Source organism: Bacillus sp. FSL R5-0820 (genome assembly GCF_038593385.1).
GTDB lineage: Bacteria > Bacillota > Bacilli > Bacillales > Bacillaceae > Bacillus > Bacillus altitudinis.
In genome coordinates this window covers 821,121-878,002 of record NZ_CP151991.1, presented here as the reverse complement: position 1 = coordinate 878,002, position 56,882 = coordinate 821,121, and the positions used below count along the sequence as shown (strand labels likewise).

General features: G+C 42.0%; 55 protein-coding genes, 16 tRNA genes, 3 rRNA genes, 1 pseudogene and 3 CRISPR repeat arrays (1 of these 78 only partly in view). Of the genes and pseudogenes, 18 read left to right on the top strand and 57 right to left on the bottom strand.

What is annotated here, in order from left to right; genetic code table 11:
- Positions 1-93 precede the first annotated feature (93 nt).
- On the top strand, positions 94-285 hold the full coding sequence (locus NST15_RS04455) for a hypothetical protein (RefSeq protein WP_017360392.1): 192 nt from the start codon (positions 94-96) through the stop codon (positions 283-285).
- A gap of 71 nt (positions 286-356) precedes the next feature.
- Positions 357-902 carry a histidine phosphatase family protein gene (locus NST15_RS04450; RefSeq protein ID WP_342498901.1) on the top strand — a complete coding sequence of 182 codons (546 nt, stop codon included), beginning with the start codon at positions 357-359 and terminating at the stop codon, positions 900-902.
- A gap of 42 nt (positions 903-944) precedes the next feature.
- Here NST15_RS04450 and NST15_RS04445 read toward each other — a convergent pair whose 3' ends face one another.
- From NST15_RS04445 to NST15_RS04335, 23 genes are all read right to left on the bottom strand, one after another.
- A complete protein-coding gene (locus NST15_RS04445) occupies positions 945-1,649 on the bottom strand; it encodes a hypothetical protein (protein WP_035392623.1) in 705 nt (234 codons plus the stop codon).
- 119 nt (positions 1,650-1,768) lie between these two features.
- Positions 1,769-2,563 (bottom strand): phosphotransferase, encoded by a 795-nt coding sequence (locus tag NST15_RS04440; protein WP_342498900.1) that lies wholly within the window; start codon positions 2,561-2,563, stop codon positions 1,769-1,771.
- A gap of 415 nt (positions 2,564-2,978) precedes the next feature.
- Entirely contained in the window at positions 2,979-3,404 is a 426-nt protein-coding gene (locus tag NST15_RS04435; protein WP_342498899.1) for a hypothetical protein, read from the bottom strand.
- Between the two features lie 254 nt (positions 3,405-3,658).
- Positions 3,659-3,740 (bottom strand) — tRNA-Leu (locus tag NST15_RS04430).
- A gap of 38 nt (positions 3,741-3,778) precedes the next feature.
- Positions 3,779-3,867, bottom strand: a tRNA-Leu gene (locus tag NST15_RS04425).
- A gap of 14 nt (positions 3,868-3,881) precedes the next feature.
- Positions 3,882-3,952 (bottom strand) — tRNA-Cys (locus NST15_RS04420).
- Positions 3,953-3,957: 5 nt separating this feature from the next.
- Positions 3,958-4,032 (bottom strand) — tRNA-Gly (locus NST15_RS04415).
- Positions 4,033-4,039: 7 nt separating this feature from the next.
- A tRNA-Gln gene (locus NST15_RS04410) sits at positions 4,040-4,111 on the bottom strand.
- A gap of 9 nt (positions 4,112-4,120) precedes the next feature.
- A tRNA-His gene (locus NST15_RS04405) sits at positions 4,121-4,196 on the bottom strand.
- 24 nt (positions 4,197-4,220) lie between these two features.
- A tRNA-Trp gene (locus NST15_RS04400) sits at positions 4,221-4,294 on the bottom strand.
- Between the two features lie 13 nt (positions 4,295-4,307).
- Positions 4,308-4,392: transfer RNA gene (locus tag NST15_RS04395), tRNA-Tyr, on the bottom strand.
- A 15-nt stretch (positions 4,393-4,407) separates the two neighbouring features.
- Positions 4,408-4,480 (bottom strand) — tRNA-Thr (locus NST15_RS04390).
- A 6-nt stretch (positions 4,481-4,486) separates the two neighbouring features.
- A tRNA-Phe gene (locus NST15_RS04385) sits at positions 4,487-4,562 on the bottom strand.
- Between the two features lie 19 nt (positions 4,563-4,581).
- Positions 4,582-4,658, bottom strand: a tRNA-Asp gene (locus tag NST15_RS04380).
- A gap of 14 nt (positions 4,659-4,672) precedes the next feature.
- A tRNA-Met gene (locus NST15_RS04375) sits at positions 4,673-4,749 on the bottom strand.
- Positions 4,750-4,764: 15 nt separating this feature from the next.
- Positions 4,765-4,840, bottom strand: a tRNA-Val gene (locus NST15_RS04370).
- 32 nt (positions 4,841-4,872) lie between these two features.
- A tRNA-Glu gene (locus tag NST15_RS04365) sits at positions 4,873-4,947 on the bottom strand.
- 17 nt (positions 4,948-4,964) lie between these two features.
- Positions 4,965-5,055, bottom strand: a tRNA-Ser gene (locus NST15_RS04360).
- 4 nt (positions 5,056-5,059) lie between these two features.
- Positions 5,060-5,134: transfer RNA gene (locus NST15_RS04355), tRNA-Asn, on the bottom strand.
- 9 nt (positions 5,135-5,143) lie between these two features.
- Positions 5,144-5,259, bottom strand: a 5S ribosomal RNA gene (gene rrf, locus NST15_RS04350).
- A gap of 109 nt (positions 5,260-5,368) precedes the next feature.
- Positions 5,369-8,299 (bottom strand): 23S ribosomal RNA (locus tag NST15_RS04345).
- Positions 8,300-8,482: 183 nt separating this feature from the next.
- A 16S ribosomal RNA gene (locus tag NST15_RS04340) occupies positions 8,483-10,031 on the bottom strand.
- Together the 16S, 23S and 5S rRNA genes with 16 tRNA genes alongside form the textbook arrangement of a ribosomal RNA operon.
- A 318-nt stretch (positions 10,032-10,349) precedes the next feature.
- Positions 10,350-11,228 carry a nucleotidyltransferase-like protein gene (locus NST15_RS04335; RefSeq protein WP_342498898.1) on the bottom strand — a complete coding sequence of 293 codons (879 nt, stop codon included), beginning with the start codon at positions 11,226-11,228 and terminating at the stop codon, positions 10,350-10,352.
- A 189-nt stretch (positions 11,229-11,417) separates the two neighbouring features.
- Between NST15_RS04335 and NST15_RS04330 the strand changes: the two genes are divergently transcribed.
- On the top strand, positions 11,418-11,765 hold the full coding sequence (locus NST15_RS04330; protein WP_017366887.1) for a YgzB family protein: 348 nt from the start codon (positions 11,418-11,420) through the stop codon (positions 11,763-11,765).
- A 35-nt stretch (positions 11,766-11,800) separates the two neighbouring features.
- Here NST15_RS04330 and perR read toward each other — a convergent pair whose 3' ends face one another.
- Positions 11,801-12,238 carry a peroxide-responsive transcriptional repressor PerR gene (gene perR, locus NST15_RS04325; RefSeq protein ID WP_003217782.1) on the bottom strand — a complete coding sequence of 146 codons (438 nt, stop codon included), beginning with the start codon at positions 12,236-12,238 and terminating at the stop codon, positions 11,801-11,803.
- Between the two features lie 159 nt (positions 12,239-12,397).
- Entirely contained in the window at positions 12,398-12,865 is a 468-nt protein-coding gene (bcp, locus tag NST15_RS04320) for a thioredoxin-dependent thiol peroxidase (RefSeq protein WP_007496746.1), read from the bottom strand.
- A 129-nt stretch (positions 12,866-12,994) separates the two neighbouring features.
- Between bcp and NST15_RS04315 the strand changes: the two genes are divergently transcribed.
- Both NST15_RS04315 and NST15_RS04310 read left to right on the top strand, forming a co-directional pair.
- A complete protein-coding gene (locus NST15_RS04315; RefSeq protein WP_008341922.1) occupies positions 12,995-14,290 on the top strand; it encodes a glutamate-1-semialdehyde 2,1-aminomutase in 1,296 nt (431 codons plus the stop codon).
- Positions 14,291-14,537: 247 nt separating this feature from the next.
- Complete coding sequence (locus tag NST15_RS04310) at positions 14,538-15,611, top strand: aromatic acid exporter family protein (RefSeq protein ID WP_025206980.1); 1,074 nt, start codon at positions 14,538-14,540, stop codon at positions 15,609-15,611.
- A 221-nt stretch (positions 15,612-15,832) separates the two neighbouring features.
- Here the strand turns inward: NST15_RS04310 and NST15_RS04305 are convergent, their stop codons facing one another.
- The 10 genes and pseudogenes from NST15_RS04305 to fabL all read right to left on the bottom strand — a co-directional run bounded on the left by NST15_RS04305 (position 15,833) and on the right by fabL (position 25,381).
- Positions 15,833-16,729 (bottom strand): ABC transporter permease, encoded by an 897-nt coding sequence (locus NST15_RS04305; RefSeq protein ID WP_008341942.1) that lies wholly within the window; start codon positions 16,727-16,729, stop codon positions 15,833-15,835.
- Between the two features lie 18 nt (positions 16,730-16,747).
- The gene (locus NST15_RS04300; RefSeq protein WP_007496737.1) at positions 16,748-17,749 is read right to left on the bottom strand and encodes an ABC transporter permease; all 1,002 of its coding nucleotides are present in this window, start codon (positions 17,747-17,749) and stop codon (positions 16,748-16,750) included.
- A 61-nt stretch (positions 17,750-17,810) separates the two neighbouring features.
- Entirely contained in the window at positions 17,811-19,397 is a 1,587-nt protein-coding gene (locus tag NST15_RS04295) for an ABC transporter substrate-binding protein (RefSeq protein ID WP_017358851.1), read from the bottom strand.
- Complete coding sequence (locus NST15_RS04290; RefSeq protein WP_019743187.1) at positions 19,372-20,349, bottom strand: oligopeptide/dipeptide ABC transporter ATP-binding protein; 978 nt, start codon at positions 20,347-20,349, stop codon at positions 19,372-19,374. Before NST15_RS04290 ends, NST15_RS04295 begins: the two co-directional genes overlap by 26 nt.
- Positions 20,318-21,340, bottom strand: a complete 1,023-nt coding sequence (locus NST15_RS04285) for an ABC transporter ATP-binding protein (protein ID WP_138825425.1) — start codon at positions 21,338-21,340, stop codon at positions 20,318-20,320. The genes NST15_RS04290 and NST15_RS04285 overlap by 32 nt, the downstream gene beginning before the upstream one ends.
- 112 nt (positions 21,341-21,452) lie before the next feature.
- Positions 21,453-23,195 (bottom strand): ABC transporter ATP-binding protein, encoded by a 1,743-nt coding sequence (locus NST15_RS04280; protein ID WP_007496730.1) that lies wholly within the window; start codon positions 23,193-23,195, stop codon positions 21,453-21,455.
- A 95-nt stretch (positions 23,196-23,290) separates the two neighbouring features.
- Positions 23,291-23,821, bottom strand: a complete 531-nt coding sequence (locus NST15_RS04275) for a DUF402 domain-containing protein (protein WP_008341956.1) — start codon at positions 23,819-23,821, stop codon at positions 23,291-23,293.
- A 147-nt stretch (positions 23,822-23,968) separates the two neighbouring features.
- On the bottom strand, positions 23,969-24,229 hold the full coding sequence (locus NST15_RS04270) for a YgaB family protein (RefSeq protein WP_017366881.1): 261 nt from the start codon (positions 24,227-24,229) through the stop codon (positions 23,969-23,971).
- A 174-nt stretch (positions 24,230-24,403) separates the two neighbouring features.
- Positions 24,404-24,553 (bottom strand): annotated as a pseudogene (locus tag NST15_RS04265) (gamma-type small acid-soluble spore protein); the annotation flags it as partial.
- A gap of 75 nt (positions 24,554-24,628) precedes the next feature.
- Positions 24,629-25,381: an enoyl-[acyl-carrier-protein] reductase FabL gene (fabL, locus tag NST15_RS04260; protein WP_007496726.1), complete on the bottom strand. Its 753-nt coding sequence runs from the start codon at positions 25,379-25,381 to the stop codon at positions 24,629-24,631.
- A gap of 81 nt (positions 25,382-25,462) precedes the next feature.
- Here fabL and NST15_RS04255 point away from each other — a divergent pair, with 81 nt between their 5' ends.
- The gene (locus NST15_RS04255) at positions 25,463-25,687 is read left to right on the top strand and encodes a hypothetical protein (RefSeq protein ID WP_008341962.1); all 225 of its coding nucleotides are present in this window, start codon (positions 25,463-25,465) and stop codon (positions 25,685-25,687) included.
- Here the strand turns inward: NST15_RS04255 and mutY are convergent.
- Entirely contained in the window at positions 25,674-26,774 is a 1,101-nt protein-coding gene (gene mutY, locus NST15_RS04250; protein WP_206116092.1) for an A/G-specific adenine glycosylase, read from the bottom strand. The two genes, NST15_RS04255 and mutY, sit on opposite strands and share 14 nt — an antisense overlap.
- Before the next feature lie 191 nt (positions 26,775-26,965).
- On the opposite strand from mutY, the gene NST15_RS04245 reads away from it, so the two are divergent.
- Positions 26,966-27,946 carry a metal-dependent hydrolase gene (locus tag NST15_RS04245; RefSeq protein WP_236810324.1) on the top strand — a complete coding sequence of 327 codons (981 nt, stop codon included), beginning with the start codon at positions 26,966-26,968 and terminating at the stop codon, positions 27,944-27,946.
- A gap of 75 nt (positions 27,947-28,021) precedes the next feature.
- A CRISPR array of direct repeats spans positions 28,022-28,319; the repeat unit is 32 nt; unit sequence ATTTCAATCCACGCACTCATGTAGAGTGCGAC.
- Positions 28,320-28,611: 292 nt separating this feature from the next.
- A CRISPR array of direct repeats spans positions 28,612-28,902; the repeat unit is 27 nt; unit sequence AATCCACGCACTCATATAGAGTGCGAC.
- Positions 28,903-29,075: 173 nt separating this feature from the next.
- Here the strand turns inward: NST15_RS04245 and cmr6 are convergent.
- The 9 genes from cmr6 to NST15_RS04200 all read right to left on the bottom strand — a co-directional run bounded on the left by cmr6 (position 29,076) and on the right by NST15_RS04200 (position 38,258).
- Positions 29,076-29,852 (bottom strand): type III-B CRISPR module RAMP protein Cmr6, encoded by a 777-nt coding sequence (cmr6, locus tag NST15_RS04240; RefSeq protein WP_342498897.1) that lies wholly within the window; start codon positions 29,850-29,852, stop codon positions 29,076-29,078.
- Complete coding sequence (gene cmr5, locus NST15_RS04235) at positions 29,849-30,217, bottom strand: type III-B CRISPR module-associated protein Cmr5 (RefSeq protein ID WP_041506564.1); 369 nt, start codon at positions 30,215-30,217, stop codon at positions 29,849-29,851. The genes cmr6 and cmr5 overlap by 4 nt, the downstream gene beginning before the upstream one ends.
- Complete coding sequence (gene cmr4, locus NST15_RS04230) at positions 30,214-31,083, bottom strand: type III-B CRISPR module RAMP protein Cmr4 (protein ID WP_342498896.1); 870 nt, start codon at positions 31,081-31,083, stop codon at positions 30,214-30,216. Before cmr4 ends, cmr5 begins: the two co-directional genes overlap by 4 nt.
- Before the next feature lie 13 nt (positions 31,084-31,096).
- Complete coding sequence (gene cmr3, locus NST15_RS04225; RefSeq protein WP_342498895.1) at positions 31,097-32,329, bottom strand: type III-B CRISPR module-associated protein Cmr3; 1,233 nt, start codon at positions 32,327-32,329, stop codon at positions 31,097-31,099.
- A complete protein-coding gene (gene cas10, locus NST15_RS04220; protein WP_342498894.1) occupies positions 32,322-34,133 on the bottom strand; it encodes a type III-B CRISPR-associated protein Cas10/Cmr2 in 1,812 nt (603 codons plus the stop codon). The genes cmr3 and cas10 overlap by 8 nt, the downstream gene beginning before the upstream one ends.
- A complete protein-coding gene (gene cmr1 / locus NST15_RS04215) occupies positions 34,103-35,410 on the bottom strand; it encodes a type III-B CRISPR module RAMP protein Cmr1 (RefSeq protein WP_342498893.1) in 1,308 nt (435 codons plus the stop codon). Before cmr1 ends, cas10 begins: the two co-directional genes overlap by 31 nt.
- Before the next feature lie 15 nt (positions 35,411-35,425).
- Positions 35,426-36,307 carry a DUF6602 domain-containing protein gene (locus tag NST15_RS04210; protein ID WP_342498892.1) on the bottom strand — a complete coding sequence of 294 codons (882 nt, stop codon included), beginning with the start codon at positions 36,305-36,307 and terminating at the stop codon, positions 35,426-35,428.
- A gap of 308 nt (positions 36,308-36,615) precedes the next feature.
- A CRISPR array of direct repeats spans positions 36,616-37,305; the repeat unit is 32 nt; unit sequence ATTTCAATCCACACACTCATGTAGAGTGCGAC.
- A 181-nt stretch (positions 37,306-37,486) separates the two neighbouring features.
- Positions 37,487-37,708: a sigma-O factor regulator RsoA gene (gene rsoA / locus NST15_RS04205; RefSeq protein ID WP_342498891.1), complete on the bottom strand. Its 222-nt coding sequence runs from the start codon at positions 37,706-37,708 to the stop codon at positions 37,487-37,489.
- A complete protein-coding gene (locus NST15_RS04200) occupies positions 37,656-38,258 on the bottom strand; it encodes a sigma-70 family RNA polymerase sigma factor (RefSeq protein WP_342498890.1) in 603 nt (200 codons plus the stop codon). Before NST15_RS04200 ends, rsoA begins: the two co-directional genes overlap by 53 nt.
- 166 nt (positions 38,259-38,424) lie before the next feature.
- Between NST15_RS04200 and NST15_RS04195 the strand changes: the two genes are divergently transcribed.
- The 3 genes from NST15_RS04195 to NST15_RS04185 all read left to right on the top strand — a co-directional run bounded on the left by NST15_RS04195 (position 38,425) and on the right by NST15_RS04185 (position 40,338).
- A complete protein-coding gene (locus NST15_RS04195) occupies positions 38,425-38,589 on the top strand; it encodes a YvrJ family protein (protein WP_003217819.1) in 165 nt (54 codons plus the stop codon).
- Positions 38,590-38,683: 94 nt separating this feature from the next.
- On the top strand, positions 38,684-39,847 hold the full coding sequence (locus NST15_RS04190; protein WP_017358845.1) for an oxalate decarboxylase family bicupin: 1,164 nt from the start codon (positions 38,684-38,686) through the stop codon (positions 39,845-39,847).
- Positions 39,848-39,915: 68 nt separating this feature from the next.
- Positions 39,916-40,338 (top strand): regulatory YrvL family protein, encoded by a 423-nt coding sequence (locus tag NST15_RS04185; protein ID WP_050827076.1) that lies wholly within the window; start codon positions 39,916-39,918, stop codon positions 40,336-40,338.
- A 4-nt stretch (positions 40,339-40,342) separates the two neighbouring features.
- On the opposite strand, the gene NST15_RS04180 is transcribed toward NST15_RS04185, so the two are convergent.
- Positions 40,343-40,810 (bottom strand): DinB family protein, encoded by a 468-nt coding sequence (locus NST15_RS04180; protein WP_050827075.1) that lies wholly within the window; start codon positions 40,808-40,810, stop codon positions 40,343-40,345.
- Between the two features lie 206 nt (positions 40,811-41,016).
- Between NST15_RS04180 and NST15_RS04175 the strand changes: the two genes are divergently transcribed.
- Positions 41,017-42,150, top strand: coding sequence for an NAD(P)/FAD-dependent oxidoreductase (locus tag NST15_RS04175; protein ID WP_342498889.1), 1,134 nt, complete (start codon positions 41,017-41,019; stop codon positions 42,148-42,150).
- Between the two features lie 22 nt (positions 42,151-42,172).
- On the opposite strand, the gene NST15_RS04170 is transcribed toward NST15_RS04175, so the two are convergent.
- From NST15_RS04170 to NST15_RS04160, 3 genes are all read right to left on the bottom strand, one after another.
- On the bottom strand, positions 42,173-44,767 hold the full coding sequence (locus NST15_RS04170) for a YfhO family protein (RefSeq protein ID WP_050827073.1): 2,595 nt from the start codon (positions 44,765-44,767) through the stop codon (positions 42,173-42,175).
- Between the two features lie 87 nt (positions 44,768-44,854).
- Complete coding sequence (locus tag NST15_RS04165) at positions 44,855-45,838, bottom strand: glycosyltransferase family 2 protein (RefSeq protein ID WP_008341983.1); 984 nt, start codon at positions 45,836-45,838, stop codon at positions 44,855-44,857.
- 301 nt (positions 45,839-46,139) lie between these two features.
- Complete coding sequence (locus NST15_RS04160) at positions 46,140-46,412, bottom strand: YfhJ family protein (protein WP_017358840.1); 273 nt, start codon at positions 46,410-46,412, stop codon at positions 46,140-46,142.
- Between the two features lie 116 nt (positions 46,413-46,528).
- Here NST15_RS04160 and NST15_RS04155 point away from each other — a divergent pair, with 116 nt between their 5' ends.
- Positions 46,529-46,678: a small, acid-soluble spore protein K gene (locus tag NST15_RS04155; protein ID WP_003217849.1), complete on the top strand. Its 150-nt coding sequence runs from the start codon at positions 46,529-46,531 to the stop codon at positions 46,676-46,678.
- A 25-nt stretch (positions 46,679-46,703) separates the two neighbouring features.
- On the top strand, positions 46,704-46,877 hold the full coding sequence (locus NST15_RS04150) for a YpzG family protein (RefSeq protein ID WP_003217811.1): 174 nt from the start codon (positions 46,704-46,706) through the stop codon (positions 46,875-46,877).
- Between the two features lie 62 nt (positions 46,878-46,939).
- Here NST15_RS04150 and NST15_RS04145 read toward each other — a convergent pair whose 3' ends face one another.
- Both NST15_RS04145 and recX read right to left on the bottom strand, forming a co-directional pair.
- Positions 46,940-47,254 carry a YfhH family protein gene (locus NST15_RS04145; RefSeq protein WP_007496702.1) on the bottom strand — a complete coding sequence of 105 codons (315 nt, stop codon included), beginning with the start codon at positions 47,252-47,254 and terminating at the stop codon, positions 46,940-46,942.
- A gap of 3 nt (positions 47,255-47,257) precedes the next feature.
- Complete coding sequence (gene recX / locus NST15_RS04140) at positions 47,258-48,049, bottom strand: recombination regulator RecX (RefSeq protein WP_017358838.1); 792 nt, start codon at positions 48,047-48,049, stop codon at positions 47,258-47,260.
- 95 nt (positions 48,050-48,144) lie between these two features.
- On the opposite strand from recX, the gene NST15_RS04135 reads away from it, so the two are divergent.
- The 3 genes from NST15_RS04135 (at position 48,145) to NST15_RS04125 (ending at position 49,421) form a co-directional block, all read left to right on the top strand.
- Positions 48,145-49,041 (top strand): TIGR01777 family oxidoreductase, encoded by an 897-nt coding sequence (locus NST15_RS04135; protein ID WP_099496396.1) that lies wholly within the window; start codon positions 48,145-48,147, stop codon positions 49,039-49,041.
- Between the two features lie 52 nt (positions 49,042-49,093).
- Entirely contained in the window at positions 49,094-49,204 is a 111-nt protein-coding gene (locus NST15_RS04130; RefSeq protein WP_017358836.1) for a YfhE family protein, read from the top strand.
- Positions 49,205-49,265: 61 nt separating this feature from the next.
- Positions 49,266-49,421: a YfhD family protein gene (locus tag NST15_RS04125; protein WP_008341997.1), complete on the top strand. Its 156-nt coding sequence runs from the start codon at positions 49,266-49,268 to the stop codon at positions 49,419-49,421.
- Between the two features lie 33 nt (positions 49,422-49,454).
- Here NST15_RS04125 and NST15_RS04120 read toward each other — a convergent pair whose 3' ends face one another.
- A complete protein-coding gene (locus NST15_RS04120; protein ID WP_342498888.1) occupies positions 49,455-50,042 on the bottom strand; it encodes a nitroreductase in 588 nt (195 codons plus the stop codon).
- A gap of 270 nt (positions 50,043-50,312) precedes the next feature.
- On the opposite strand from NST15_RS04120, the gene NST15_RS04115 reads away from it, so the two are divergent.
- Positions 50,313-51,569, top strand: coding sequence for a transcriptional regulator (locus NST15_RS04115; protein WP_035391280.1), 1,257 nt, complete (start codon positions 50,313-50,315; stop codon positions 51,567-51,569).
- Positions 51,570-51,604: 35 nt separating this feature from the next.
- On the opposite strand, the gene NST15_RS04110 is transcribed toward NST15_RS04115, so the two are convergent.
- The 3 genes from NST15_RS04110 to mprF form a co-directional block, all read right to left on the bottom strand.
- Complete coding sequence (locus tag NST15_RS04110) at positions 51,605-52,072, bottom strand: DUF393 domain-containing protein (protein ID WP_007496690.1); 468 nt, start codon at positions 52,070-52,072, stop codon at positions 51,605-51,607.
- A 337-nt stretch (positions 52,073-52,409) separates the two neighbouring features.
- Positions 52,410-52,958 carry a thioredoxin family protein gene (locus tag NST15_RS04105; protein ID WP_008341670.1) on the bottom strand — a complete coding sequence of 183 codons (549 nt, stop codon included), beginning with the start codon at positions 52,956-52,958 and terminating at the stop codon, positions 52,410-52,412.
- 93 nt (positions 52,959-53,051) lie between these two features.
- Complete coding sequence (mprF, locus tag NST15_RS04100; protein ID WP_342498887.1) at positions 53,052-55,622, bottom strand: bifunctional lysylphosphatidylglycerol flippase/synthetase MprF; 2,571 nt, start codon at positions 55,620-55,622, stop codon at positions 53,052-53,054.
- 168 nt (positions 55,623-55,790) lie between these two features.
- On the opposite strand from mprF, the gene NST15_RS04095 reads away from it, so the two are divergent.
- Entirely contained in the window at positions 55,791-56,270 is a 480-nt protein-coding gene (locus NST15_RS04095) for a MarR family transcriptional regulator (protein ID WP_008341672.1), read from the top strand.
- Positions 56,271-56,287: 17 nt separating this feature from the next.
- Here NST15_RS04095 and NST15_RS04090 read toward each other — a convergent pair whose 3' ends face one another.
- Together NST15_RS04090 and NST15_RS04085 are read right to left on the bottom strand one after the other, a co-directional pair.
- On the bottom strand, positions 56,288-56,572 hold the full coding sequence (locus tag NST15_RS04090) for a hypothetical protein (RefSeq protein ID WP_008341673.1): 285 nt from the start codon (positions 56,570-56,572) through the stop codon (positions 56,288-56,290).
- 12 nt (positions 56,573-56,584) lie between these two features.
- Positions 56,585-56,882, bottom strand: partial view of a YfiT family bacillithiol transferase gene (locus NST15_RS04085; protein ID WP_342498886.1) — the 3' portion only. Its footprint extends 230 nt past the window's final position; the window shows 298 of its 528 coding nt (coding positions 231-528); its start codon lies beyond the right edge, outside the window; its stop codon occupies positions 56,585-56,587.

Sequence of the window (56,882 nt, the reverse complement as noted above, 5' to 3'; positions counted from 1 at the left end):
AATAAATCCTTTTGAAGAAAACAATTGACGCTCGGACAACTCTCCCCGTATATTATGTATAAATCCATCTTTTTTTAGAAAAGGGGGCCTCACATGCGCTTGTTTAAGAACTGGAGAAAAAAGCAGCACAAACAGCCGATTACTTCAGAAACGCAAGAAGACAGCATCCCAATTAACTTTTCCACCCTTCCCTTTGGCACAGACACCATAGATGATTTTTTGTTCAACTTAGACCTAACCTCAAAACTGATAGATCCATACAAAGAAGCAGACACGAACAAATAGAACCTCAACTTTCGTGAACCCTCATCCAATATTGGATGATTTTTTTATACTTAGAGGAAGGTGTACCCCCTATGAAGACATATTATTTCGTCAGACACTGTCAAGCAGATGGACAATCCGAGGATGCGTCTTTAACGCCTCAAGGCATCACACAATCGCATGAACTCGCACAGTTTTTTTCCGGCATTCAGCTCAACCACATCATCTCAAGTCCTTATAAACGAGCGATTCAAACCGCTGAGCCCCTTGCTTATGCCAAACAAATAAAGGTACAAATTGACAAACGGCTCTCTGAACGTAGGTTAAGCAGTCAACCAATGAAGAATTGGTATGAAAAACTAAAGCTCAGTTTTTCGGACTTGCATATGACCTGTGAAGGCGGAGAGTCGAGCCAAGAAGCGATGAATCGTATTGTAGAGGCACTCTATGAACAAATAAAATTAGGAAGAGATCATACTTTATTCGCCACTCATGGCAATATTATGAGCCTGCTTCTAAAACACGCCGATCCCGCAATTGGATTCAAGGAGTGGGAACAACTAAGCAATCCAGATGTCTACATCCTGAAATATTTTAAAGCAGACCATGTAGAAATAGAAAGAATATGGCATAAATAAAAAAGGCAGGGTTGACCCCAGCCTTTTTCTTATGAAAAACAACTATTGATTATAGTAAAATGTCTGTACCCACTCATAGGGCTTCTTACGATCCGCACACCATTTCACAAAGCCTCTTGTCTCCGTCTGCTGAAATTCCTTCCAGTCCGATAAAAGCTGGTTATAGTAGACTGCTAGTTTTTCAACATTGCTTTGAACATTTTTATCTTCGATCAGTTTCATGACATCTTGAATCCCTTGAATTCGCTCATGATCTTTCTCATAGGTGCTTAAATAAAGTTCTTCATGTATATGATGAAACGAATACCACAAAGCCGAGAAATAGGTTTCGCAAATTTGAACAATCACTCGCTGCTCTTTGCTGCCTCCCATCTCTAATGCCTTCAATAAATAGGGCAGACCTTCCCCCTGATGCACAAACAAGCCTTGCCAGCGATACGGTCTCACATCCATTGGATCAATATTTTCCCACTCTCGAAGAACAGGGTGGATCACCCCATGTACCAATGGATACACAAGCAAATGATGACCATCCTCAAAACGTTCAATGTAATCAAACAGCCAAACAACAAATGAACGCCGTGCTGTAAATTCGTTCTTATTCATCTCTTTAACAAAAGACTGAAGAACCTTTAACGCATCTTTACGCAGACCCTGTTCTTTCCTTACACAGTACTGTCTAAAAAGCGGATAATCATGTGATCGCTCATCTTCAATAATAGTCTGTAATATCGTCTTCATTTGCAAGATAACAACTCCGCCTCTTTACATTCATTTTATTGAACTATTATAACCAATTGTAACATCCACATGAAACTAGTAAAAAGATGAGTTGTCCTTTTTCTTTTATAAAACCCTTGGCATCCTCAAATCCATTCTTTTCTGTGTTCATGAATGAATTGTATGTCTTTTTGATAATGTTCAAGGTGCCCGTCATGAATCATTTTTTGAAAGGCTCTATCCCCTTCACTCGCTTTTCGCTTCATGTATTGACATAAACCTTCTAAACGCAGCAACACCATGTCCACATAATCTTCTGGTATTTCCTCACCATAAGCTTCAAAAAACAGTTTGACTCTATACTTTATATGGGCTGCATGCTCTAATGTATGATAATTTACGACCTCCCCTGTTTCAGTACGAAAAAACCTACTGAGAGGGACACATGTATAGAGAGTATATGCAATATCCCAAAGCCTTGGACCAGGGGCAGCTACATCAAAATCAATGATTCCCACTGGCTTTTTATTTTTGAAAATAATATTGTACATCGCAAAATCATTATGGCACACAACCTCTATGTTGTTAGGCGTATTGTCCATTCGTTCCCAATCGTCTGAAATGGGAAAATCACAAACAGCATCATGGTACAGTCTAAGCATTTTCGCTAATTCTTTTAAAGCATTGTGAGAGTACATGTATTCTTTTAAGGGATCATGACCGGCCTCACCTTCAATGAAGGACAAGATCTCTCTACCTTTTTCATCAACCCCCAAAAACGTTGGAGCATAGGAGAAATTCTTTTTTTCTAAATGCTTTAGCAGCTTTTGTATATTCATATTGTCTGACTTTACCTCTCTGCGAACCGTATCTCCTGAACGATATACGTTGGAGACATTTCCACCTGTCAATAACTCTTCATGATCATTTTGTTTTTTCATAAATTCTCCCCCAAACTGGGTCACAATGATGATGCAAGCTAAAGATGTGTATGTACCCACAAATATTCATTTAGTTACACAAAGGTAATTCACTGTTTTATGTGAATGCGCCAATCCATTCTGTTTCCTTATATGGTTAAATGTATCGTACCAAATGTTGCAAATCATCTAAAGTTTATTCTGTTAAAAGTAGTACATGCTCATTCTATTCTAATAGGATTCTATTTTCATCTAAATAACTCATTTAAACCACAAAAAAACGTTTCACCACGAGGGTGAAACGTTAGGTTCACGGTAAAAACCAAACTTTTAATAGATACCGGTGGCCGGAGTCGAACCGACACTACGTGATAAATGATTCCAAAAAGGCAAGGTATACCCTCTTAAAGTAAAGCAGCCGTTAATGAAATAAGAATTAAAGTTCTTCTTGATATATTGCTGATTTTATCGGCTTTAAAGTCAAAGGAATTTTAAACTCATGAATACTTTCAATATGATGAAAAAAATGATCTATATCGTCATAATCCATTGACCATTCTTCTACCACCTTTAACTTTTTTAACTCGCTTGTTGGTTTAAATAAAAATTCACAGTGCAGTTGTTCCATGTGAGAATAATCATCTTTTTCATAAATTGTAAACTGACGTACAAAATCAAGATGAAATAGTTCCTCTCCTGTAAAATCATAGACACCACACTGAAATAAAATTTCTTTATCTTCTTCGCCCTCAACGGTCTCCTTTGAAAAAGCCTTAAATGTTTCCCAAACCTTATTTATCTCATCGGTCTCTTCACCGATGCTATCTTTAAGATAACTTTCAGCATTTTTAACCGTAATCATTACAACACCTCCTATGTACAATTGATCCAATCCATCTTCAATTGTCCTGCCCCTTTAGTTTAATCATAAGGTAACCATCAATAAAGTAAAAGTTAATCTCCTTTGAACACGATTTGAAGTAATTTTTCCGTGTGAAAAATCAGCTAAACAACAAATAAAAAACGCCCTCCTACAATTTGTAGAAAGACGTTTTAAACGTTAATATTCCTTAATTCTTCTGTAATTGACGATAATAAAGAATATCTTAAACTAGATACCGGTGGCCGGGGTCGAACCGGCACTCCGTGAGGAACACGATTTTGAGTCGTGCGCGTCTGCCAATTCCGCCACACCGGCATGATCATTAAAGAGCGCAACTTATAATAAATAAAAAATGGTGCCGAGGGCCGGACTTGAACCGGCACGGTAGTCACCTACCGCAGGATTTTAAGTCCTGTGTGTCTGCCAATTCCACCACCCCGGCAGTCTTTTCAAAAAAGGCGACACCCGGATTTGAACCGGGGATAAAGGTTTTGCAGACCTCTGCCTTACCACTTGGCTATGCCGCCATAATTGGAGCGGAAGACGGGATTCGAACCCGCGACCCCCACCTTGGCAAGGTGGTGTTCTACCACTGAACTACTTCCGCATATCAACTGGGCTAGCTGGATTCGAACCAACGCATGACGGAGTCAAAGTCCGTTGCCTTACCGCTTGGCTATAGCCCAATAATAAAATGGGGCGATTGATGGGAATCGAACCCACGAGTGCCAGAGCCACAATCTGGTGCGTTAACCACTTCGCCACAACCGCCATAGATGTTATGAATCATATAATTGGCAGGGGCAGTAGGAATCGAACCCACACCGGAGGTTTTGGAGACCTCTGTTCTACCGTTAAACTATGCCCCTATGAAAATAAAAATGGTGGAGGGGGGCGGATTCGAACCGCCGAACCCGGAGGGAGCGGATTTACAGTCCGCCGCGTTTAGCCACTTCGCTACCCCTCCACATTTGAAAAACAGTGCCGGCAAGAGGACTTGAACCCCCAACCTACTGATTACAAGTCAGTTGCTCTACCAATTGAGCTACACCGGCAAATAGTGGTGGCTCGGGACGGAATCGAACCGCCGACACACGGATTTTCAGTCCGTTGCTCTACCAACTGAGCTACCGAGCCAAGTATTCTTTTTAAAAAATGGCGGTCCGGACGGGACTCGAACCCGCGACCTCCTGCGTGACAGGCAGGCATTCTAACCAACTGAACTACCGGACCAATAAAGATAAATTTGGTTGCGGGGGCAGGATTTGAACCTGCGACCTTCGGGTTATGAGCCCGACGAGCTACCGAACTGCTCCACCCCGCGACGATATAAAAGATATGGTGGAGGATGACGGGCTCGAACCGCCGACCCTCTGCTTGTAAGGCAGATGCTCTCCCAGCTGAGCTAATCCTCCGAATAAAATGCTGGTATGTATTTCTATAAAAATGGTGACCCGTACGGGATTCGAACCCGTGTTACCGCCGTGAAAGGGCGGTGTCTTAACCGCTTGACCAACGGGCCCTTTATTATGTAAATTGTGGCGGAGAGCAAGGGATTCGAACCCTTGAGACGGGGTTACCGCCTACACGATTTCCAATCGTGCTCCTTCGGCCACTCGGACAGCTCTCCAAATTGGCTCCGCAGGTAGGATTCGAACCTACGACCGATCGGTTAACAGCCGATAGCTCTACCACTGAGCTACTGCGGAATGAAGAAAGCCTGGCGATGTCCTACTCTCACAGGGGGAAACCCCCAACTACCATCGGCGCTGAAGAGCTTAACTTCCGTGTTCGGTATGGGAACGGGTGTGACCTCTTCGCCATCATCACCAGACAATTTAGTGACAAAAGATATTATACTATGTATTACAAATAAATCAAGAGATTTTTGAAAAATGTTCTCTCAAAACTAGATAACAATGTTCATTTTTCACATTAGAATATAGGTTAAGTCCTCGATCTATTAGTATCTGTCAGCTCCACGTGTCACCACGCTTCCACCTCAGACCTATCAACCTGATCATCTTTCAGGGATCTTACTTCCTTGCGGAATGGGAAATCTCATCTTGAGGGGGGCTTCATGCTTAGATGCTTTCAGCACTTATCCCGTCCGCACATAGCTACCCAGCGATGCCCTTGGCAGAACAACTGGTACACCAGCGGTGCGTCCATCCCGGTCCTCTCGTACTAAGGACAGCTCCTCTCAAATTTCCTGCGCCCGCGACGGATAGGGACCGAACTGTCTCACGACGTTCTGAACCCAGCTCGCGTACCGCTTTAATGGGCGAACAGCCCAACCCTTGGGACCGACTACAGCCCCAGGATGCGATGAGCCGACATCGAGGTGCCAAACCTCCCCGTCGATGTGGACTCTTGGGGGAGATAAGCCTGTTATCCCCGGGGTAGCTTTTATCCGTTGAGCGATGGCCCTTCCATGCGGAACCACCGGATCACTAAGCCCGACTTTCGTCCCTGCTCGACTTGTAGGTCTCGCAGTCAAGCTCCCTTGTGCCTTTACACTCTGCGAATGATTTCCAACCATTCTGAGGGAACCTTTGGGCGCCTCCGTTACATTTTAGGAGGCGACCGCCCCAGTCAAACTGCCCACCTGACACTGTCTCCCTGCCCGATAAGGGCAGCGGGTTAGAAGGTCAATACAGCCAGGGTAGTATCCCACCGATGCCTCCACCGAAGCTAGCGCTCCGGTTTCCAAGGCTCCTACCTATCCTGTACAAGCTGTACCAACATTCAATATCAGGCTGCAGTAAAGCTCCACGGGGTCTTTCCGTCCTGTCGCGGGTAACCTGCATCTTCACAGGTACTATAATTTCACCGAGTCTCTCGTTGAGACAGTGCCCAGATCGTTGCGCCTTTCGTGCGGGTCGGAACTTACCCGACAAGGAATTTCGCTACCTTAGGACCGTTATAGTTACGGCCGCCGTTTACTGGGGCTTCAATTCGCACCTTCGCTTACGCTAAGCGCTCCTCTTAACCTTCCAGCACCGGGCAGGCGTCAGCCCCTATACTTCGCCTTACGGCTTCGCAGAGACCTGTGTTTTTGCTAAACAGTCGCCTGGGCCTATTCACTGCGGCTTCTCGGGGCTTTAACACCCTAAGAAGCACCCCTTCTCCCGAAGTTACGGGGTCATTTTGCCGAGTTCCTTAACGAGAGTTCTCTCGATCACCTTAGGATTCTCTCCTCGCCTACCTGTGTCGGTTTGCGGTACGGGCACCTCTCACCTCGCTAGAGGCTTTTCTTGGCAGTGTGGAATCAGGAACTTCGCTACTAAATTTCGCTCGCCATCACAGCTCAGCCTTCACGGGAAACGGATTTGCCTATTTCCCAGCCTAACTGCTTGGACGCGGATATCCAATACCGCGCTTACCCTATCCTCCTGCGTCCCCCCATTGCTCAAATGGTGAGGAGGTGGTACAGGAATATCAACCTGTTGTCCATCGCCTACGCCTTTCGGCCTCGGCTTAGGTCCCGACTAACCCTGAGCGGACGAGCCTTCCTCAGGAAACCTTAGGCATTCGGTGGACGGGATTCTCACCCGTCTTTCGCTACTCATACCGGCATTCTCACTTCTAAGCGCTCCACCAGTCCTTCCGGTCTGACTTCACTGCACTTAGAACGCTCTCCTACCACTGTTCGTAAGAACAGTCCGCAGCTTCGGTGATACGTTTAGCCCCGGTACATTTTCGGCGCAGAGTCACTCGACCAGTGAGCTATTACGCACTCTTTAAATGGTGGCTGCTTCTAAGCCAACATCCTGGTTGTCTAAGCAACTCCACATCCTTTTCCACTTAACGTATACTTTGGGACCTTAGCTGGCGGTCTGGGCTGTTTCCCTTTCGACTACGGATCTTATCACTCGCAGTCTGACTCCCAAGGATAAGTCATCGGCATTCGGAGTTTGACTGAATTCGGTAACCCGGTAGGGGCCCCTAGTCCAATCAGTGCTCTACCTCCGAGACTCTTACCTTGAGGCTAGCCCTAAAGCTATTTCGGAGAGAACCAGCTATCTCCAGGTTCGATTGGCATTTCACCCCTACCCACACCTCATCCCCGCACTTTTCAACGTGCGTGGGTTCGGGCCTCCATTCAGTGTTACCTGAACTTCACCCTGGACATGGGTAGATCACCTGGTTTCGGGTCTACGACCACGTACTCATGCGCCCTATTCAGACTCGCTTTCGCTGCGGCTCCGCATCTTCTGCTTAACCTTGCACGGGATCGTAACTCGCCGGTTCATTCTACAAAAGGCACGCCATCACCCGTTAACGGGCTCTGACTACTTGTAGGCACACGGTTTCAGGATCTATTTCACTCCCCTTCCGGGGTGCTTTTCACCTTTCCCTCACGGTACTGGTTCACTATCGGTCACTAGGGAGTATTTAGCCTTGGGAGATGGTCCTCCCGGATTCCGACGGAATTTCACGTGTTCCGCCGTACTCAGGATCCACTCTGGAGAGAACAACATTTCAGTTACAGGGCTGTTACCTTCTTTGGCGGGCCTTTCCAGACCTCTTCGCTTATATCGTTCCTTTGTAACTCCGTATAGAGTGTCCTACAACCCCAAGAGGCAAGCCTCTTGGTTTGGGCTGTTCCCGTTTCGCTCGCCGCTACTCAGGGAATCGCATTTGCTTTCTCTTCCTCCGGGTACTTAGATGTTTCAGTTCCCCGGGTATGCCTTCTCATACTCTATGTATTCAAGTATGGATACTACTCCATTACGAGCAGTGGGTTTCCCCATTCGGAAATCTCCGGATCAAAGCTTGCTTACAGCTCCCCGAAGCATATCGGTGTTCGTCCCGTCCTTCATCGGCTCCTAGTGCCAAGGCATCCACCGTGCGCCCTTTCTAACTTAACCATTTCTTACTTTAGAAAGAATCACTATGTGTGATGAACTTTGCATTGCATTCAATGTGAATGTATTACTTATTGTTATCTAGTTTTCAAAGAACAATCCTGTCTCGCTAGAGACATGTTTTGAAGGAATGATCCTTCAAAACTAAACAAGACGAAAAACGTACGCTGCTCCATATATCCTTAGAAAGGAGGTGATCCAGCCGCACCTTCCGATACGGCTACCTTGTTACGACTTCACCCCAATCATCTGCCCCACCTTCGGCGGCTGGCTCCATAAAGGTTACCTCACCGACTTCGGGTGTTGCAAACTCTCGTGGTGTGACGGGCGGTGTGTACAAGGCCCGGGAACGTATTCACCGCGGCATGCTGATCCGCGATTACTAGCGATTCCAGCTTCACGCAGTCGAGTTGCAGACTGCGATCCGAACTGAGAACAGATTTGTGGGATTGGCTAAACCTTGCGGTCTCGCAGCCCTTTGTTCTGTCCATTGTAGCACGTGTGTAGCCCAGGTCATAAGGGGCATGATGATTTGACGTCATCCCCACCTTCCTCCGGTTTGTCACCGGCAGTCACCTTAGAGTGCCCAACTGAATGCTGGCAACTAAGATCAAGGGTTGCGCTCGTTGCGGGACTTAACCCAACATCTCACGACACGAGCTGACGACAACCATGCACCACCTGTCACTCTGTCCCCGAAGGGAAAGCCCTATCTCTAGGGTTGTCAGAGGATGTCAAGACCTGGTAAGGTTCTTCGCGTTGCTTCGAATTAAACCACATGCTCCACCGCTTGTGCGGGCCCCCGTCAATTCCTTTGAGTTTCAGTCTTGCGACCGTACTCCCCAGGCGGAGTGCTTAATGCGTTAGCTGCAGCACTAAGGGGCGGAAACCCCCTAACACTTAGCACTCATCGTTTACGGCGTGGACTACCAGGGTATCTAATCCTGTTCGCTCCCCACGCTTTCGCTCCTCAGCGTCAGTTACAGACCAGAGAGTCGCCTTCGCCACTGGTGTTCCTCCACATCTCTACGCATTTCACCGCTACACGTGGAATTCCACTCTCCTCTTCTGCACTCAAGTTTCCCAGTTTCCAATGACCCTCCCCGGTTGAGCCGGGGGCTTTCACATCAGACTTAAGAAACCGCCTGCGAGCCCTTTACGCCCAATAATTCCGGACAACGCTTGCCACCTACGTATTACCGCGGCTGCTGGCACGTAGTTAGCCGTGGCTTTCTGGTTAGGTACCGTCAAGGTGCAAGCAGTTACTCTTGCACTTGTTCTTCCCTAACAACAGAGCTTTACGATCCGAAAACCTTCATCACTCACGCGGCGTTGCTCCGTCAGACTTTCGTCCATTGCGGAAGATTCCCTACTGCTGCCTCCCGTAGGAGTCTGGGCCGTGTCTCAGTCCCAGTGTGGCCGATCACCCTCTCAGGTCGGCTACGCATCGTCGCCTTGGTGAGCCGTTACCTCACCAACTAGCTAATGCGCCGCGGGTCCATCTGTAAGTGACAGCCGAAACCGTCTTTCATCCTTGAACCATGCGGTTCAAGGAACTATCCGGTATTAGCTCCGGTTTCCCGGAGTTATCCCAGTCTTACAGGCAGGTTACCCACGTGTTACTCACCCGTCCGCCGCTAACATCCGGGAGCAAGCTCCCTTCTGTCCGCTCGACTTGCATGTATTAGGCACGCCGCCAGCGTTCGTCCTGAGCCAGGATCAAACTCTCCGAGGTATGCAGGATGCATATCACACATGCGTTGCTACACGATGTAGCGAACTTAGCATGTGATCATTTCCTGCCTCGTCAGCGTTTGACTGACTACCTATGATGTATCATAGGATTTTTTTATAAAAACTCGAATTAACAGGTACGTTTTGTCTTGTTTAGTTTTCAAAGATCATCTTCGTTATCGCTCAGAGGCGACTTTCTTAATATAACATTTGAGCACCGTGTGCGTCAAGTGTTTTTCTGAATTTCTTTTTGTCCGCTTTTCTTTCAAAGCAACTCAGTTGCTCATTAGCGACGTTTAATAATATACCATCATAATATTCATACGTCAATATCTTTTTTAACAAAATATCCTCGATGATAGATTTTTTGCCCCTTCGTCTCAATTGGCTCTACTAGCACAATTCCTTTTTCCACAAAGAAATCAATCATCACACTAAGATCAGGTGTGAAATGTTTGAGATCAGGATGTGCAAGAAGCTCGCCAAACAGCCAAATATCCTGCTGTTCCATGACATGACGCAAATGAGCCGCACCAATTTCTGCTTTTGAATGAATCAAGAAATCATTCGCTAGGAATAAAAGTTCTAACCGCTTATGAAGACTTTCGTGGCTTTCAATCAACTCTGAATAAAGTTTATATACTTCCGGCTCCATATGACGTACTTGGTTCCAAACGGTCACTTCTGGGTGGAAGCCTTTATCAATCACTTCAATACGCGCCAGATGATGCAGGGCATGCACAATGGAATTATATGCATCGAGGAATTGATTTGATTCAAAAAATGCTTTTCCTTCTATATATCTGCGAATGAGCTTGCCATATTCTAAACCAATTTTGAGCTTGCGGTTAGAAAACGGGAATGTACTCAGTTCATCAATCAAGTTGAAAATATATTCATTTCGATCAAACAGGACTTTTCCGTTTAAAATCCAATCAATAATCCGTCTGTTGGTACCTAAGGTAATCCATTCCTTCAACTGATCATCTGTGACAACATTTAAAGAAGCTGTTTGGTGACAGGATTCATAGTGCTTAATAAATAACGGTTCTTCCGCATCCTTTACGATGACTAGAAGCGCTGCATCAAAGTTATCCGTCTCAGAAGATACTTTATGTCTTCTTTCTACTATAATCACAGCTAATGTATCTGGATGACTTGCTCTCTCTTGATAAATAGGACGGAGAAGATTTTCCATAGTGATTCCTCCAATACTCGGGTGTAAGGTTCTTCTCTAATGCTATGTATTTCTCCTCATAGAATCAAAATTCCTTCAATACATGAAAAAAGATCATTGAATCATTATAAGCAATTTATTCACAAAACTCTATAACTAATTCAAACAGAAAGGTAAAATGTGCTATATTGGAGATAAGGGGGACTAGGGATGGCGAAATACTCCAGTAAGATTAATAAAATCAGAACATTTGCACTTAGTTTGGTTTTTGTTGGTTTTTTGATCATGTATATCGGTGTGTTCTTCAAGGAATCGGTCTGGCTGTCGACCTTCTTTATGCTACTCGGCGTGTTATCGATTGGATTGAGTACAGCCGTTTACTTTTGGATCGGTATGCTTTCTACAAAGGCTGTACGAGTAATTTGTCCAGGCTGTGAGAAGGAAACAAAGGTGCTCGGACGAGTGGATATGTGCATGCATTGCCGAGAACCGCTTACACTCGATCCAGCATTAGAAGGCAAAGAGTTTGATGAATCCTACAATCGAAAAAAGTCATAAAAATAAGCTGACCATTCAACTGGTCAGCTTTTTCATTAATGATTTTCTTTTTTTGCACATTCTTGACAAGTGCCATAGATCTCCAAGCGATGATGACTTACTGTAAAACCTGTCACATGGGATGCAAGCTGTTCTACTTCATCAAGGCCAGGATAGTGAAAGTCAACGATCTTTCCGCAATTTTCACAAATCGCATGGTAATGGTCAGATGTCGCAAAATCAAATCGGCTTGAGGAATCCCCATACGTTAATTCTTTTACTAATCCAGATTCCCGGAAGACTCGTAAATTGTTGTAAACCGTTGCTACACTCATATTAGGAAATTTCCCTTCAAGTGCCTTATATATATCGTCCGCGGTTGGGTGTGTCATAGAATTTACGAGAAACTCCAAGATGGCATGGCGCTGCGGAGTAATTCGAACACCGGTTTCTTTTAGAGCGTCTAAAGCATCTTTTAGTTCGTGAGCAGCCATTTCATCATGCACCTCTCTTTTCAAAAATATTCTTATATTATAATCTTTATAAATAGTGTACCCCCAGAGCCGAAACTTTGTCAATTACAATCCTCTTTTTTACCTATTCTTCTATACAAAAAAGACCGGCACGACTGCCGATCTCATTACGTCAACATATTAAGCGTGAGCTTTCAGTTCCTCAAGCGCTTCTTCCACATGATCTTTCACCTTTACTTTACGCCACTCTTTCACAAGCTTTCCTTCTTTATTAATAAGAAACGTTGAGCGTTCAATTCCCATGTATTCCTTACCAAAGTTCTTTTTCAGCTTCCATACACCGAAAGCTTCAGACAATTTTTGTTCGTCATCTACAAGAAGCAGGAAAGGTAAGTCATGTTTTTCTTTAAACTTTTGGTGCTTATCTTGACCGTCTGGGCTTACGCCGATGATCACAGCATCTAATTCCGCAAAGCTTTGATGGCGGTCACGGAAATCACAAGCTTCCGTTGTGCACCCCGGCGTCATATCTTTTGGATAAAAATAAAGGACAATGTGTTTCCCTTTAAAATCAGAGAGCTTTACTTTCTCTCCATTATCACCAAGTAATTCAATATCAGGTACTTGCTGCCCCACTTCGATTGTCATGATACAATCCCTCCAACCTATTTTTTCATTAGCCTATCCAATTTCGAGAAGATATTCAACTAAGGACGCTTGCATCGGCATGTTAAAATAATGATAGACGACGTGATACGTTGAGATAGGAGGCTATTTATGAAATTCACCGAATCAGAAAAATTACATCAAGAGGCGCTGGAGCATATTGTTGGAGGGGTTAACAGCCCATCTCGTTCATATAAAGCAGTGGGCGGCGGGTCACCTGTTGCAATGGAAAAAGGCGAAGGCGCTTATTTTTGGGATGTTGACGGAAACCGTTATATCGACTATTTAGCAGCATACGGTCCAATTATTACGGGACATGCTCATCCTCATATTACAAAAGCCATCACGAAAGCAGCCGAGACGGGTGTCCTTTACGGAACACCAACGAAGCATGAAGTCACTTTTGCTAAGATGCTGAAGGAAGCGATGCCTGCTTTGGACAAAGTTCGTTTTGTCAATTCAGGTACAGAAGCTGTGATGACGACAATCCGTGTCGCTCGCGCTTATACAGGCAGAACAAAGATCATTAAGTTTGCCGGATGTTACCACGGCCATTCTGATCTTGTGCTAGTTGCGGCCGGCTCTGGACCTTCCACTTTAGGAACACCAGATTCAGCGGGCGTGCCTAAAAGTATTGCCAATGAAGTCATTACGGTTCCATTCAACGATATAGACAGCTACAAAGAAGCATTAGACCGCTGGGGTGATGAAGTAGCAGCTGTTCTTGTTGAGCCAATTGTCGGGAACTTTGGCATCGTAGAGCCTAAAGACGGTTTCCTGCAGCAGGTGAATGACCTGACTCATGAAAAAGGGGCTCTAGTCATCTATGATGAAGTCATTACAGCTTTCCGCTTTATGTATGGTGGTGCACAGGACTTGCTTCAAGTAAAACCTGACCTCACTGCATTAGGTAAAATTATCGGCGGCGGTCTTCCAATCGGCGCTTACGGCGGTAAAAAAGAAATTATGGAGCAAGTCGCCCCGCTTGGACCAGCCTACCAAGCTGGTACGATGGCAGGTAATCCCGCCTCCATCCTTTCTGGTATTGCATGCTTGGAAGTGTTAAAAGAAGACGGGGTGTACGAACGTCTTGATCAACTCGGGGCCATGTTAGAAGAGGGAATTTTAGCCCACGCAAAAAAACATCAAGTAGATATTACAGTGAATCGCTTAAAAGGTGCTCTCACCATTTATTTTACAAAGGAAACGATCGTGAACTACGAGCAGGCTGAAAATACGGATGGTGAAATGTTCGCCCGTTTCTTTAAATTCATGCTCGCACAAGGTATTAACCTCGCTCCTTCTAAATATGAAGCTTGGTTCTTAACCATTGCACATACTGAAAATGATATTTCTGAAACGCTCAAAGCAGTAGATCACGCGTTTGAACAGCTGAAACAATCATAATGAAGAGAAAAACAGACGTAAATTCATGCGTCTGTTTTTTTATTTACCAGCTCTTGATTGTCAAAAGCGAGTGAATCTGTTACATTTTTTCTCAATACCTTCTTTTGATGTTTTCATGAACTTTCAAAAATCACTTGAATATTTCGGAAGACCGCTGTATATTACTTAGTTGTTTCATCAAAATATTTATGATATATGACAAGTGGTCATCTATTATCGAAAAGAAAGGAATGCAGGGACAAAACCAATGAAACTTGGAGCCCGTATTTTAAAAACTGGTATTGCCATTGTACTCGCGCTTTACCTGGCAACATGGCTTGGGTTGCCGACACCCGTCTTCGCGGGAATTGCAGCTGTATTTGCTATCCAGCCATCTATTTATCGATCATTTTTAACGATTGTTGATCAAGTGCAAGCCAATATTATTGGAGCAGCACTTGCCATTACGTTCGGTCTGCTTTTTGGCACAGGACCAGTCATCATCGGCTTAACTGCCGTCATGGTCATTGCGATTAATTTAAAGCTGAAGATTGAACACACGATTCCGATTGCACTCGTAACCGTCATCGCGATTTTAGAAAGTGCAGGGGATCATTTCCTTTCCTTTGCCTTAATTCGAACAGCAACTGTGGTGTTAGGCGTACTTTCTTCATTTTTAGTGAATTTGATTTTCCTGCCGCCAAAGTATGAAACAAAGCTTGTTCATCACATTATGGAAAATACGGAGGAGATTTTAAAATGGATCCGTCTGAGCTCCAGACAGTCTACTGATCATTCCACTTTAAAGGATGACATCGATCAAATAAAAGAACGCATGATCAAATTAGATCACATTTACTTGTTATACAAAGAAGAACGAAGCTATTTAAAGAAAACAACTTATGTCAAATCTAGAAAGCTTGTTTTATTCAGACAGGCAATCATGACGTCTAATCGAGCGCTGTACTTGCTGAAAAAGCTTCATAAGTTAGAAAATGAAATTCATTTGATGCCAGAGCATTTCAGAGAGAGCTTAACAGATGAGATTGATTATTTGCTTTATTGGCATGAACGTACCTTGATGAAGTTTGTTGGAAAAATGAAACCGCAGGACGATGATTTTCAGAATGAATGCTCTCTTCGTCTTGAAGCATTAACGAAATCATTTATTCAACACCAGCAAAATCAAGAAAACGACTTACTCGATTACAATATGCTGAATGTGATGTCGAGTATTATTGAATACCGTGATGAATTGGAGCATCTAGATACTTTGATTACAAGCTTCCAAACGTATCACCCAAAAGATAGTGAGATTGAGACAGAAGAAAAAGAAGCTTAAATACAAAAGCCCGATTCTAACAATCGGGCTTACATTTTTGACAAAGGGCTAAAATTATTTTAGCCCTTTGTCTTCTTTTCAGCGTAGTTGAAAACCCTTGAAATCAAGGAAGGACGAGTACTGGAGCGGAGCGAATGCCATATTCGTGAGCACCGGCACGCAGGACTAACAACGAATGCGAGGGTTTGCCTAAACGCTGTGACCGATTCTTAGAATCGGTCTTATTTTATTTTCTTCATTTTAGGATCAAGGGTGTCTCTTAATCCATCTCCCATCAAGTTAAAGCCAAGAACCGTCAGCATGATCGCAATCCCCGGGAAAAATAAAGTCCATGGCGCTTGTACGAGATAAGGTCTCGCATCGGCAAGCATTTTCCCCCACTCTGGACTTGGCGCTTGTGCACCTAATCCTAAAAATCCTAAAGCCGCCGCTTCGATAATGGCTGTACCAATCGCAAGCGTCGCCTGAACGATCACCGGCACCATACTATTTGGCAGAATGTGACGAAGAACGATGCGGCGGTGTGACATCCCGACTGCCTTTGCTGCTAAAACATATTCTTCTTGCTTAATGCTCAGCACCTTTGAACGAACCAGCCGCCCAAAAGTCGGGACGTTAATAATCGCTATGGCAATAAGGGCATTTTGTAAGGAAGGGCCTAAGATGGAAACGATCGCAATCGCTAATAGAATGCTAGGAAAAGCGAGTAAAATATCAAATAGTCTTGAGATGACAGCATCCAGCAATCTGCCGCCGTAACCTGCCATCAATCCAAGCAATGTCCCTAAAATAACCGACCCGAGAACGGAGAAGAAACCCACCCATAATGAAATCCGAGCTCCATGCACGACTCTAGAAAATATGTCTCTCCCGAAATCATCCGTACCAAACCAATGTGCAGCCGAAGGGGCACTAAATCGTTCGCCTAGTGACTGCTCGTTGATTCCATAAGGAGCAATGAGCGGTGCAAAGATTGCTAGGATCAGAAATAAAAAGACAATCACAGTGCCAATGACCGCCAGCTTGTGCTGAAAGAACAGTTTCATCGATTCAAGAATCAGTGATTGAGAGCGTTCTTCCTTTTGTTCAGGTGCTTGAAGCTCTTTTTGCGCTTCCATGTCGTCACTCTCCCTTCTCTAGTATTTAATCCTCGGATCAATGACTGCATACAAGATATCCACAATGAAATTGATCAGCACAAATATGAGCGCTACAACAAGAATGCCAGTTTGAATGACAGGATAATCACGATAGCTAATGGCATCGTAAATATACCGCCCAATTCCCGGCCAAGCAAAGATCGTTTCTGTTAAAATGGCTCCGCCTAGCAAGAGACCTGTTTGAAGACCAATAATCGTTAAAATCGGAATGAGCGCATTTTTCAGCCCATGCTGATAAATGATGAAAAATGAACGTACCCCTTTTGCTTTTGCTGTTCGAATAAAATCTGAATGAAGAACTTCCAGCATACTTGCCCTCGTAATCCTTGCAATAATCGCAGCAGGAATCGTTGCGAGAGCGGTACTTGGTAAAATTAAATGCTTGATGCTGTCAAAGAATTGATCAAATCGTCCTTGCAAAAGCGTGTCCAGCGTATGAATATAGGTGATCGACTCTACCGGATTTCTGACGTTTTCTCGTCCTGTAGTCGGCAAAATACCTAATTCAATCGAGAATAGCCACTGTCCCATTAAGCCTAACCAGAAAATCGGCATGGACACCCCAATGAGCGCAATAAACATGGCCACATAATCAAAGAAAGAATGTTTAAACCACGCACTAATGATTCCGGCATTCACACCGACAATAATCGCCAGCAACATAGCGAAGAAAGTCAATTCTAATGTAGCGAATAAGTAAGGCTTCATTTCCTGGGCAATAGCCGCTCCTGTTCGTATGGAAGTCCCTAGATCGCCTTTTAAAAGCCCCAGCATGTAGTGACCATATTGTACGTACCACGGCTGGTCTAAACCAAGCTGAATCGTCAATTGCTCTACTGCTTCTTTCGTTGCCCGCTGTCCTAAGATGACCTGCGCCGGATTTCCAGGGATAAACCGAATAATAGAAAATACAACTAAGGTCATTCCGATCAGTACTGGAATGAGCATTCCTGCTCGCTTCATACAATAAGCAAACAAACAGCTTTCACCGCCTTTTCATTGTTTGGATAAGGGAGATCGAACGATCTCCCTTATTTGCTTATTCGAAATATACGTCAGTCAATGCTTCGGAACCAGTCGGATGCGGCTGGTAGCCTTTTAAATCTTTAGATGCAGCAAGCATTGGAATTGAATGGACTAATGGAATCCAAGGCGCTTCATCATGAATGATTTCTTGAGCTTCTTGATATAATTCATTTCGCTTCTTTTGATCCGTATCGGTCTGCGCTTCAATGAGGATGTCATGCATTTTATCGTTTTGGAAGAATGTATAGTTGTTGCCGCCAATACTGTCTTTATCTAATAATGTATAGATGAAATTATCAGGATCGCCATTGTCCCCTGTCCATCCTAATAAGAACACATCTGCTTCGCCTTTACTTGCTTTATCTAAATAAGTCGCCCAATCATATGTGACGATTTCGGCTTTGACACCAACTTTTTCAAAGTTTGACTGAATGACTTCAGCTACCTTCATCCCGTCTGGCATATATGGACGCGGCACAGGCATTGCCCAAAGCTTGATGCGAAAACCGTCAGGGAAGCCTGCCTCTTTCAATAGTTCTTTTGCTTTTTCCGGATCATATGGATATGGCTCAATCTCGTCATTGTAGCCTTCTAATGACGGAGGAAGTGGATTTTTTGCTGGTTCAGCAAGCCCTCCATAAAACGACTCGATGATTGATTCTTTATCAACTGCATAATTGAGTGCCTGACGAACCAACTTGTTATCAAGCGGCTTTCTAGTCACTGTCAACCCGATATAACCTACGTTCATGGATGGTCTTTCAATCAGCTGGAGCGCTTTGTCTGTTTTAATGCCATCTAAATCGGACGGATTGACGCCGTCCATTAAGTCAATTTCGCCTGTTTTAAGCGCATTTAAACGAGCAGAGTTTTCAGGAATAGAGCGGAAAATGATTTGTTTCAGTTTTGGTTTATCTTTTTGCCAGTAATCTTCGTTCTTTTCTAAGACAATACGGTCGTTCTGCTTCCATTCTTTAAACTTAAATGGTCCTGTGCCAACTGGGTTTTCTCTAAATGAATCACCGCTTTTTTCAACTGCTGCAGGACTGGCGATACCAAATGGTGACATGGCGATGTTTTTCAGAAATGTTGCTTGCGGGCGTTTGAGCTGAAATTCAATTTCATGCTCTCCTTTGACGATGATGTCTTTAATGACATGCCCTTTATCTTTTTTATAGCCGCCAAACATGCCGTAGTAAGGAAATTTTTCGGCATCTCCATTCATCCAGCGGTCAAAGTTGAATTTCACTGCTTCTGCATTAAAGTCTGTGCCATCGTGAAATTTCACACCTTCTCTTAAGTAGAACGTGTACGATTTTCCGTCCTTTGCAACATCCCATTCTGTTGCGAGGCCCGGATGGATGGTCGTGTCTTTTTCACCGTAATTCAAAAGCTTTTCAAACATATTCTCTGTGACCTTGAAGGTTTCGCCTTCTGTTGTTGTAATCGGATCAAGTGACGTAGAGTCCCCTCCTCTGCCGAATACGAGAGTGTCTTTTGTGGCTTTTTCTTCTGATGTTGATGAAGATGAACAGCCCCCTAAAAATAACGCAAGTGCCAGCACAAAAATGAAACTACTGAATAACCATGTCTTCTTCATTGTGTTCCTCCTTTTGATATAAATAGCACGCAGCTGCATGACCTGTTTCCTCCTCATACAAAGGCGGAACAGCTTGCAAGCATTGCGCCCACCTTTTTGGACATCTTTTATAGAAAGGACAGCCATCTTCTGACACCAGGGTGGATTCTTCCGCTGACACATCCTGCGTTTCCAGCACGTGATCCATATGTGGAATGGATGTCAGAAGAAGCGATGTATAAGGATGAAGCGGCTTGTGAAATACGTCCTCCGCAGGACCCATTTCTACAATACGGCCAGCGTACATCACTGCAATTCGGTCGCTCATATACTTGACAACGCCTAGATCGTGAGAAATAAACAAGTACGTCAGAGAAAGCGTCTTTTGCAATTCGAGCATTAAATTCAAAATTTGCGCTTGAACCGATACATCTAAAGCGGAAACTGGCTCATCGGCAATCACAAGACTTGGATGAGTAATCAGCGCCCTAGCAATTCCAATACGCTGCCTCTGACCGCCGCTGAATTGGTGCGCATATCGATCTCCATAAGATGGGTCAAACCCAACAATGTGCAGCATCTCTTTTACCCGCTTTTGTCTTTCTGCTTTTGTTCCATGTTTATGGACAATGAGCGGTTCTTCTAAAATGTCTTTGATTTTCATTCGTGGATTTAAGGAAGCGTATGGATCTTGGAAGATCATTTGAATGTCTTTTCTGAAGGAACGCATGTCTCGTTCTTTCAGAAGCGTCACTTCTTGTCCTTTCATTTGGATTGAGCCAGAAGTCGGTTCGATTAATCTCATTAAGCTTTTGCCAAGGGTTGATTTCCCGCAGCCAGATTCGCCCACAATGCCGAGCGTCTCTCCTTCTTTCACATGAAAGGACACTTGATTTAAAGCCAAAGTCGTCTGTTTGTGTTTAGAAAAAAATGCCGATGTGTCATAACGCTTCGTCAGTTGATTCACTTGCAATAGTGGGTGATTCAGTGTCTTCTCCTCCTTCCATTAGAAAACATGCGACGCGGTGATTGTGTGAAATGGATTGTAAAGATGGGTCTTTTTCAAGACATTGCGTCATTTGATATGGACAGCGTGGTGCAAATTGACAGCCGGACCGAATAGCTCCTGGCTTAGGTACATGACCCGGAATAGACATGAGTTTTTCTTTTTTCTCTTTAAATGATGGAACAGAGGCGAAAAGACCTTTCGTGTAGGGATGCAGAGGTTTTTGAAAAATACGGTCAACGGTTCCTTCTTCTACGATTCGACCGGCATACATAATCATGACACGCTGGCATATTTGCCGCACGACGCCTAAATCATGAGTAATAAATAAAATAGCGGTGTCCATCTCTTCATTTAACTTTTTGAGCAAACGAAGAATTTGTGCTTGGATGGTGACATCAAGTGCAGTCGTTGGTTCATCTGCAATCATGAGCTTTGGGTGACACAGCATCGCCATCGCAATCATCACACGCTGACGCATGCCGCCCGATAGTTCATGTGGATATTTTTTGAGTAATGACGCTGCTTGTTTCAGGCCTACCGTTTGAAGCAAATCTACTGCCTTCACTTTTGCTTCTTTTTGGCTGATAGTCTGATGTGTAAAAAGGGCTTCTGTCATTTGCTTGCCGATGGTCATGAGTGGATTGAGAGAAGTCATGGGTTCCTGAAAAATCATTGAGATGTCATTCCCTCTGACCTCTCGCCATTGTTTCTCCGACAGTGACAGCAGGTTTTGACCTTCAAATTGTATGTGACCTGTTGTTTCTGTTTGGTGATTCAGCCCCATTAAAGACATCGATGTGATGCTTTTCCCGCAGCCAGATTCGCCCACAATACCTAAGGTTTCTCCTTTTTGAATAGAGAATGAGATGTCATGAACGATCGGCACTCTCTGCTTTTTTTGCTGAAAGGCAATGGACAGCTGTTTGACATCTAGCAATACTTCTTGTTCTTTCACATCTTCACCACCCCGTCATACTTTTTAAAATTGTATTGAGACAAGCTGGGAAATATGTCATGTTTTTGACAAGCATAAAAAAGCCTATCCGCTAGAATCGGATAGGCTTCTACTAATTTAATGTTTGAATGGTAAATAGATGGCGATAGTGGCTGTCTCGGTTCATTAATTCTTCATGTGTTCCTTTTTCCACAATCTCGCCTTGTTCCATGACCACAATGAGGTCCGCATGTGTAATCGTTGATAAACGGTGCGCAACTATAAAAGTTGTGCGATCTTTTGCCAGCTTTTGCATCGCTTCTTGAATGTAATGTTCACTTTCTAAATCAAGTGCAGACGTCGCTTCGTCTAAAATAAGCAGCGGTGGATTTTTAAGAAATACCCTCGCAATTGAAATTCGTTGTTTTTGACCGCCCGATAGCTTTACGCCACGTTCTCCTACTTTCGTGTCATATCCTTCAGGAAGAGACATGATAAAATCATGCGCATTTGCCGCTTTTGCAGCCGACACAATTTTCTCAAAAGATGCTTCCGGGTCTCCCACAGCGATATTTTCTTTAATGGTGTCACTGAATAAGAATGTATCTTGGAGCACCATTCCGACTTGATTACGCAGGCTTCTTGCCTTGTACTCTTTAATATCAATGCCGTCAATTTCGAGTGATCCGCTTGTGACATCATAAAATCTTGGAATTAAGCTGACGAGTGTCGACTTCCCTCCGCCGCTCATTCCTACAAGCGCAACGGTTTGACCTTTTTCTACTTTCAAGGAGATATTGTGTAAAATCTCTTCCTGTGTATGTTCGTAACGGAACGACACATCTTTAAATTCTACCTCACCTTTTAAGTGATTGGCTTCTTTTGCATTCGGCTTATCTGTTACTTCATACGGTTCATCAATAAACTCAAAAATACGATCCATTGATGCTACTGACTGAGTTAAAGTCGTCGATGAGTTAATGAGACGACGAATCGGGTTGTACATCCGGTCAATGTAGCCGACAAAGGCAATCATTGTCCCAATTGAAAGCGACCCGTTAATGACGGTATAGCCAGCAAAAGCAATGATGAGCAGCGGCGCAATGTCTGTGATCGTATTGACGACGGCGAAAGTTTTGGCATTCCAATTCGTATGATTGATCGCTTTGTTTAAGAAATTTTTATTTTCATCGTGAAAATTCTCTTGTTCGTATTCTTCAATCGCAAAGCTGCGAATGACAGGCATTCCTTGTACTCGCTCATGCAGGTGCCCTTGTACCTCAGCCAGTGCCTGCGACCGCTCTTTTGTCAGCTTGCGAAGCCGTCCGTAAAAATACTTCACTGCTAACGCATACAGCGGAAAAATAATGACAGACACAATGGTGAGTTTAAGATCCAGTGTACACATAATGGCTATCACAATCAGGACGGTCATCAAATCAAGCCAAATGTTCATAAGCCCTGTGATGACAAATTCCTTTGTTTGCTCCACATCGTTGATGACCCTTGAAATAATTTCCCCTGTTCTCGTGTTGGCGTAATAACGAAGGCTCAACTTTTGAATGTGCGAGAACAGTTTTTCCCGAATATCAAATAATACTTTACTGCCTGTCCACTGCGCATAGTATTGTCTGTAGTACTCAACAGGCGGTCTCATCACTAAAAATAATACAAGCATGATTCCCATAATAATAAAGAGAGTGGATGTTTTTTCTTCAGCCGATCCAGAGCCTTGAATCACATCATCAATGACATACTTTAAAAGCAGAGGCAATGTTAAGGGGATCGAGAACTTAATCATTCCGATCACCATTGTCAATGCAATCTGTTTTTTATACGGTGTTACAAAAGCCATGTAACGTTTTATGACCCCCATGTAAATCTCCTTCCCAATCTATCAGTGCCTCTTATCCGTACGCAATCAAAAACCTGTTGGCTTTGAAAAGCCAAACAGGTTTTAGCTGCTGTTACTTATTTTGTATAACGCAAAAAACGTTCATACCACATATCCACAAATTCTGGAGCAAACGGTCCCTTCCGCTGGTGAATCCAATGCAGTAATGTATTTAGATGCTCTCGTAAGATACTATCGATTTCTTTTGGATAATTCATCTGCCTCTTATGATCTGCATATTCATCCTCATCCAAAATATTATACGTCATGTCCGGAAAGACTTTGACATCTAAGTCGTAATCAATATACTTAATCGCCTCTTCATCTGTCGCAAAAGGAGAGCTGATGTTGCAGTAATAATACACCCCATCATCTCGAAGCATCCCAATGACATTAAACCATTGTTTTGCATGAAAATAGCAAATAGCCGGTTCTCTTGTCATCCATGTTCGGCCATCGGATTCAGTCACCATTGTTCGATCGTTTGCACCAATGATACACAATTCCGTTGCTTTCAGAATGGTGGTTTCATTCCAAATCCTGTGGATCAAGCCATTATGTTTATAGCTTTGAATTTGGATGGTTTCTCCTTCCTTGGGATAGCCCATATTTTCTCCCCTACTTTCTATAACAAACAAACCTAACAGTCCAAAGACCTAATTTCCCAACTAAACATGTCTCTATTATATTATACCGTTACATCATTAAAAAATGAAATGAAAAAGCCATTCAACCCAATTGAACGGCACACTCTTTTACATGACGGTTGAGCTCTTCTCCATTTGTTTATACGAATTGATGACTTGTTCAGTCTGTTTTGTAAATAGTGTTTGGACTTTTTGCAGTTCCTCTCGTTTCTGTTTGATTTGATCATGAAGCTTATGCCGCTCTTCCTTTTTTTCACCTTGCAGCAATCGTTTTTCTGTCTCTAAGTACAGATCCAGTTCTCCTTGTACATCGAGCAGCTGATCCATAAGCTGCATTTGTTCTCTGACAAGCTGATCGAAATCAGACATCTAACTCCTCCCTTTCATTCGTATCGACTTTTTGTATCTATACCATTTCTTGAAAGAAGGAAGAAGTCCTTTGACTGTTTATGTAGAGGTTTTACAGGTTTTGTCGGATGGTGGAAAGAGGCAAAAAGAAAAGCACTTCATTCGTAGATGAAGTGCTTCCTTTTGTTTCAGTGATTAGCTGTTTTGTTGTTTGTTTTGCTCAGCTTTTTGGTTGTATTTTTTTACGTGCTGTGCATCAGTCTCGCTAGCAAATTCAGTGCCATATTGACCGCCTTGTGCAGCAGCTTGGTTTTGTTTTTTCACTTGTTGTGCGTTTGTTTTGTTTTGTTGTTTATCCATCATTATCACCTCCACGCACATTAATTTGTGCAGAAGGTGTACATCTTATTCATGATTTTTTTAAACAAGCAAAGAACGTCCGCCATCGACGATAATCGTCTGTCCTCTAATCATATCTGCTTTGCCTGATACAAGGAATTCTACACTGTCGACCATGTCTTTAATTTCCACCATACGGCCTGCTGGTGTATTTTTCTTAGCGTCTTCTAATAGCTCTTCACGATTCGGGAAGTGCTTGAGTGCATCTGTATCAATGGCACCGCCTGATACGGCATTTACGACGATATTTTTTTGTGACAGCTCAACGGATAGGTAGCGTGTCAACGCTTCTAGTGCTGCTTTAGATACACCGACCACCGTGTAGTTTTCAAGGTAGCGGATGGAGCCTAGTGAGCTAATGCTGACGATATGTCCGCCGCCGTTTTTCTCCATTAATTTGGCTGCTTCTTGTCCGCAGAATAACAAGGCCTTCGCATTGATATTCATGGTCCAGTCCCAATGATTTTCTTCAAGATCCATGATTGGGCGCTGAACGCCAGATGCCGCATTGTTCACAAATACGTCTAAACGGCCAAACGTTTCGTCAATTTGCTGGAACATGTCTTTGATTTTCTCTGGCTGACCAACGTTGGCTTTGACAACTAATGTTTTAACACCCATCGCTTCAATTTCTTCAGCTGTTTCAAGTGCTGCTTTTTTGCTTCTTGCATAGTTAATGACAATGTCATATCCTTTTTCAGCCAGGCGAAGGGCTACTTCTTTCCCGACACCTCTACTGCTGCCTGTAATTAGTGCACATTTACGCTTGTTCATTATGGTTCATCTCCTGATTTGAATAGTTTTCGTCCATTCGCTTCACACTAATAGGAAAGTTCCTATTAGGAGGTTACATTCATGTATGTCGGACGCGATTTAAGCCAGCTTGGCATGATGTCAAAGGATCAATGGAAAGATACTGAGCTTGCTTTTTTTCATCATGCTTTCCAACAAATTTTACCTTATTTAAACGAAGAAGGGCAATCTAAGTATCGAGAAATCATTTCTGAAATTGAAAACCGCGGGGGTCTGCACCGAAATGAAGCCGATTATACCCATGGTACAACGGTTAAATATGACTAGGCTGTTCAAGTGCCATCTTCCATATTTTTTGATGTGAGACTGGCAAAGCATATGCCTCAAATTCTTCTGTTGTGACTTTTTTCAGCATCGTGTCATCAGATACAGAGGTCACACGTCCAAAGAAAACAGAAATATTCCAGATGAGGTGGGTAAATACATGTTGAATGGTGCCTTCTAAATCACCAAGTTCTGCTTGTACACCCGCTTCCTCTTTTAAGAAATCAATCAGCTGCTCTTTTTCCGTTTTTCTTCCCTTCATTGTTTCCATGTTTGGGAACTCCCATAAATTCGCAAGCAGACCTGTACTTGGACGCTTATGAATATAGAGGTGGCCTTGATCATCAAATAACACCACCGCTGCCATTGATTTCGCAGTCGGCTTTTTCTTTTTACTTTTCACCGGCAGCTCATGCTGAACGCCTTCCTCAAGTGCCGAGCAATGCATGTTTACAGGACACATGAGGCATGCAGGAGAGGTTGGGGTGCAAATAAGCGCACCTAGCTCCATTAGCCCTTGATTGAATTCTGATGGCTTTTCCCGGGAAATGAGTTGATCGACCGCAAATTCGAAAATGTTTCTCGTTTTTGGTTTTGCAATATCATCCCATATGGACAAGATACGGGAAATGACCCTCATCACGTTGCCGTCTACCGCAGGGTATGGCTTGTTATAGGCGATACTCAGCACTGCGCCGCTCGTATACGGACCTACACCTTTCAGCTTTGAAAATTGCTCTTTCGTATCAGGGACAACGCCCTCGTAGGATTCATAGACTTCTTTCACAGCAGCCTGTAAATTACGCACTCTTGAGTAGTAGCCAAGACCTTCCCATGCTTTCATGACCTTTTCTTCATCAGCTAGTGCGAGATCTTTCACCGTCGGGAATTGCTCCATAAACCGATTGAAGTACGGAATGACCGTATCCACTCTCGTTTGCTGAAGCATCACTTCTGATACCCAGACGCGGTATGGATCTTGATTTTCACGCCATGGAAGTGTCCGTTGTTCTTTTTCATACCAATCGATTAAATCATACTGAAAGCCCGCAATATCTTTGCGGTCCAGCTTTTCTTGAATGTCTTTCATCTCTATACTCCTTCTTATCGAACCGAGAGCTAACGTTCTGAAAAGAACCTTATTTGTTGTATACTGTTTGTAGATACGTTAACATGTTACATTAAATCGGGATAAAGCAAAAGTGATTTTGCACATAGTCTTGATGAGAAACGTATACTTTGTATGATTGTTCCTAAGCATGACAACTAGGAGGTAATCAATTGGACACTGGTACTCATGTAGTAATGGGCATTTCTCTTGGGGGACTTGCGCTTTTAGATCCAGCCGTCAGCGCAGATCCACACATGGCACACGCTGTGATGATCGCGACCATCGCCGGCTCCCAAGCACCAGACATTGATACTGTGCTAAAACTAAAAAATAATGCAGTTTATATAAGAAATCACCGAGGATTTACTCATTCCATTCCGGCTGTACTGTTTTGGTCATTGCTGATTCCGGCTGTGATTTTCCCATTTGTGCCGGGGGCAAATTTACTTCACCTTTGGTTATGGACACTATTAGCCGTCGTGCTTCATGTGTTTGTCGATATTTTCAATGCTTACGGCACGCAGGCCATTCGTCCATTTTCAAAGAAGTGGGTAGCGCTAGGGATCATTAATACGTTTGATCCGTTTATCTTTTTTACACATCTTGTCGCCATTGTCGTTTGGGCGATTGGCGGGCATCCCGGCTATACGTTTATTACGCTGTATGCCGTGATTTTCTGTTATTATATCGTCAGAGTCATCATGCAGCTTCAGATTAAACGCCAGCTGCGTGCACGATTCAATGAAATTGAGGACATTATTATTTCGCCTACAATGAAGTTCAGACAATGGCGCATTGCCGTGAAATGTAAATCCTCTTTCCATGTTGGACGCAGTATGAATGGTGAGATCATCATTTTAGACACCTTTAACCGTGTGCCGGTCCCTGATACAGAGATTATGAAAATTGCCAAACAAGATGAAAACATTTCAGCCTTTCTCTCCTTCTCCCCTGTCTACCGGTGGGAAGTGGATAAATACAAGGATCATTATGAGGTACGGTTCATTGATTTGCGCTACCGCAGCAAAGGTCACTATCCTTTTGTCGCGATCTGCCATATCGACATGGACCACCAAATCAAAAATTCCTATACCGGCTGGATTTTCAGTGAAGAAAAACTGCAAAAAAAATTAAGACTCGGCTCTGTGTGAGCGAGTCTTTTTTTGTTGTGTAGGGCTTAGATTTAGGGGGAAGTACATTATTTTGAATTTATGTAATTCGCAGAAACAGTGATCTATGCACTTATGTTGAGTGCGACTAAATACAATGTGTTTGCGAGCCTTGTCATCGCTATTTCAATCCACGCACTCATGTAGAGTGCGACACATACTTTTTCGAAGCGTATAGAAATCTATAGATTTCAATCCACGCACTCATGGAGAGTGCGACATCTCGTAGTTGCATCTCGAAGATCGAAAATGATCAATTTCAATCCACGCACTCATGTAGAGTGCGACCTTGCGATGGGAATTTTTCAGTTCCAAAGGAAAAAATTTCAATCCACGCACTCATGTAGAGTGCGACTGCGATTTTCGCCCTAATTATAACATTTTTTAGGGAATGATCGTCAAAACCCTTAAGTTTCTATATAGAACTTTGTTTTCTCTCCTAAAAAATATACATTTTTTCTCATTTTTGTCGAATGAAACGGTGCGAATGTTCCAGGGATTTTATGTTCACCTCACATTCGCACCGACTTTTTCTAGTCTGAAATCTATTTGAATCTTGATAATCATATTTATTATTTCAACAACAACTTTGAATTTAGTTAAATACATGACTACTGAGAGGCAGAGTTATGTTTTTCACAATTATTAATCTACACACTCATGTAGAGTGCGACAACTAAACAAGAATTGATTATTCAAACAGAATTATTTCATCCACGCACTCATATAGAGTGCGACTCCGAAAAAAGAAGTTGAAAGAGGACGGCAGCTTATTTCAATCCACGCACTCATATAGAGTGCGACGCATGAAGAAAAAGAGCATCCTGTTGCCATTTGAATTTCAATCCACGCACTCATATAGAGTGCGACACAAATGCTGTCGTTGCTGATGTAGTGCTTGTAACATTTCAATCCACGCACTCATATAGAGTGCGACTGCGATTTCCGCCCTGATTATAACATTTTTTAGGAAATGATCGTCAAAACCCTCAAGTTTCTATATAGAACTTTGTTTTCACCTCTAAAAAAATACATTTTTTCTCATTTTTGTCGAATGAAACGGTGCGAATGTTCCAGGGATTTTATGTTCACCTCACATTCGCACTTAGTCTTATGAAATGACGTCGTCCATTTTAAGTCTTCCATAACCCGCATTTGTTTTAGCACCGATTCCTTCGTGTTCTAAAGCTCCTAGTAAGATGGTTTTGGCGAGCTCGAGCCATTCCACTTCTTCTGGTCGATTCTTTTTTGTTTTCAATAGAAGTTGAAAGCGGCCGTTGACCACCGTTAAGAAATGAATCGGTGTTGGTGAGTCATCGTCTCGAGGGGCTGGAACACTTCCCCCTTTGTTTATCTTATCTAGCTTGACGCTGTTGTAGTCTGAATGATGTGGTGTCATCACATCTACTTTGAATGCTTCTCCTACCGTCTCAGGCATCATGAGCGCATCATGAAATTCGATGATGCCAGCACGTTCGTTTGTTCCAAACAATGTGATGTAATCACTACCACCTTGTTTTAGTTCTGGAAAGTTTTCACCTAATACAGAATGGGCATAATGAGAGGCTACGCCTTTTAAAGCAGTTCCTGGTAAATAAGGAACGCCGTATATCGGGTGTAATAACAATCCCGTTTCAAGCACACCCTCTCCTCCATGTCCAATGACTAACGGCGATATGGATTTGACTATGCAAGTGGGGTTCGTATCGGTATAATATCGCTCCACAAATTTTTCATACAATAAGCGATTTTTTCCCCATTGCTTTCGATGTAAACTAATCACATTTTCATAAAATGACTGCTTCTTCGAACTGTCCTTTATAACGTTCGACAATGTAGAACCATCAATCTCCCATTTGCTTTTGTTTAAGGTTAATGACAGATTCATTGAATGTCCTCCACATTTTCCGCCCCTTGTTCCACCTTTAAAATAGATTCCGCATATCTTTTTAACCAAACAGATGCACTTAAAGCTTGTCTTGATTTGATTAAATAATCTCGATTAGAAGCTGACCAATCTCCTTGTATATCTAGTGTTTCTTTTATATCCTGAACGAATTGTTGATAAGCATTTCCTTTTTTTGATTTTGCTTCAAAAAATGTAATGGTGAGCCTTAATCCATTTGTTAAGATCATTGAGGCGAATCTGTGACAGAGTTGTCCATATTGATTGGAGAAATTCTCCTCTTTCGTTTTGGCATTCATCACATGTTGATACGCTTTCTCAGCATAATGATGTTGAATGAGTTTCATGATCCCTCCCCTCCTGTCATACGCCAGGATACTCTTCCTTTACCTACGTTTGTGTTTCCGCCTAATTGAAGATACATCTGTTTTTCTAGTTGATTTAAAAGTTGGTGTCTAACAGATAAATCATTGCTTCCATCGACACGATCACACCACATGAGCCCATAAAATATGGCTTCTGCTGGTACATACTCTTCATACCAGAGAGCTCCTTTACTAACTGTTTGGGTTTCATGATCAATTCTAATACGAGGTGTCACTTCAGAATTCATGGTGACAATGTATTGAAAAACGTCATCACTTACAATCACAAATCGTTCTATCCAAAGAGTTTGTGATTGTTTATCTTCGAATAAAAGTTTGGCCATCTGTTCAGCAAAATCGGTTAGTTGTGGAGATTTTTTCGCAGCCCCTTGAAATTCACCTAGATATAATTCGTCATTCTCTACTAATTTAGAATTCATGGTGACTAGCGTGCTTGATTCTTCGATGAGATCAGGGATATCCAGCGTTACGCCTAATGCTTTTGCATCGCGGGCTAATCTTTTCAATATGAGTGGACTTGCCACATATCCAAATGTACCGTATCTACTCGCCACCGGGAATGAAAATAACCGGCCATCTGTTATGACGACTGCTCCTGCGCTTCCATCTTGATCTCCTTGTGTACCAAATACTTTTTGTACGAATGTGTCTTGTCCTTTCGCGCGATAATGTTCACGCTGCACGCCTTTGATACTGCTTCCAGGTATAATCGGCCATTCTGTTACTTTTTCTCGTTGAATGGGCATATCAATCACGCCAACTCCTTCACCCGCTCCAATATGGAGGGGGGATAAACAATGTATCCAAAACCAACGGCTTGCTTCCATCATCTCACTCCTCTTATTCATTCGGCTTCCATGTTCCCCAAAGTGCTAACCCGCAGCCATCTTCACGATCAAACGCTTCTTTGCGCCGGTTACGATCGGATACTAATTGAAGCCACATTTTTTCGGCCAGTTCTGCTGGATCTCCTTCTTCTACTGTAAAGAAGTAAACACTACCTGCGGGGACTAAGCGGCGTATTGCTTTTTCACGCCCTTTGTCTTTATTTGCTAAGCTCCATCCAGAGATAGGCTGCCAATGTGGAACAGATGCCCAAACCAATTTGAGTCGTACATTTGTATCAAATAGTGGTTTTGACATGAGCTGTTCATCCAGCCAGCCGGGCTGCCATCCTTTACTGAAATAAGCAGGTGTCGCCAATATCATGCGAACATACGGCTTGTTTTTTAGCGATTCTTTAATAGCAACCGGACATGTCCAATCTTGTTGGTATACATGTGGCCGGTCTTCTATATGAGCCAGCCGCCTTTCACCACCGATTGGGTGAAGACTTGAGAAAGGCTTTAATGCTTCTGACTCTTCAGTAGATAACTCTATTCCCGCCTCCAGTTTAAAGCCATCTGGGAATACGAGTGATTCTGTTGAAAATAGATGCTGATCTTTTGCCTTTTTACTGCCAGTCTCCACCTCAATTTGTGTTCGTTCCTGACGCTGTAATGCTGGAATAAATGCCGGTGGTGTTTCCTTTTTGAAAGAATGATTTTCCTTCTGCATATGTTGGTATTCAGTCAAGGCTTCCTTCACCTGACTCTCATCCACTGCGTCTGTCAGCCAGTTCACCATCCACTTTAGTGATACAAAAGCAGGCGGCGATTTCATTTTTTTACGAGCACCAGCTCCAATTGGCGGCCATAATGCCTCACTAAAACGGCCTGTTTTTCCTGTACCAAAAAAGCCCTGTCCTTCCGACATCATTGGCTTCGGTCTCACTTGATACATGCCATACTCATCATCAAATAACTCAAGGTCATGAGGCATTGGCACATATAAATGATCATGCCAACGATATAAAGGACCTCGCACAAGAGATTTTGAATAATAAGAAAGTGGCGTCGTGTGTTTGATTGATTGTCGTTTCTTCGCTAAAGCTGTACGAAGTGTTCCTGCGACCACACTTGGCGGAACATCGTTTAGTGAACGCGCCCGTATACCTGGTACACTTTGAAATGGGCGTGCATCACGAATAAGCAGCGGATCAAGCGGTTGAATGTGAAACCATCTTTCAGGCATGTCCACTTACCTCCTCTAGTTGAAGAGCAATGATCATACATTCAGCGATTGTATGTAATTCTTCTAATGTATTCTTTTTCGGTATATACTTCGCAATCAATTGATCGATCCACTCTTTCGTTTCTTGCTCTGTTTTTGCTTCCGTTTTCTTTTTGAATGCAAGACGTCTTATCTCTAGTGGAATGAGTTCATCTAAAATTTCCGGCTGTTTTCTAAAAGAAGACTGTTCGTATGTTTGATACAACTCTCGTAAGCCATATGCAAAGCCATTCGTGAAATAAGACTGTTTTAACCACACCGTCATCTCTTGGATAGAGGCCACTGGATCTATTTGAAATGAGACTGAGATATTCATTGTGTCTCCTCCGCCTCGCTTTTGGAAATGAATCGCTAATGAATTTCGCTCTTGTTTTGCATATTGTTCAGCCTGACGTGCCATACTTCTTACTTCTTCAAGAGGCTCAAGCATATGGACGATGGCGATTCCAATTGAAATCGAAGGAGGTGTCTCACTATGTTGATGAGCCTTCATCGTTGAAACAAATTCTCTTTGTAATTTCCCAGCTGCTTCTAAGCATTTGTGAACCGGTACATAAGCCATGACATCATCTCCACCGCCATAGATCAATGTACCTTCACATTCGGAAATAATCCCACGAGCCTTTGAAGCAAAAGTTGAGAGTGTTTTAGAAAATGCAATATGACTTTCTACATGCTGTATATTTCGCAGTTGGCTGCCCATCTTATCTCCATCGGCCATGAGAAAGGCATAGTAAGGTGAAGGTGCTGGTGGTTTAACCGGCTGGCCGTGATGCTTGCTGTATTCACCTTTGAAATATTTTTCGAGCAGCTGTGTGATGTCATTTTTCGCTTCTGTTCGTGTGGTCCCGACAAGTCCACGTTGTTCAAGATAATCTTCTATTCTTCTTTCATAAAAAAGCGATGCCTCACTCAAATCAATAGGGGCTACTGTCAGATTCATATTCTTAAGATATGTTTCTACATCTTTCACATATTTTATGGCTGCTTGCTTCATCTGTTCATTTTGGTCCAACATATTTTGATAGGGAGCAAACGCTTTATCACATACAGATGGAAATGTCATACTCGGATGCTTATGTAAGGACAATCGTTTGATCACTGAAATCGCATCTAATGATTCATGTTCACCAATTCCCCATTTCGCTAGTTGCGCCACTTGCTGTAGTGTTTTTTTCTTTTGGAAAACAGACTCTCGTCCACCGTCAAGTGATGATTTTGGTTCACCGAATAACGCCCCTGGCTCATTTTGTTTAAAATCTCTTAAAGTCTTCCGTGCCGCCATTAAACCTTCGACTTCTTGAAGAGCCAAATGATATGGACTTGTGGACGCATTTGCCGCTCTGTCTTGATTTTGCACCTCAGTCCACACAGCATAAAATTCTATTAAATCATCTACTTGTCGATTCCATGTGCCTATTTGAATATAAGGATCAACTATTTCTCTAACAAAGTCTGCGTATTCCTTCCATTTGTCATATATTGCTTTTTTCACTTGTCTTGCAACGGATGAAGGCTGTTCGTGTGAAATTTCTCCCAATATTTTGTTTGGTGCGTTGTTTGTTTTTGCAGAGGATTCGTTGAACACAGGGAAAATAAGCGTTCCACCCAGTTCTTGAAATTTCTTCGCACCTGCTTTACTTAATTCAGATAGAAGAAAAGAGCCAAACCATAAATCACGCGTCCGCCTTGCTTGCGCAATAAATTCTTGAACAGGCCCTATCGAAAATAGCATTAATGTTTGTTTTTGTGATTCTTCTGACAAAATGTTTGCACCTCCTTGCTATGTAAAAAGGCTTGAATCGCCGATGAGTGCGTCCGGCCACTCTCGTCTCGTAAAGGATTGTTTGAGTAGGTGGCTGTTGGGTAGATACTTTGTTCATCTGTCACATTGGGCAAAGGCTTTCCGTACCCTAAAAGCGATAACGCTTCGATCTTTGGTTGCTGCAACACCATCACCATGCCCACTGATTCCTTTTGATTAATAGCTAACGGTTTTAAGATGAGTGGTGAAGCCAAACGATCCTTTCCTTTAGGTAGGAGCGTTACAGGATCTGGATCTTTCCCACTATCTTTAGGAGCAAATCGGAACTGAATAGGCAAACCAAATTGAGCTCTAGGAAATGCTTGATATTTAAATGGTTTCTCTTTTGGATAAGGGATGTGATGACCTGATTTAGCCTTACCTGTTAACAGACGAATAGTATCTGCTTCCGGCCAGCAACTTCTTCCCCTTTTTTTGTCCGGGTTAGATCTTCTTCGAAATGTTTCATATGTCTGAATGACAGACTGCCAGCTTGAGATCATAGATGATGGAAATGCCTGTACTTTGAATTCTCGACTAAGCGTTGGCCATTCTCGACTTGATACTGGCAATTGAATGTCATATTCTAAAAGCTTTTGCTCAAACCATTTTTCCAATTGGCTTTTTGTCCTCTTGTTGTATGGTGAAAATTGCTTGCAATATAAACTGCCACACCCACGTCTCGTTCTTGACCCAAGTCCACCGAAGTTGATCCAAGCCCATAATGCTGCTTCAACTTCTTTTTTGATTAATTCAAAATCGGTTGTTTTTTTAGATAACCGGATATTTAAAGAAAATTGCGCCTTCATGAGGTATGGTGTTTCATCTTTCATATTTGAAAGAACATACCGTGGAAAAGGATGGTTTTTCTTTTTAAAAAATACTTTTGAATTTCTTTTCACTTCGTCTTTTTCATAATGCGTTATCACTTGAATCTGGCTCGCTTGTTCTGTATGACCAAATATCTCTGCTTCTCTTTTAGATAATTCATTCGCATTTTTGCAGGCAGCTCCTCGAGTTGCACGCCACCAGAAACGAAGATGTCCACGAATTGCACTTTCTCGAATGGGTCTGTCTTGATCAATTGAGTTTGATTGGGGCCCTCCCCCAAACATTGGCGTAACCAAATGAATAGTAAGCGGCTCTTTAAAAAGTCTTTGGTCTTCATGGATTTTCGTGTCAATCGCATGTTTCACATCATGCCAATTCGTTTTGGGTTTACTAGATTCCCTTGTCATGTCGCTCTCCTTTCTTCACTTTGTTATCTGTTTCTGAAACAGCTTGGCATATGCATAGTGAGGGAAAAACATGGGATTGTTGATGAGCATTAGCAATTGATTTAATTGGAAGTTTAGTGTCAATAGATCGTATCCATCAATACGTAAATCGCTGAGTTTGTTCGAAATCATGTTGTCTTTACTATCATCTTCATTATTTTCTTTCTTTTCTTCATCCTCTTGTTCCTTAGATCTTTCTGGATCATAACAATTTAATTCATTAGCCCACCATCCTAGGTGTTCACCTTCATTAGGAGCTCTTAAATGAAATACACTCTTTTGTTTCATAAGAATAAGGTCAAATGCTTTGTCTAATATTTTAAACATCTTTGAAGATGAGTTTGCTGTTTGCCTTTTTAAATTACTTGCTAAAATTAAAATAGGACGTGTTCGTTTCTGTGTATCATTTTCAACCATGACAACCCCTTGGGCGGCCATCCTAGCTATTCCTTTTGTTTTCGGTACTAATTTTTTTATATTGTCAGACCAAACTTTTAAATTATCAACATCGAAATTTGAACTTTTACATTCAATAGCAACCGCAACCGCCTCAATCGGTATAAACTTCAACGAATTGTGTTGGAACACATACGGTGTATACTGTTCATCAAATACGGCAATATCGACTTCGTTAGAATGATTTCCTTCTGAGTCAATAATGATGACACCTTGTGCTAATGAATATTTTTTAGGAATGATTTTCCGAAAAAACTCCATCCACATCACTTCTCTAGAATCCCCTGTCAGCCCACCATGATTAGAAGCAAAGTCGACTTCTTCGGATATCATGCTGTTTAATCTTTGATAATTCTCTAAGATCAGCTGCTCAACTTTACCGGTTCGCTCCGTTTCACCCAAACCAATTCCTCCTTCACCACATTACGAATGGATAAAATTTGAATCTAAATGACTACTTTTCATTTCGACTTATTTTGAGATTTTTTAAGGTTTATTTAGGAAAAAGAAGAAGAAAAAAACATGACTGTAAGGAGTCATGTTTTCACTGTACAAATGAACAGTATATTTGATGGCTATTTGAAAGAGGATGTTGTAAGAAGATGATCTTTAAGGTAGTCATAACCGTTTAAGACACAATCATTGAAAACCATGCGCACCTCATATATGGGTGCGACAAATACTATGAAGATTTAATAGACGAAGAAATCATTTCAATCCACGCACTCATGTAGAGTGCGACTGATCCAGCTGGACTGTTACACCGACTCAGCAAAATTTCAATCCACACACTCATGTAGAGTGCGACGGGAGAGCGAATTTGTCAATTTAGAATCATGGAATTTCAATCCACACACTCATGTAGAGTGCGACCCGCCGGTCTAAAAGACCTCTAGGTACTATGGCATTTCAATCCACACACTCATGTAGAGTGCGACATCGTTCCGCATTTATTCTTCCCTAAAAACTGACCATTTCAATCCACACACTCATGTAGAGTGCGACGGCACCAATTAAATGAGTCTTGATGCAAAGAAAATTTCAATCCACACACTCATGTAGAGTGCGACTGAAACAGTATACTACCGCTTCACGCTTCAAAAATTTCAATCCACACACTCATGTAGAGTGCGACCCGATCCGTCATAATCGCCCACAATCATCCGTCTGATTTCAATCCACACACTCATGTAGAGTGCGACTTAATTCTTGATGTAATATCTGCATTCCCCACAATATTTCAATCCACACACTCATGTAGAGTGCGACTTATTCCTCCGTCTACTTCAAGCAGACATCATCAATTTCAATCCACACACTCATGTAGAGTGCGACCTGAATGTATTTTTGTTTGGCTGCTGCGTTAGGATTTCAATCCACACACTCATGTAGAGTGCGACTGCGATTTCTGCCCTAATTGTAACATTTTTTAGGAAATGATAGGCAAAATCCACAACTTTCAATAAAGAATTTTGTTTTCCCCTTTATAAAATATACATTTTTTCTCATTTTTGTCGAATGAAAAGGTGCGAATGTCCCGGGGATTTGATGTTCACCTAACATTCGCACCATCAGTTCCTCTTACATCTTCGTCATATATTCCACAATAAACTCCCAAAAGCCAGGTCCCTCTTGGTAAATCAGCCGGTCTACTTTTTCGATGAGTTTGATGTAGAGTTCTTGTTCGAGGTCTTCTCTTTCTTGATATGCCGTGTTTTGTAGTTTCTTTTTGATCATGGGTGTGAAGGTTTCAATGAGTTCTTCCATTTCTCCATTGGTGATTTTGTCTTCGTGCACGGACATCTCCCCCTGTTTTTTCTTTTAGTTTGTTGAGCGCTTTTTTGTGAATGTTTGAGATGTTTTGTCTTGTTTCACCTAGCTGATCGGCTATTTCTTTCATTGTTTGACCTTCAACATAAATATGGGTTAAGACCATTTTTTGTTTGTCTGTGAGCTGCTGGTAGGCCTTGTACAATGTTTGGTCTTGCAGATGCTCCCCTAAGTCTTGCTGGTTGAAGAGCACGGCTTCATACGTATCTGTTTGAACAGGGTCTTTCACTTCTTGTGTATCAGGATGATCGAGTATGAGCGGAAAACGCTGCTGCTTTTTTTTCAATCGTTTGTCAAAGTCGACTGAAAAGATGCGGATCATTGTGGAAATATACTTGATGATGCGGATTTTTTGATAAAACTGCTTGAACTCGGAATCTAGTTTTTTCGCATTTTCCTCGTTTGGCTCTTCCATGACTTGCCTAAGCAGCTGCTGGTTTTTAGGGTTGCTTAAAAATTGATGAATGAGCGGGTGATCAACGATTTCCTTCCATTTTGCTTTCAATAACAGCCGATAATCCATGTGCATCCTCCCCTTTGTTCTCTCTACTTGCATTAAGTGGACAAAAGTTAAAAAAAGTAAACTTTGTGAAACGGGTCTAATGGTTCATTTTCTCCCCTTTTGATTTCCTATTTCTTCTTTCATACCACTTATAGAGAAGACGAGCATCCGCTGGGAGGTGAGACAAATGGAGACCTTTTTTTCGGAGGAATGGCTGAAGCAGCTTGGTCAGGCTGGTTTCCCTGCCATTTTAACGGTTTATTTGCTGACACGTTTTGAACGAAAGTTTGATGAATTAAGCAAGCTCATCCAACGATTGGTCGCTGTTCAAAAAAATGATGAATCAGATTGACATCTTCTTGATTCGTTTCACCTTATGAAAACGAGGGCGAAATGAAAGGCCTTTTGTCACCTCACACAATACGATGTTGAAAGGGGATTTTATCATGAGTGAAAAGCAAAATGGTGTACCGCAACCGATTCGAGGAGAAAAAGGAGCAACGGTCAAAATTCCACGTAATCTCGAGCGAGACAGACAAAACCCAGATATGCTCACGCCACCAGAAACCGATCATGGAACGGTTCCCAACATGAAATATTCTTTTTCTGATACGCACAACCGTTTAGAAAAAGGCGGCTATGCCCGCGAGGTAACGGTACGTGAACTGCCAATCTCTAAAAGTCTTGCCTCTGTGAACATGCGGCTAAAGCCTGGTGCGATTCGCGAGCTGCACTGGCATAAGGAAGCGGAGTGGGCGTACATGATTTATGGGGAAGCACGAATTACATCGGTTGATGCAGAGGGGCGCAATTTTACAGAGGATGTGACAGAGGGTGATTTGTGGTACTTCCCTTCTGGCTTGCCGCACTCTATCCAAGCACTTGAACCGGGAGCTGAATTCTTACTTGTGTTTGATGATGGTTCCTTCTCTGAAAATAGTACGTTCCAAGTGACTGATTGGCTTGCCCATACCCCAGAGGAAGTCGTTCTCCAAAACTTTGGAATGACAAAGGAGCAATTTAAGAAGCTGCCAGAGAAAGAGAAGTATATTTTCCAAAAAGGAATTCCTGGTTCCCTTGAATGTGACAAGGTGCAAACAGAGCAAGGAGAAGTTCCGAATTCCTTTAAATATGAGCTGTTAAAACAAGAGCCGATTACGTCAAGCGGTGGACAAGTGTGGATTGCGGACTCTACCAATTTTAAAGCGTCTAAAACGATTGCATCCGCTCTTGTGAAAGTTGATCCAGGTGCCATCCGTGAGCTGCACTGGCATCCAAATACGGATGAATGGCAATATTTTATTTCTGGAAAAGCTCGAATGACGGTGTTTGCTTCTGATGGACATGCGAGAACCTTCAACTATCAGGCGGGAGATGTTGGCTATGTGCCATTTGCGATGGGGCATTATGTAGAAAATACAGGCGACGAACCGCTTTATTTCTTAGAAATCTTCAAGAGCGATCATTATGCAGATATCTCGCTCAATCAGTGGCTTGCGGTCACACCGAAACAGCTTGTTTTGGATCATTTAGATCAAGGCGAAGAATTCTTGAAATTGCTTGATACTGAAAAACACCCTGTCATCGCTGCACCTAAAAAAGAGGATTAATTCCAACCTTCCTGCAAAAAGGCTGTCCTTTTTGCAGGTATCTTCATGTAAAGGAGTGTTGTTTACCCATGCAACAATCTGTTCACGCTTTATGGCAAGGGCTAAAATGGCTCATGGCGGCGTCGGCTGTCTGTTACATATTTTTGTTGTTTTGTGTGCTGTTCTTTTATTTGACCGGTGCTTTTTATCAATCGATTTTATCGTTGATTCTGTTTATGGGCATCTATGTTGTACTCGGGATCTCTTTTGAACATCTGGAACACGTGCTCATGCGGTTTGTTCATAAGTGTCGGTCCAAAAAACGATCCATCGTTTTCTATACCGTTTTATTTCACCTTTTGTTTATTTGGGGTGCTGTCTACTTATCAGATGAATTGGTTGACGGCATTTTGCTGACTACTTCTGAAGAAATTCTCTTTGCGCTAAGTCTTTGGTTATTTCATTTTTTGTTTGATTATGCGACGTTTCCATTTGAGAAAGAAGCTTCGTGACGCTCTATCGTCTTTCTGTAGACAGTACTTTTTTAATCTGCTCCATATGATGGAGATCATGTTTAATCAAACTTTGAAAATAACTTGATAACGTCAGCTCGGTTTGACCGATCAAAAAGGATGTATTCCAGCGAGATGCTTCGATTTTCTTCATTTCTTGAAGCAATTTTGTTCTAACAGCAATAAATCGCCCGATCGTCTCGCTTCTCTCTTCCTTTCTTGCTCTTTCGGCTGACTGCTGATTCATTTCATGCGCATCAGGTGCCTGCGGTAACGCTTGCTCGTTCCAAAATTCCTTTAGACGGTCGTGTAAAATAAATTCATCCAACGGAACGAAATGAGCGATGATCTCAGCAATACTCCATTTTCCCTCAGCGATGGCGCTACGCCATTCTTCTTCTGTTACTTTCGTTAGTGACTGTACCCATTCAAGGGTGTGTTCATAGTGTTTTATCACGGTGTCTTTGTTCATGTTTTGTTATCCCCTTCATGTTTTTAAAAGAAGTTGATCAGAAATTGGTTAGTTTCATTCTTGCGAAATCATTTATAACATATTATCATATACTTTAATTACCAAATGAAGAGGGGGAATTGTGATACGCTGTCCTATATGAAAAAGCTTATTTTTTTGCACTAAAATAAACCGACCGGTCTGTTTATAAAATAGGAGGGGAAATAATGAAATCTCAAAATGTGATCATTATCGGCAGTGGTGTAGCAGGATTGGCTACTTCTTTATTCTTAAAAAAGGCTGGAATGGAAAGTACGATTTATGAAAGCAGGTCAGATGAAGAATTAGAAACAGGAGCAGGTTTTTTACTGTCTCCGAATGGGGTAAAGATTTTGGATGGAATCGGGTGTAAAAATGAAGTGATAGCAAATGCAACAGTGATAAAGAATATCCAGCAAATAAACAGTGAAAATGAAGTAGAAGCGATCTTTCACAATTATAGTGAAAAATATTATGATGCTCCTTTACTGAACGTCATGAGAGACCAAATCATCAAATCACTTTTAAAAGAAGTTCACCGTCAAGGAATAGAAGTGAAATACAACAAAAAGTTAATCTCAATCAAACAGCAGCCTCATACCGTTCAGGTTCTTTTTGAAGATGAAACTGAGATAACAGGTGATATTGTAATAGGAGCAGATGGAACTTTTTCTAAAACAAGAGAGGCTATTGCGTTTAATGCTAAATTAGACTATAGCGGTTTTTGGGGACTACAAGGAGTATCGTTTGTGAATGATTTTGTATTGGATGAGGCAACAAGTTATTTTTACAATGACGGAAACTTTCAATTCATTTTTGGGAAAGCGCATCCAACAAATAAAATGAATATTTTATGGCAAGCTTTCTCTCAGTGTCCTGAGAAGTTACCTACAAAACATTTTGAGAAAGCCAATCAAGAAACCATCCGACAGTTATTATATAAACAAATGGAACATTGGAACATTCCTAAACACCTTTCTGACATCATCGATCATACTAACATGTTCTTTCCAAGAAGTATCTATGAAATAAAGGATTTTCCTGTGTGGTCAAAAGGACGTGTTGTTCTTGTAGGTGATGCGGTACATACGGCGAACCCTTTTGTTGGTCAAGGGGCATCGTATAGTCTAGAAGATGCCATGCTCATAGCAAAGATGCTAAGGGATCATGATTATCGAGATGCGTTCTATTATTATGAAAAGGATCGAAGAAAGAGGACAGAAGAATTGAATGCGCTATTTCAGCACATGAGTATTCAAAACAATATTGATAAAAAAATGAACGAATACACGATTGAATGGGATGAAAAAACTTACGTATGAGATGAAAGATAAAAAACACCACTTATGCTAAAAAGTGGTGTTTCTTGTGTTGTCTCCGTGCATAAAGGATCGCACCAATCAAACTGACGAGTGAAATCAATGCGAGAATTCTGATATAAGGCGGATAGTAGGTTAGCACGATCTCGTTTTTTCCTTTTTCTATTGGAAAACCGATAAACGCATAATTGGCTTGTTCAATATCGGTTTGCTGGCCGTTCACCGTGAGCTCCCAGCCTTTTTCATATGGAACAGGCAGAATCATATAATCATCGCCACGCTTGTTATCATAAGAGATCGTAAAGCGGTTATTTTTAAGCTTTACTTGCTGGCTGCCATCATCCTGTTTTTCTTTTTCATATGCTCGCTCAAGGATGCGGTATGGCTCATGATACAGCTTTAATTGACTCAGCTCATACGTCCCTTTTGGCACTCGAATGGAAAGGATTTTTTCAGCTGGGATTCGAATCGTCACGTCATTAACGCCTGTTTTGTAGATAGACGTATTGCTTTTGCGTGATGTGACGTAGTCATCCACAGATAACTGAAACCCTTCGTTACGGTCGGTCCGCTTCACATAAAAGCTCACATACACATCCCCCACGCGAGCGATATCATCTGGAAGGGTGATATTCAGCCCGCCCGTTTCCCCGTATACATCAAGCACGCCATTTTCGTATACCGCTTGTTCAGTATGAATGTTTGTATCCTTTATTCGATCAGGCGATTGGTCGATTTCAGCATTTCCTTTTTTGTTTAAGATCACACCTTGCAACATCGCATGTTCTTTATCAAGTGCTGACGCATGCTCTAGTGACTTTTCTGAATAGACGGTACTCGTTGTTCTTGCAAATGGGAGCGGACGTGTATTTTCATACACTTCATAATGTTCGCTTTCCAATATTGGCTTGAAATAAACCGGCGGTGAGAAAGACATCGATTTGTCTCTCATATAATACTTCCCGTAGGTCAGGCTGTATAAATTCGCCCTGTCTCCCATTGATGCATACCGGCTGACACTTTCCCGCCCCATATCAATTTGCAGGTCATTCCAGTAGAAATGGAGCAGATGCTGATTCAATATACTTGAATACGCACTCATGCCTTGAAAACCTTCAAATAACGGGGTATTGTTGCGCACACCATTCATCCAATCAATCCGGGCAAGCGGATCTTTTGAAGAGCGGCTTTGAATCTGCTGAATGAGCTTCATTTGCTCATGTCCAGCATACGCCTCACTACTCAGATACGTATCTGATACGCTCTTAATATTGCTTCTTTCAAATAAGTAGCCCTGCTGATACACGCCTGCTGTCAGTAAGCTCACAACGATGAGCACAGCTGAAAAGAGACGAAGGTGCAGACGTTTCCCCGCATGTATCGAGAGGAAGAACAAGCTGATCACAAGCATTCCTATTCCGGTAAACACAACAACATCCATATTTCCCTTTGCTCGTTCTGAAAGGGCGACTGCGAGAAGGAACACGATCCAAGCGCCTAACACCGCACGTTTTTTCCACTTCCACTCAATTTGCGAGAAATGCTTGATGGTGATGGCTACGACTGCTCCAACTGTAAAAGCAAGAATGTATTCAAATCTGTACTGCGGTGCAGAAAAACCATTAAACACGCTCGCCATCTTTGGACTGTAGTGAAAAATGATCAGCAGAACACTGATCGATGTGAACATGAAAAACCATCTGTTCCGGTAAAGCGGAACGAGAAACAGACAAATCAGAAAGATGACCGGCAATAAATACACCCTGCTTGTAAACAGCAGATGATCATGCAGCTCGAACCAAGGAATCGCCTGTTCATACGGCGGTCTTACATTATTGAGAAAGCCGTAAACAGACGGAATAAAAAAGGCAGCACTGATCCCAAACGATAACAACGTAGAGATCGCAAGGGTCCAGAACACCTTCCAGCCTCGCTCCTCGCTTTGAAGCTTGATCATATATCTGAAGACGAGATAAATGGCTAAAAAGATAAAGTGAATGTAAGCAAAGTAAAAATTATTGATCAGCATGAGACTGCAAGCCGCAATAAACCAAGCCGGCTTGCCTGTTTTAAAAATCCGTTCAACCCCGAGCACAAGCAGCGGAAGCCACATCATGCTGTCGGTGAAAAACTCCCAAAACGTTTGATGCCGAAAGTACACAATAGACAGTCCGTAAATACCGGCACCTGTCAGCGCCCCCAGCCTATGTTGCACAATCGAAAGAAGCACACGATATGCGATGAACAGAATGACCGTCAGCTTGATCACACTAAGCCAAATAACAGCATTTGCCCAAAAGTGAATATCTGTTGACTGTATAAGGTGAAGCGCATTCAACAGCCAGACGACAGCAACTGTGACCATAAAAACAGTCGATGTTGTAAAATAATAACCTAATTGCGTATATGTACCGCCGCCTAGACCAAATTGATAGGAATAAAAGAAGTTTCCTTTGACGTATTCATCATACAGCAGCTTTTTAAACGGGAGCATTTGCGAAATGCCATCCCCATCTCCCGTCATATATCGGCCTTGCGTATATTCATATAAGAAAAAGGAGTGTCCTAATAAAGCGAGAATGAGGCACATTCCAATGAGTATCCATTTACGTTTCATCATCTAAACCCTTTCTACAAAAGATCCACTGTTCATTGAAACAAAACAACCCAGCAAGCGTTTCGTGCTTGCCGGTTATTTGACTCCACGTTATTTAAATAACTGCGTTAACACTCGGTCTTGTTCTTTTGAGCTTGTCTCTTGTTCCATGACATTTGATTCTTGAATTAAGTAATGCGGCCTCTTTTTCGTTTCATAGTAAATCCGGCCAATGTATTCTCCGATCACGCCTAGACTCAAGAGCTGGACACCACCGAGGAAAAGCACAGCTGAGATTAAAGTGAAATAACCCGGTACCATGATGCCCGTTCTGACGATTTGAATAAAGGTCGCCACGATGTAAATCAAAGAGAGAAATAAGATCAAAATACCCGTATAAAAACAAATACGCAGCGGGCGGTTGTTAAAAGAAATAACGCCATCTATGCCATAGTTAAATAATTTCTTCAGTGACCATTTTGTATCACCATGCTGTCTTTCCACATTTTCATAATAGATGACCTTTTCTTCAAAGCCAATCCAGCAAAAAAGGCCTTTTGAAAAACGATTTCCCTCTTTCAGCTGAAGCAATGCGTCGATCGCTTGACGGGAAATTAAGCGGAAATCTCCTACACCATCACGCAAGTCCACTTCGACCACCTTGTTCATCACTTTATAATACATCGATGATAGGTAAGAACGAAGCTTGCTGTCCCCTTTACGGTTTCGTTTGGCAATGACTTGATGATAACCTTCTTCGTAGCCTCTAACAAAATCCTGAATCAAATACGTTGGGTGCTGTAAGTCGGCGTCCATAATGATCGCAGCTTCCCCTTTTGCATGCTCAAGACCTGCTAAAATTGCAGCTTCTTTCCCAAAGTTACGAGAAAAGGAAATGTATTTGACTTTTGCACTTTTGTGAGAGAGCTCTCTCATGTATTGAAGCGTATTGTCTTTGCTTCCATCATTCACAAAGATGATTTCAAAGTCATAATGAAAATCGCGAAACTCTTCCTCGAGTGCCTCAAAGATTCGTCTGATGTTTTCACCTTCATTGTAAGAAGGAATTATAACAGAGAGCAGTTCCCGTTCCATATCGCACCTTCTCTTCACTTTTTTCACATAGTCTGTTATGTTCATTATTCCTTTTTTGTCAGAAAACGAAACCCTTTTTTATTATCCATAAATTTCATGTATCCTTAATCGTTACATTATATCAGAGTTTTATTTCCAGTGATTTTCACCAACATGAATTTAATGTAATTTTAAGTTTATCCATTGTAAAAAGCCTGTAATTTTGATCACAGACTGGGTATTGTTTCATAAAATTGTTTAGTTATTTATATATTTTCCTGTTTATTGAAAAAGATGAGTAGAAGTGAAAAGGGCAACCCTTTTAATGCAGTAGCCCTTTGTTGTTTTGTTGCAAATGCTCATTTGCCTTCGATTGTTTATTTTGAAATAAATGCAGCTGAGCACCATAGCTTTCGATCCATTCTTGGACAATCCGTTCAGTCGTTTCCTGTCCTTTATATTTGCGGCCAGCCTTTGCATAAGTTGTTTCAAAATCACTCCAAAGGAGCTCTACCCATGTACGTGCTTCTTCATATGTGAGCATATTGTTTTTTTCCATTAGTTGTTCGGTTAATCGCTCAAAATATTGTTCCATACTGGTTCCTCCTTCATCTAGCAGAAAGTGCCTTTTTAAAAAAATCTCTTTTTTCATATACTACCCTTACGTCTTCAAAAGACGCAAATGATTTGTATTGTTTGGAGGGAATCAGTATGCGTAATAAAGCAAAGGGCTTTCCAAATCAAGTGAATCACAAGTTTGAAGGCGAACCAGGGGCCACAGATGCTTATGCATCTAAAAGGCCGAACGGTGAGACGAATACACGTCCACAGGAACGTATGAGGGCATCAGGGAAACGCTAATTTTTCCAAAGGGAGTGCTTGAGATATGAGTTCAAATGGGAAATCGTATATGGAAGACTTTGTTCAATTAAGAACAACCGCTTACCCTCAACCATGGGCGAATGCTAAACATTCTGCCTCTCAGGTCAACGGAGAAACGCAGCAAACGCAGCACGACATCGTACTTCAGAACAACGTCCGTAAACAACGTTCGAAGTAAAGAAAAGGACTGATCTCTAGGGATCAGTCCTTTTTCTTCTTACCTCAGCAAATGGCTATTGATCAGTCCTTTTGCGTAAGCATTGAAATCGGCAGGGCGTCTTCTTTATTTGGCGCTGATACTCTGTAGCCCCAAGCAAAAACCCCATTTAAATACTCCACATAAAACTGCTCGTCTGTATCTTTGATGTGATAGGTCGTTTTCGTCTGAATAGTAGCTGGATCTAATAAATAGGCTTTCGCCATGTCAATTTTCCGCTCCAACACGGCATATTCATTCACAATGCCTAGCTGCTCAGCCTTTCTTGCTTTTTCAGAAAGAGCGGCAATCTCCTGCTTTAATTCGTATTCTGTCATTTCACTATAGCGTTTTTCCATCTGTCATTCCCCTTTGTCTAAAACGTGATCAATTGTATCAAGATCAAATCCTTTTCGGTAAAGGAATTGCTTCACTTTCATTTTTTTCTCAAATGATCCGTCATATCCTACCTTGCGTTTTGCCTTCTCAAGCATATAGTGAAGGGCTTCTTCTTCCTTTTCCTCTTCTTGTCCATCATAGGCTTCTTGAAGGGCTTTATCAATGATATCAAATGAAAATCCTTTTCGCTGAAGCTGCAATTTGATACGCTGTTCAATTTCTTTTGCGGACCGGTTTTTCTCTTTCTTAACCAGCTTCAGCACTTGTTTCACTGCTTCCTCTAGCTGCAAATCATTCGGATATTGCGATAGTGCTTGTTCGATGGTGTCATCGTCTATGCCTTTCAGCTTTAATTCTTTTTTTAGCACTGACGGGCCTTTGCTATTCGTTTTTCGGTGGGTGCTTACATATGCTTCTGCAAATTCAAGATCATTTACATACTTATAATGTTTTAATTTGTGTATAATTTCACTAATAGCAGGTGCTGGTATGTCTTTTTTCGTCAAATAATCGGTGACTTCTTTCACTGATCTCATCCGATACGATAAATAATCGACGGCCTGCTGAAATCCTTTTTTTACTGCATCACCGAATTGAATCTCTATGATATCGGCTTCGTCCAGCTCTTTTCCCTTTTTCAAATCATGCTGGACGAGCACATCTAGATCAACGCTAAAAGCGTACTTTTCATCAAGAAAGATGTTCACGCGTTCTGTATTGTTTTTCTGAGCAGAGATTTTCGTAATATAGGGCATCCTGTGATCACTCCTTTTTTCAAACAGTCAGGATGTTTCTTCTGATTCAAAATCGTGAAAGATATAGGTATGTATATGAGAGGAGAAGATGTCAATTGAATATCGCCATTACCGGAGGAACCGGGTTTATCGGCCAGCATATCACAAAGGTGCTCGCAGCTGAAGGACATCATCTATATATTTTAACAAGAAATCCAAAGGAATCCGAACAAAATCATTTACACTATGTGCAGTGGCTGACAGAAGGTGCTAAGCCTGAACATGAATTGCCTGCGATTGATGTATGGATTAACCTTGCTGGAAAATCCATTTTCACACGCTGGACGGACAAAGCAAAAAAAGGCATTCTCTCCAGTCGTCTTCAATCAACGCAAGAAGTAAGACGCATCATAGAAGCGCAGGAATCGAAACCATCTGTGCTCATTCAAGCAAGTGCTGTCGGTATCTATGGCACTTCCAAGACAGAGGATTTTACGGAGGAGGCCCCACCAGCCGATACAGACTTTTTAAGTCATACGTCAAAGCTTTGGGAAGCTGAAGGGCAAAAAATTGAGGCGCTCGGTATTCGCACGGTTTATACACGCTTTGGGGTAGTGCTAGGAGAGAAAGGCACACTTCCTCTTATGACCTTGCCATACAAGCTGTTTGCCGGTGGAACAATTGGCTCTGGCTCGCAATGGGTATCTTGGGTTCACGTGGAGGATGTAGCACATCTCATTGCGTATGCCATTCTACATGATCACATATCAGGTCCACTCAATGTCACGTCTCCAAATCCTGTTCAAATGAAGCAGCTGGGGCAAACCATTGCATCTGTCCTTCATCGCCCTCACTGGCTGAAGGTGCCGTCCTTTGTCATCAAAACCGCTCTTGGCGACATGTCATTGCTTGTATTAGAAGGCCAGCGCGCCCTGCCGAAAAAGGCACTGCTGTCTTCTTATGAATTTTTACTCCCTGAGCTAAAAGAAGCGATTTTGCATTCAGAGGAATAAATGTTGTCAAAAACACCCATCCTATTAAAAATGAGATGAGGGGGCGATTTTGATGAAGAAAAAAGAACACCAGCCGACTTCAAAACTGAAGAAAACCCAGGAAGTTCTGTATCAGCAGGAATTCAAAAAAGCGGAAAGAGCAGCAGAAAAAAGAAACAAATAAAACGGATATTCCTCTTTTACAAGCACATAACTAAAGTGATCTTGTAAAGGAGGGAAAAGCTTTGAAAAAAGACCAACACAAAAAATCCAACCACCAGCTTGCGGCACAAGAGACGGATGGCGAATATGTTGAATTTTCCAAAGAACTTGCAGATCCGAATGACGTAAAAGCGATGGCACGTATGAAAGCAGCCGATCAGCGTGCCAAAAAACAATAAGTAAAAAAACAGACCTTTTGATAAGGTCTGTTTTTATTTGATTTCAGTTAGCAGGCTTGATGCCTTCTGACGTGACTTTTCCTCAGGCACCTCTTCTGGATAACCGATGTGAAGAATCGCTGCAAAGCGTTCGTTTTCCTTTAATCCCATATCCTGTTGAAACCCTTTGTCGTATAAAATACGGCCGCTCTTCCATACCATACCGATTCTTTGATCCCAAGCCAGCAGCTGGAAGTTTTGAATGAGCGCACTCACAGCGGCAAAATCATCATTTCTCACAACTGGATTTTCGTCTTCTTTTAAAACAACAAGTAAAAGTGCTGGTACTTTAGAAAAATAATCTCTGTACTGATTGATCTTTTCTTCTTTTGCGTCTGGATTGTTGCGTTTAAAGAAAGCAATAAACCGCTCCACAAATACCTCTTTTGCTTCATCCGTCACTGCATATAAAAAACGCCAAGGTTCCGTGATTTTATGATTGGGTGCATAGACTGCGTCCTCTAATAATGGCTGAAGCTGTTCAATGCTCACCGGCGTTTCTTTGAATTTTCGAATCGATCGTCTATATCTGACAGCGTCTCGAACCGTTAACGCTTCTGTTTGTTGTTTTGTTTCTGGCATATATGTCATCCTTTCAATCAACCTTAATTGAAATTGATTCTCATTCACATTATAAACATGATCATGTGTTGTTTGCAAATAGGACCTCACCTCTCTGCTAAAAAGTTGTTTGACTTTTTCAAGTAATGTTACAATCATATTACGTTTTAAACAAATTTTGAGAAAAAAGCCAAGATGATGAAATGATTTCAGGTATTTCCACTTTGTCTCATGCGGCTATTTTTTCAAAAAGCTTTCAACCCATGATTGGAAGGGAGGCTTCTGGATGGAATGAAAATCAATATTGGGCAAATCATCAAACTCTATCGTTATAAACAAAATATGACCCAATCGGAGTTGGCAGAAGGAATTTGTTCTGTCTCTCATTTAAGTAAAATTGAAAATGGCTCAAAAGAGGCCAATCAAGATACGATCAATCTTTTGCTTGAACGGCTTGGAATTAGTCAAGAAACGCTGTCGCAAAAGGCGCGTCACCTGCTGTCATTGCTCGATGAGTTTCAAATGAACATGTATTTCTATGCGCTCGATCAAGCAGAGCAAAATGCAGAAATGATCATTCATCACGAGGAACAGTTCTTTTCGCTAGATTTAGGGATTCAGTATCATTTGTCCTTATTTCAATTTTATTTATTAACAGAAAAACAGCAGCTTGCCTTAAAAACGCACCGCGTGCTTAAGAAGTTTGAAAAAACCTTTATTGACACTGAAAAAGAAACGTTTGAATATCTAGATGGCATCCATCAGATTAAAATCGGTCAGCTCGAAGAAGGATTGAAAAGACTTGAAAGCTGCTTTTCTTACGCTTCTGTTGAACAGAGTGACCTGTATTATCACTATGCAAAAGCACTTGGAGCTATGGGGCATCTCGGTGATGCGCTTGAGGCCACACATCAAGCAATGGATTTGTATAGACAAAAAAATAATTTCAAGCGGGTCATCCATTGTACACTCATTCATGGGGTCATCTCACTAGAATTAAAGGCCTTTCAAACAGCTAAAAGATATTTAAAAGAAGTGATTTTACACACGTCGCTTCACCCTGATGCTTATATTAAGATGACAGCTTATTTTTATTACGGGGTTCTCTTAAAACGCCAAGGAGATTTCTCATCCGCTGTGCCTTATTTACTAGATTCACTCAATTATTTTAATCAAGAACAGATAGAAGATCGTTACTGTGAAACGCTTTATGAAATCGCGACATTGTATGCGGAATATGATCGCAAAAAGGCGCTTCCATACATACACGAGCTGCTCAAACAGCCTCGTATTCAACCAAACTGTTTATATATGATTAAAATCTATAAATTGATGATTGAAGAGAATCCTCATGATTTGAAAACTTATTTAGTAGAAGCAGCGATTCCTTACTTTGAACACAATCAGCTCCACAATGAGTACTTGTTTGCTCTTAGAACCTTGCTTTCCTATGCGGCTTCTGAGCTTGATAAGCGTGCATATATGTCTTACACAACAAAGCTGCTTGATCACTTAGCATCATTTATCCCATATTACAAAAAAGCATGACCTTCTGCCGATCGAAGGTCATGCTTTTTCTATGATTAGATGGTCTTTTGTTGATCTGTATCGGGACGGGTGACTTGTTCGACAGAATGAATGTACCGTTTTCTCGCAAAATAATCGTAAGCATGCTGCCCAAAGCCAAGCCAAATGCTGAGTACAATGAATGGGACCGTTCCCCATAATGCAGGGATATGACAAGCCATTCTCAGCCACGTATAAATCCCTGAGTTTTTTTGATTTTTCGCTAAGGAAATAGACACGATTCGTTTCTCTGCCTTCTCTTCACTAATTTTATTCAGTCTCAGCAGCTGTGAGTGTCTAAATGATTCAAAGTGAATTCGGTTTTTCCAATCGAGTGATTTCAACAGGTCAATTGCTTTTGCACATGAAGGACTTTGTCCGTCATAAAACACAAGCAGTCTGAGTGATTTGATGGAACGCTGTTCTCTTTTCTTTGATTCAGCGAGCTTCTTTTTTTCTTGATCGAGATAGATGATTTTTTTCATAAATTGATCGCCAGCCCTTTTCCTTCATTTATTTTTTTAGTTCGTTCAAAGGAGATTACAACTAGATTACTATAGTTGCTGGGCCTCTTGTATTGGGAAAAAGCCATCCGACGTGCGTTATATGAGCCTTTAGATAAGGGCAAAATAGCTGATTTCATGGCATATATGAGGTTTTTCAACTAAAAGTGGTTGGGAAAATCGTGATGCTTTGCGGTTTTCTGCGGTATTTGATAGAATTCTGCGGTTTTTCTACATCTTTATGCGGTGTTTTGTAGGTGAAACGCAAAAACAAGATAAAAAAAGACTACTTCCCATTGCGGCGAAGTAGTCTTTTGGTTTATATTTTTGCCAAAACTTCTACTATTTCTTTCTCAATATCTTTCCATAAGTAACGATCTGTCGTATAGTGATGTGCGGCTTCTTTCGCAAACACTTTAAATGCTTCCTCAAAATCGGGTGCATCTTTATCCGGCTTTTTCTCGTCGACAAAGCGCTGAGCTTCTGCTGAGCGAGGTCCCCATTTCCCCACTTCTTTCCCGTCCTGATCAATGATGACGATAATCGGAATTGATCTTGCGGTCCCGTTCGTTAAATACTGATCCATCAGGTCTAGGTGCTCGTCCCGAATGAAATAGCGCGCATCAATCAGTGCTTCATTTGCAATACGCATGAAAATAGGTACATTAACCATCGCATCGCCGCACCAATCTGCCGTGATCACAAGCGCTCTGAGCTTTTTCTTTTGAAGTTTTTGAAGCAGCTCTTTTTCCTTTTGATGAATTGCGTACTGGTTGTACACCGTGAGTAAGTTTTCACGGTTTTTCTCCATGTTGTGTACATATGTACGTTCAGCTAATCCCTTTGTAAACCATTCATTTAGTGTCATGTGAACATCCCCCTTACCCTTCAACTTTACCACTTTTGCTATTCTTTTGTCTAAAAAAACCTTCACCTAGTGAAAGGTAAAGGTTCTTTGGACTTATGGACGCCGTTTTCGATTTGGGTCCAATCCTATCAGCTTAGTGACGAGCACCATTGTGACAGGCAGTGATGTATTCTTTTTATACGCTAAATATTTTCCGCGCCATTCTGGTTTATATTTCTGTTTAAACGACCGTAAGCCGCTAAAACTATACATATATCTGACGTTATTGAAGATGACACTCGCCAAACGTTCTGTCAGAAAGGACTGGTGGAACGTGCCAACATTCGATAATGGCGCCATTCCCATGTTAAAGGATGTGTAGCCTTTTTCTTTCGCCCATTGAAAAAGGTGGATAAAGAGTGCATCCATCATCCCGTTCGGTGCATCATGCATATGACGCATGAGGTCGATGGATATCTCTCCTTTTTGGTACATCGGCATTAAGGACACAAAAGATATGATCTGCCCTTGTTCATCCTTTAAAATCGCAATCGGTGCTTTTTGAAGGTAGTCTTCATGGAAATAGCCTAATGAAAATCCTTTTTCTTTTTTCTTGCCCAGCCAGCTGTCAGAGATTTGTTTTAAGGTTGAGATCAATTCCTCTGAAAAGGGCGGCTCCAGCATTTCAAACGTATAGCCTTCTCGTTCAAATTTATTTGCGACAGCCCGTAAGTTTGATTTTTTCTTTCCTGACAAAGAGAACGTTTCTAAATTGACCATGGCTTCTTCCCCAAGCTTAAAGAAGTGAAAACCTAGGTCATGATAAAGCGCCATTCCTTCACGTTCTACTTGATAAAAAGCGACACGATAGCCTGCTTTTTCTGTCTGCTCCAAAAATTCTTCTAGTACAAGCGGATAAGAGGCTTTACGGCCAGAAGGATCTCCAAGCACAATAACGCAACGGCCAATCCGGCCAAACTGAAGCATCGCCTCTCCATCACTTGAGAAAAACAGTTTTTTGTCTCCCAAAAAACCTAGATGACTAAGAGCATTTCCTCCCTTTTCTTCGAGAAATGTTTTTAACTTTTCTTCATCGGCTTCTTCACCGATTGGAACTGCTTTTTTGTTAAAAATCAATTTGCTAATGAAAAAGAAAAGAGGTACGCCAATTAAAGCAATCATACTGGTCATCGTGATATGCCGTTCATTATGAACCAAATAGTCCTTGCTTAGAAAATGGCCAATTTTCATCCAAATGAAGTTCCCAATGACATTATAGTTAAACAACACGAGTAAATATCCGGCGGCGGCCGCCACAAACTGATTCAAAGAATAAGGGGCCTGCTGCTTCACAAATTGATTTCGAAGCGAGAAAAATACCACCATGATGACCGGCAATATAAAGATCAAACTCAGGTTAAACCCTTTTAGTAAAGTAAACACAAAGCCGCCTGCTAGGGCAATCATTGTCAATAGATAAGACCGTTTCGTTCTTTTATACACTTCAATGGACAAAATCATTAAAATGATCCCGAACATTAAAGAAAGACCATTAAATCCTGATAACAAAAAGCGTGGAATGGTTGTAATCACACCTAAACGATCAACAGGAAGCACAACGGAAGCCATAATGAGCAAACCGCTTCCAAACGTTAAAATGGACAAAGATCCGTACAATAAACGGATGAGCAGCGCTCGGTGCAACACAATTAAGACGTTTGTTGTTTCAATAGCAGGCGCCATTCTCGGATTGGCTTCAAGACGCCTGAGTGTTGTTCCAGTTAAATCGTATGCCGCTAGACAAAGTCCAAGAATAAACGGGAAAATGGAGTAAACGAAGCGGTACAAGACAAGCGCTGTCAGCACCATCTCTTTATCAAACCCAATGTATTGCATACTGAGTAAAAAGATCAGATCAAACGAACCAAATCCGCCCGGAACCATACTGATTAAACCGCCGATTGACGCAATCGCAAAGACGCCTAATACAATACGGACATCAACGTTCATCCCCATAGAGACAACAGCCATGTACATGACAAGACCAGCTGCCAGCCACTCTAAAAACGATGCACCAATATAAGCATAGATCGGGTGCTTCAGTCCGTTTTCACCGCTCTCAATCGAGCTTTTTCGAATGGACGCCATGATGATGTAAATGGGCACAATACAAGCAAAAATAATGACAAATGCCCATAACCACGGCTCCTGACTAATAATACTTTCAACTGGCAGGACCCTAACTAAAATCAAATCACTGAAAATAGATAAGCCTAGCAGAACAGAGGATGTTAAAAGGGCTATGCCTTTCAGCAGTTTTTTCGTATCGGTTATGTATTCCTTGTATAGAAGCGTTCTAAGCCCTGCTCCTGATAAACCACCGAATCCAAGTACACTGTTAAAGGAGTTGGCGATCCAAGAAATTCGGATCGTTTTCCAGCCGCTGATGGGCATATCAAGGCTTTTTCTTAAAATAAAATCATATAAGGACATGGATAAAACAGCGACAAGTCCAAGAAAGACAAGAATAAACAAGTCCATTCGATTCAAGCTGTCAATAATATAAAACGTCTTTTTAATGGAAAGGCCGCTCAGCTCCTGCTTGGCGACAAAAATTAAGACAAGGATGATCACGATCGGAAAGAGCATTTTTAAGATCGTCATACCCGTTTTTTTGTTCCACATGTTTTTCCCAACTTTCTAAGTTGCTTCATTAATTTCAACTGACCATTATTATACAACAAATACCACTTAATTCATGCAGTTTAACATTCAAAAGCTTCATGATACTTTCAATTAGAAGTAAAAATCAGTAATATAAAGAAAAGAGCCGCTTAAAGGAAGTGAACAAGCGTGGAATATAATATTCATGACACCACCGTACTAAAAGAGGAAATCCTATCTCCTGAGGAAAAAAAGACATGGGTGCTGTATATGAAAGTGCTCACTGCTGCAGGACTTGGAGATGTTTCTGAATGGATGAAGCTTGATATGAGTATGCCTCAAATGAAAGTGCTCATGCTGCTCAATAACCATGGCTCTCTTAAGGTGTCCGAAATTGCTGAAAAAATGGGGGCTTCTTTGTCCAATATGACAGGGCTGCTTGATCGGTTAGAACAATCGAACTTTGTGGAACGAAAGCATTCTGAGCGTGACCGTCGAATCATTGTCGTAGAATTGACAGAGGAAGCGAAAAATATTTTCAGAAGTATTTATCAAAAAGGGCATGAAAAAATTAAAAATTCCCTGCAACGGCTCAATGATGAAGAAAAAGAAAAAGTCAATGAAGGTCTAGCTATTTTAGAAAAAGCACTTCGTCCCGAACGTGGCTAAAAAAGGAAAAAAGACGGTCACTTGAGGTCCGTCTTTTTTATTTCTTCTTTTTCTTGTTTATCTGGGGTGAAAAGATATTGACGAATGACTTCCCGGTCATCCCATAGGAGATAACCTAAACCGATAATGAGAAAAATGATGCTGATCCACGTACCGCCTGGGAGTATATCTTCCAGTTCCTCGATCGTTCTTTCTCCGCCTACATTTCCACCATAACGAATCTCAAACAAAACGAATTTTGCTATATAAAACAATGCCGCCGTGCAGATAAACATAGCGCCGACAATTCTTCTACTAGACATGTGTTGACTCCTTTACTTCCACTGATTTCTTTTGATTAATTCCGTGATATGGGCAAGATGATGCTGTGAATGCCAGACGTACATTCCTGTTGCATCATATAAGGACACCGTTTGTTGATCGGCTGGATGGTAATATGCAGCGTTGAAATCTTCCTCTGTCATCTCGCGAAGTAATGTGACCCACCGGCGATGTAGACTGCTGATTAACGGCAGCGATAGGCTGATAGACGCCTTACTGTCAGGAAGTGAAGCAAATGCCTCCTGATCATATGGACGTATGTGCGGTGTTTCTTCTGTCAGCGCAAGTTTA

Bases quoted from the DNA above. Each gene is read 5' to 3' on its own strand.
- mutY (WP_206116092.1), bottom strand. From the start codon at position 26,774: ATGAAAGACATTCAAGAAAAGCTGGACCGCAAAGATATTGCGGGCTTT.
- NST15_RS04200 (WP_342498890.1), bottom strand. From the start codon at position 38,258: ATGGATTATCGGCTGTTATTGAAAGCAAAATGGAAGGAAATCGTTGAT.
- NST15_RS04180 (WP_050827075.1), bottom strand. From the start codon at position 40,810: ATGAACAAAGACACCGTGATAAAACACTATGAACACACCCTTGAATGG.
- NST15_RS04435 (WP_342498899.1), bottom strand. From the start codon at position 3,404: ATGATTACGGTTAAAAATGCTGAAAGTTATCTTAAAGATAGCATCGGT.
- NST15_RS04440 (WP_342498900.1), bottom strand. From the start codon at position 2,563: ATGAAAAAACAAAATGATCATGAAGAGTTATTGACAGGTGGAAATGTC.
- NST15_RS04145 (WP_007496702.1), bottom strand. From the start codon at position 47,254: ATGGAAAAACGCTATAGTGAAATGACAGAATACGAATTAAAGCAGGAG.
- NST15_RS04295 (WP_017358851.1), bottom strand. From the start codon at position 19,397: ATGAAGAAGACATGGTTATTCAGTAGTTTCATTTTTGTGCTGGCACTT.
- fabL (WP_007496726.1), bottom strand. From the start codon at position 25,381: ATGAACAAGCGTAAATGTGCACTAATTACAGGCAGCAGTAGAGGTGTC.
- NST15_RS04305 (WP_008341942.1), bottom strand. From the start codon at position 16,729: ATGGAAGCGCAAAAAGAGCTTCAAGCACCTGAACAAAAGGAAGAACGC.
- NST15_RS04170 (WP_050827073.1), bottom strand. From the start codon at position 44,767: ATGATGAAACGTAAATGGATACTCATTGGAATGTGCCTCATTCTCGCT.
- NST15_RS04185 (WP_050827076.1), top strand. From the start codon at position 39,916: ATGCAACAATCTGTTCACGCTTTATGGCAAGGGCTAAAATGGCTCATG.
- NST15_RS04105 (WP_008341670.1), bottom strand. From the start codon at position 52,958: ATGACACTAAATGAATGGTTTACAAAGGGATTAGCTGAACGTACATAT.
- NST15_RS04335 (WP_342498898.1), bottom strand. From the start codon at position 11,228: ATGGAAAATCTTCTCCGTCCTATTTATCAAGAGAGAGCAAGTCATCCA.
- NST15_RS04315 (WP_008341922.1), top strand. From the start codon at position 12,995: ATGAAATTCACCGAATCAGAAAAATTACATCAAGAGGCGCTGGAGCAT.
- perR (WP_003217782.1), bottom strand. From the start codon at position 12,238: ATGGCTGCTCACGAACTAAAAGATGCTTTAGACGCTCTAAAAGAAACC.
- NST15_RS04190 (WP_017358845.1), top strand. From the start codon at position 38,684: ATGAGTGAAAAGCAAAATGGTGTACCGCAACCGATTCGAGGAGAAAAA.
- cmr3 (WP_342498895.1), bottom strand. From the start codon at position 32,329: ATGCCTGAAAGATGGTTTCACATTCAACCGCTTGATCCGCTGCTTATT.
- NST15_RS04255 (WP_008341962.1), top strand. From the start codon at position 25,463: ATGTATGTCGGACGCGATTTAAGCCAGCTTGGCATGATGTCAAAGGAT.
- cmr4 (WP_342498896.1), bottom strand. From the start codon at position 31,083: ATGGAAGCAAGCCGTTGGTTTTGGATACATTGTTTATCCCCCCTCCAT.
- NST15_RS04165 (WP_008341983.1), bottom strand. From the start codon at position 45,838: ATGGAACGGGAACTGCTCTCTGTTATAATTCCTTCTTACAATGAAGGT.
- NST15_RS04110 (WP_007496690.1), bottom strand. From the start codon at position 52,072: ATGAAAAAAATCATCTATCTCGATCAAGAAAAAAAGAAGCTCGCTGAA.
- NST15_RS04280 (WP_007496730.1), bottom strand. From the start codon at position 23,195: ATGGGGGTCATAAAACGTTACATGGCTTTTGTAACACCGTATAAAAAA.
- NST15_RS04150 (WP_003217811.1), top strand. From the start codon at position 46,704: ATGAGTTCAAATGGGAAATCGTATATGGAAGACTTTGTTCAATTAAGA.
- NST15_RS04195 (WP_003217819.1), top strand. From the start codon at position 38,425: ATGGAGACCTTTTTTTCGGAGGAATGGCTGAAGCAGCTTGGTCAGGCT.
- NST15_RS04160 (WP_017358840.1), bottom strand. From the start codon at position 46,412: ATGGAACAATATTTTGAGCGATTAACCGAACAACTAATGGAAAAAAAC.
- NST15_RS04310 (WP_025206980.1), top strand. From the start codon at position 14,538: ATGAAACTTGGAGCCCGTATTTTAAAAACTGGTATTGCCATTGTACTC.
- NST15_RS04155 (WP_003217849.1), top strand. From the start codon at position 46,529: ATGCGTAATAAAGCAAAGGGCTTTCCAAATCAAGTGAATCACAAGTTT.
- recX (WP_017358838.1), bottom strand. From the start codon at position 48,049: ATGCCCTATATTACGAAAATCTCTGCTCAGAAAAACAATACAGAACGC.
- cmr6 (WP_342498897.1), bottom strand. From the start codon at position 29,852: ATGAATCTGTCATTAACCTTAAACAAAAGCAAATGGGAGATTGATGGT.
- NST15_RS04130 (WP_017358836.1), top strand. From the start codon at position 49,094: ATGAAGAAAAAAGAACACCAGCCGACTTCAAAACTGAAGAAAACCCAG.
- NST15_RS04275 (WP_008341956.1), bottom strand. From the start codon at position 23,821: ATGGGCTATCCCAAGGAAGGAGAAACCATCCAAATTCAAAGCTATAAA.
- mprF (WP_342498887.1), bottom strand. From the start codon at position 55,622: ATGTGGAACAAAAAAACGGGTATGACGATCTTAAAAATGCTCTTTCCG.
- cmr1 (WP_342498893.1), bottom strand. From the start codon at position 35,410: ATGACAAGGGAATCTAGTAAACCCAAAACGAATTGGCATGATGTGAAA.
- bcp (WP_007496746.1), bottom strand. From the start codon at position 12,865: ATGACAATCGAAGTGGGGCAGCAAGTACCTGATATTGAATTACTTGGT.
- NST15_RS04270 (WP_017366881.1), bottom strand. From the start codon at position 24,229: ATGTCTGATTTCGATCAGCTTGTCAGAGAACAAATGCAGCTTATGGAT.
- NST15_RS04120 (WP_342498888.1), bottom strand. From the start codon at position 50,042: ATGCCAGAAACAAAACAACAAACAGAAGCGTTAACGGTTCGAGACGCT.
- NST15_RS04330 (WP_017366887.1), top strand. From the start codon at position 11,418: ATGGCGAAATACTCCAGTAAGATTAATAAAATCAGAACATTTGCACTT.
- NST15_RS04175 (WP_342498889.1), top strand. From the start codon at position 41,017: ATGAAATCTCAAAATGTGATCATTATCGGCAGTGGTGTAGCAGGATTG.
- NST15_RS04455 (WP_017360392.1), top strand. From the start codon at position 94: ATGCGCTTGTTTAAGAACTGGAGAAAAAAGCAGCACAAACAGCCGATT.
- cmr5 (WP_041506564.1), bottom strand. From the start codon at position 30,217: ATGAAACTCATTCAACATCATTATGCTGAGAAAGCGTATCAACATGTG.
- NST15_RS04115 (WP_035391280.1), top strand. From the start codon at position 50,313: ATGAAAATCAATATTGGGCAAATCATCAAACTCTATCGTTATAAACAA.
- rsoA (WP_342498891.1), bottom strand. From the start codon at position 37,708: ATGTCCGTGCACGAAGACAAAATCACCAATGGAGAAATGGAAGAACTC.
- NST15_RS04450 (WP_342498901.1), top strand. From the start codon at position 357: ATGAAGACATATTATTTCGTCAGACACTGTCAAGCAGATGGACAATCC.
- NST15_RS04090 (WP_008341673.1), bottom strand. From the start codon at position 56,572: ATGTCTAGTAGAAGAATTGTCGGCGCTATGTTTATCTGCACGGCGGCA.